This window comes from Streptomyces sp. NPDC058457, from assembly GCF_042720695.1.
Taxonomy (GTDB): domain Bacteria; phylum Actinomycetota; class Actinomycetes; order Streptomycetales; family Streptomycetaceae; genus Streptomyces.
The window spans coordinates 1-56,601 of record NZ_JBHXLU010000011.1 but is presented as its reverse complement, the minus strand read 5'-3'; the positions used below and the strand labels follow the sequence as shown (position 1 = coordinate 56,601).

General features: G+C 71.2%; 52 protein-coding genes and 1 pseudogene (1 of these 53 only partly in view). 22 read left to right on the top strand and 31 right to left on the bottom strand.

All coding sequences use genetic code 11. The features are described 5' to 3' along the window. On the top strand, positions 1-880 hold the 3' portion of the coding sequence (locus tag ACFWPS_RS12020; RefSeq protein WP_383703774.1) for a dihydrolipoyl dehydrogenase family protein. 548 nt of this gene lie to the left of the window's left edge; only the last 880 of its 1,428 coding nucleotides appear in the window; its start codon lies off the left edge, out of view; it ends in the stop codon at positions 878-880. A gap of 147 nt (positions 881-1,027) precedes the next feature. Here ACFWPS_RS12020 and ACFWPS_RS12015 read toward each other — a convergent pair whose 3' ends face one another. Further along, positions 1,028-1,672: a peptide deformylase gene (locus ACFWPS_RS12015; RefSeq protein WP_383703772.1), complete on the bottom strand. Its 645-nt coding sequence runs from the start codon at positions 1,670-1,672 to the stop codon at positions 1,028-1,030. A 124-nt stretch (positions 1,673-1,796) separates the two neighbouring features. Here ACFWPS_RS12015 and ACFWPS_RS12010 point away from each other — a divergent pair, with 124 nt between their 5' ends. Genes ACFWPS_RS12010 through ACFWPS_RS12000 form a run of 3 tightly spaced genes read left to right on the top strand, consistent with a single transcriptional unit; the run spans position 1,797 to position 4,646 of the window. Further along, positions 1,797-3,245 carry a PepSY-associated TM helix domain-containing protein gene (locus ACFWPS_RS12010; RefSeq protein ID WP_383703770.1) on the top strand — a complete coding sequence of 483 codons (1,449 nt, stop codon included), beginning with the start codon at positions 1,797-1,799 and terminating at the stop codon, positions 3,243-3,245. A 57-nt stretch (positions 3,246-3,302) separates the two neighbouring features. Further along, positions 3,303-3,719, top strand: a complete 417-nt coding sequence (locus ACFWPS_RS12005) for a BlaI/MecI/CopY family transcriptional regulator (protein ID WP_383703768.1) — start codon at positions 3,303-3,305, stop codon at positions 3,717-3,719. Between the two features lie 6 nt (positions 3,720-3,725). Then, positions 3,726-4,646, top strand: a complete 921-nt coding sequence (locus tag ACFWPS_RS12000) for a M56 family metallopeptidase (RefSeq protein WP_383703766.1) — start codon at positions 3,726-3,728, stop codon at positions 4,644-4,646. A 46-nt stretch (positions 4,647-4,692) separates the two neighbouring features. Here ACFWPS_RS12000 and ACFWPS_RS11995 read toward each other — a convergent pair whose 3' ends face one another. Beyond that, positions 4,693-5,064, bottom strand: a complete 372-nt coding sequence (locus tag ACFWPS_RS11995) for a tetratricopeptide repeat protein (protein ID WP_383703764.1) — start codon at positions 5,062-5,064, stop codon at positions 4,693-4,695. A gap of 169 nt (positions 5,065-5,233) precedes the next feature. On the opposite strand from ACFWPS_RS11995, the gene ACFWPS_RS11990 reads away from it, so the two are divergent. Further along, complete coding sequence (locus ACFWPS_RS11990) at positions 5,234-5,806, top strand: dihydrofolate reductase family protein (protein ID WP_383703762.1); 573 nt, start codon at positions 5,234-5,236, stop codon at positions 5,804-5,806. Between the two features lie 16 nt (positions 5,807-5,822). Here the strand turns inward: ACFWPS_RS11990 and ACFWPS_RS11985 are convergent, their stop codons facing one another. From ACFWPS_RS11985 to ACFWPS_RS11945, 9 genes are all read right to left on the bottom strand, one after another. After that, complete coding sequence (locus ACFWPS_RS11985; RefSeq protein WP_383703760.1) at positions 5,823-6,695, bottom strand: endo alpha-1,4 polygalactosaminidase; 873 nt, start codon at positions 6,693-6,695, stop codon at positions 5,823-5,825. Continuing rightward, a complete protein-coding gene (locus ACFWPS_RS11980; RefSeq protein ID WP_383703758.1) occupies positions 6,692-7,360 on the bottom strand; it encodes a spherulation-specific family 4 protein in 669 nt (222 codons plus the stop codon). The genes ACFWPS_RS11985 and ACFWPS_RS11980 overlap by 4 nt, the downstream gene beginning before the upstream one ends. Beyond that, positions 7,357-8,274, bottom strand: coding sequence for an NAD-dependent epimerase/dehydratase family protein (locus tag ACFWPS_RS11975; protein WP_383703756.1), 918 nt, complete (start codon positions 8,272-8,274; stop codon positions 7,357-7,359). Before ACFWPS_RS11975 ends, ACFWPS_RS11980 begins: the two co-directional genes overlap by 4 nt. Before the next feature lie 7 nt (positions 8,275-8,281). After that, the gene (locus tag ACFWPS_RS11970; protein ID WP_383703754.1) at positions 8,282-8,995 is read right to left on the bottom strand and encodes an NDP-sugar synthase; all 714 of its coding nucleotides are present in this window, start codon (positions 8,993-8,995) and stop codon (positions 8,282-8,284) included. Positions 8,996-9,042: 47 nt separating this feature from the next. Continuing rightward, positions 9,043-10,044 (bottom strand): GDP-mannose 4,6-dehydratase, encoded by a 1,002-nt coding sequence (locus ACFWPS_RS11965; protein ID WP_383703751.1) that lies wholly within the window; start codon positions 10,042-10,044, stop codon positions 9,043-9,045. Between the two features lie 40 nt (positions 10,045-10,084). Beyond that, positions 10,085-11,512, bottom strand: a complete 1,428-nt coding sequence (locus tag ACFWPS_RS11960) for a hypothetical protein (protein WP_383703748.1) — start codon at positions 11,510-11,512, stop codon at positions 10,085-10,087. Continuing rightward, entirely contained in the window at positions 11,509-13,023 is a 1,515-nt protein-coding gene (pelF, locus tag ACFWPS_RS11955) for a GT4 family glycosyltransferase PelF (RefSeq protein ID WP_383703745.1), read from the bottom strand. Before pelF ends, ACFWPS_RS11960 begins: the two co-directional genes overlap by 4 nt. A gap of 115 nt (positions 13,024-13,138) precedes the next feature. After that, positions 13,139-15,280, bottom strand: a complete 2,142-nt coding sequence (locus ACFWPS_RS11950) for a hypothetical protein (RefSeq protein WP_383703742.1) — start codon at positions 15,278-15,280, stop codon at positions 13,139-13,141. A 316-nt stretch (positions 15,281-15,596) separates the two neighbouring features. Then, entirely contained in the window at positions 15,597-16,124 is a 528-nt protein-coding gene (locus ACFWPS_RS11945; protein WP_383703739.1) for a hypothetical protein, read from the bottom strand. 413 nt (positions 16,125-16,537) lie between these two features. Here ACFWPS_RS11945 and ACFWPS_RS11940 point away from each other — a divergent pair, with 413 nt between their 5' ends. Beyond that, complete coding sequence (locus ACFWPS_RS11940) at positions 16,538-16,738, top strand: hypothetical protein (protein ID WP_383703736.1); 201 nt, start codon at positions 16,538-16,540, stop codon at positions 16,736-16,738. Positions 16,739-16,878: 140 nt separating this feature from the next. Then, positions 16,879-17,736 (top strand): chitosanase, encoded by an 858-nt coding sequence (locus ACFWPS_RS11935; protein WP_383703733.1) that lies wholly within the window; start codon positions 16,879-16,881, stop codon positions 17,734-17,736. A gap of 76 nt (positions 17,737-17,812) precedes the next feature. Here ACFWPS_RS11935 and ACFWPS_RS11930 read toward each other — a convergent pair whose 3' ends face one another. Genes ACFWPS_RS11930 through ACFWPS_RS11920 form a run of 3 tightly spaced genes read right to left on the bottom strand, consistent with a single transcriptional unit; the run spans position 17,813 to position 19,799 of the window. Beyond that, positions 17,813-18,619: an SAM-dependent methyltransferase gene (locus ACFWPS_RS11930; RefSeq protein ID WP_383703730.1), complete on the bottom strand. Its 807-nt coding sequence runs from the start codon at positions 18,617-18,619 to the stop codon at positions 17,813-17,815. 35 nt (positions 18,620-18,654) lie between these two features. After that, positions 18,655-18,927 carry a DUF397 domain-containing protein gene (locus ACFWPS_RS11925; protein WP_217545234.1) on the bottom strand — a complete coding sequence of 91 codons (273 nt, stop codon included), beginning with the start codon at positions 18,925-18,927 and terminating at the stop codon, positions 18,655-18,657. Continuing rightward, positions 18,924-19,799, bottom strand: a complete 876-nt coding sequence (locus tag ACFWPS_RS11920) for a helix-turn-helix domain-containing protein (RefSeq protein ID WP_383703727.1) — start codon at positions 19,797-19,799, stop codon at positions 18,924-18,926. Before ACFWPS_RS11920 ends, ACFWPS_RS11925 begins: the two co-directional genes overlap by 4 nt. A 267-nt stretch (positions 19,800-20,066) precedes the next feature. Here ACFWPS_RS11920 and ACFWPS_RS11915 point away from each other — a divergent pair, with 267 nt between their 5' ends. The 7 genes from ACFWPS_RS11915 (at position 20,067) to sbnA (ending at position 30,273) form a co-directional block, all read left to right on the top strand. Next, positions 20,067-20,495 carry an ATP-binding protein gene (locus tag ACFWPS_RS11915; RefSeq protein ID WP_383703725.1) on the top strand — a complete coding sequence of 143 codons (429 nt, stop codon included), beginning with the start codon at positions 20,067-20,069 and terminating at the stop codon, positions 20,493-20,495. Between the two features lie 90 nt (positions 20,496-20,585). Then, on the top strand, positions 20,586-20,864 hold the full coding sequence (locus tag ACFWPS_RS11910; protein ID WP_383703722.1) for a hypothetical protein: 279 nt from the start codon (positions 20,586-20,588) through the stop codon (positions 20,862-20,864). A gap of 304 nt (positions 20,865-21,168) precedes the next feature. Next, on the top strand, positions 21,169-23,742 hold the full coding sequence (locus ACFWPS_RS11905; RefSeq protein ID WP_383703719.1) for a Pls/PosA family non-ribosomal peptide synthetase: 2,574 nt from the start codon (positions 21,169-21,171) through the stop codon (positions 23,740-23,742). 13 nt (positions 23,743-23,755) lie between these two features. Continuing rightward, positions 23,756-27,034 carry an amino acid adenylation domain-containing protein gene (locus tag ACFWPS_RS11900; protein WP_383703717.1) on the top strand — a complete coding sequence of 1,093 codons (3,279 nt, stop codon included), beginning with the start codon at positions 23,756-23,758 and terminating at the stop codon, positions 27,032-27,034. A 39-nt stretch (positions 27,035-27,073) separates the two neighbouring features. After that, the gene (locus ACFWPS_RS11895) at positions 27,074-28,078 is read left to right on the top strand and encodes a TauD/TfdA family dioxygenase (protein WP_383703715.1); all 1,005 of its coding nucleotides are present in this window, start codon (positions 27,074-27,076) and stop codon (positions 28,076-28,078) included. Beyond that, the gene (gene sbnB / locus ACFWPS_RS11890) at positions 28,075-29,145 is read left to right on the top strand and encodes a 2,3-diaminopropionate biosynthesis protein SbnB (RefSeq protein ID WP_383703713.1); all 1,071 of its coding nucleotides are present in this window, start codon (positions 28,075-28,077) and stop codon (positions 29,143-29,145) included. The genes ACFWPS_RS11895 and sbnB overlap by 4 nt, the downstream gene beginning before the upstream one ends. A 36-nt stretch (positions 29,146-29,181) precedes the next feature. After that, positions 29,182-30,273, top strand: coding sequence for a 2,3-diaminopropionate biosynthesis protein SbnA (gene sbnA, locus ACFWPS_RS11885; RefSeq protein ID WP_383703711.1), 1,092 nt, complete (start codon positions 29,182-29,184; stop codon positions 30,271-30,273). An 87-nt stretch (positions 30,274-30,360) separates the two neighbouring features. Here the strand turns inward: sbnA and ACFWPS_RS11880 are convergent, their stop codons facing one another. From ACFWPS_RS11880 to ACFWPS_RS11860, 5 genes and pseudogenes are all read right to left on the bottom strand, one after another. Beyond that, a complete protein-coding gene (locus ACFWPS_RS11880; protein ID WP_383703709.1) occupies positions 30,361-31,566 on the bottom strand; it encodes a cytochrome P450 in 1,206 nt (401 codons plus the stop codon). Positions 31,567-31,606: 40 nt separating this feature from the next. Next, on the bottom strand, positions 31,607-32,374 hold the full coding sequence (locus ACFWPS_RS11875; RefSeq protein WP_383703707.1) for a hypothetical protein: 768 nt from the start codon (positions 32,372-32,374) through the stop codon (positions 31,607-31,609). 173 nt (positions 32,375-32,547) lie between these two features. Then, on the bottom strand, positions 32,548-33,441 hold the full coding sequence (locus tag ACFWPS_RS11870; RefSeq protein WP_383703705.1) for a hypothetical protein: 894 nt from the start codon (positions 33,439-33,441) through the stop codon (positions 32,548-32,550). 171 nt (positions 33,442-33,612) lie between these two features. Further along, positions 33,613-33,816 (bottom strand): annotated as a pseudogene (locus ACFWPS_RS11865) (aminoglycoside phosphotransferase family protein); the annotation flags it as partial. A gap of 76 nt (positions 33,817-33,892) precedes the next feature. Continuing rightward, complete coding sequence (locus tag ACFWPS_RS11860; RefSeq protein WP_383703703.1) at positions 33,893-34,255, bottom strand: winged helix-turn-helix transcriptional regulator; 363 nt, start codon at positions 34,253-34,255, stop codon at positions 33,893-33,895. Positions 34,256-34,482: 227 nt separating this feature from the next. Here ACFWPS_RS11860 and ACFWPS_RS11855 point away from each other — a divergent pair, with 227 nt between their 5' ends. The 3 genes from ACFWPS_RS11855 (at position 34,483) to ACFWPS_RS11845 (ending at position 36,855) form a co-directional block, all read left to right on the top strand. Next, complete coding sequence (locus ACFWPS_RS11855; RefSeq protein WP_383704019.1) at positions 34,483-35,493, top strand: zinc-binding alcohol dehydrogenase family protein; 1,011 nt, start codon at positions 34,483-34,485, stop codon at positions 35,491-35,493. Between the two features lie 155 nt (positions 35,494-35,648). Beyond that, complete coding sequence (locus ACFWPS_RS11850; protein WP_383703701.1) at positions 35,649-35,945, top strand: hypothetical protein; 297 nt, start codon at positions 35,649-35,651, stop codon at positions 35,943-35,945. Between the two features lie 334 nt (positions 35,946-36,279). Further along, entirely contained in the window at positions 36,280-36,855 is a 576-nt protein-coding gene (locus ACFWPS_RS11845) for a sigma-70 family RNA polymerase sigma factor (RefSeq protein WP_383703699.1), read from the top strand. A gap of 38 nt (positions 36,856-36,893) precedes the next feature. Here the strand turns inward: ACFWPS_RS11845 and ACFWPS_RS11840 are convergent, their stop codons facing one another. Beyond that, positions 36,894-40,016, bottom strand: a complete 3,123-nt coding sequence (locus tag ACFWPS_RS11840; RefSeq protein WP_383703697.1) for a BTAD domain-containing putative transcriptional regulator — start codon at positions 40,014-40,016, stop codon at positions 36,894-36,896. A 299-nt stretch (positions 40,017-40,315) separates the two neighbouring features. Between ACFWPS_RS11840 and ACFWPS_RS11835 the strand changes: the two genes are divergently transcribed. The 3 genes from ACFWPS_RS11835 to ACFWPS_RS11825 all read left to right on the top strand — a co-directional run bounded on the left by ACFWPS_RS11835 (position 40,316) and on the right by ACFWPS_RS11825 (position 42,721). Then, a complete protein-coding gene (locus ACFWPS_RS11835; protein ID WP_383703694.1) occupies positions 40,316-41,248 on the top strand; it encodes a catalase family peroxidase in 933 nt (310 codons plus the stop codon). 212 nt (positions 41,249-41,460) lie between these two features. Further along, complete coding sequence (locus tag ACFWPS_RS11830; RefSeq protein WP_383703692.1) at positions 41,461-42,375, top strand: SGNH/GDSL hydrolase family protein; 915 nt, start codon at positions 41,461-41,463, stop codon at positions 42,373-42,375. A gap of 82 nt (positions 42,376-42,457) precedes the next feature. Then, positions 42,458-42,721 (top strand): hypothetical protein, encoded by a 264-nt coding sequence (locus ACFWPS_RS11825; RefSeq protein ID WP_383703690.1) that lies wholly within the window; start codon positions 42,458-42,460, stop codon positions 42,719-42,721. 330 nt (positions 42,722-43,051) lie between these two features. On the opposite strand, the gene ACFWPS_RS11820 is transcribed toward ACFWPS_RS11825, so the two are convergent. From ACFWPS_RS11820 to ACFWPS_RS11805, 4 genes are all read right to left on the bottom strand, one after another. After that, positions 43,052-43,975, bottom strand: a complete 924-nt coding sequence (locus ACFWPS_RS11820; protein WP_383703688.1) for a hypothetical protein — start codon at positions 43,973-43,975, stop codon at positions 43,052-43,054. A gap of 311 nt (positions 43,976-44,286) precedes the next feature. Continuing rightward, the gene (locus tag ACFWPS_RS11815; protein WP_383703686.1) at positions 44,287-44,787 is read right to left on the bottom strand and encodes a peptidoglycan-binding protein; all 501 of its coding nucleotides are present in this window, start codon (positions 44,785-44,787) and stop codon (positions 44,287-44,289) included. Between the two features lie 391 nt (positions 44,788-45,178). After that, entirely contained in the window at positions 45,179-45,547 is a 369-nt protein-coding gene (locus ACFWPS_RS11810; protein ID WP_383703684.1) for a hypothetical protein, read from the bottom strand. A gap of 242 nt (positions 45,548-45,789) precedes the next feature. After that, positions 45,790-46,593, bottom strand: coding sequence for an MBL fold metallo-hydrolase (locus tag ACFWPS_RS11805; RefSeq protein ID WP_383703682.1), 804 nt, complete (start codon positions 46,591-46,593; stop codon positions 45,790-45,792). 77 nt (positions 46,594-46,670) lie between these two features. On the opposite strand from ACFWPS_RS11805, the gene ACFWPS_RS11800 reads away from it, so the two are divergent. Beyond that, on the top strand, positions 46,671-47,273 hold the full coding sequence (locus tag ACFWPS_RS11800; RefSeq protein WP_383703680.1) for a CGNR zinc finger domain-containing protein: 603 nt from the start codon (positions 46,671-46,673) through the stop codon (positions 47,271-47,273). Positions 47,274-47,679: 406 nt separating this feature from the next. Here the strand turns inward: ACFWPS_RS11800 and ACFWPS_RS11795 are convergent, their stop codons facing one another. The 7 genes from ACFWPS_RS11795 to ACFWPS_RS11765 all read right to left on the bottom strand — a co-directional run bounded on the left by ACFWPS_RS11795 (position 47,680) and on the right by ACFWPS_RS11765 (position 56,011). Next, on the bottom strand, positions 47,680-48,582 hold the full coding sequence (locus tag ACFWPS_RS11795) for a carbohydrate ABC transporter permease (RefSeq protein ID WP_383703678.1): 903 nt from the start codon (positions 48,580-48,582) through the stop codon (positions 47,680-47,682). Further along, positions 48,579-49,502, bottom strand: coding sequence for a carbohydrate ABC transporter permease (locus tag ACFWPS_RS11790; RefSeq protein ID WP_383703676.1), 924 nt, complete (start codon positions 49,500-49,502; stop codon positions 48,579-48,581). Before ACFWPS_RS11790 ends, ACFWPS_RS11795 begins: the two co-directional genes overlap by 4 nt. A 249-nt stretch (positions 49,503-49,751) precedes the next feature. Beyond that, positions 49,752-51,059, bottom strand: a complete 1,308-nt coding sequence (locus ACFWPS_RS11785) for an ABC transporter substrate-binding protein (protein WP_383703674.1) — start codon at positions 51,057-51,059, stop codon at positions 49,752-49,754. Between the two features lie 333 nt (positions 51,060-51,392). Continuing rightward, positions 51,393-52,373: a hydroxyacid dehydrogenase gene (locus ACFWPS_RS11780; RefSeq protein ID WP_383703672.1), complete on the bottom strand. Its 981-nt coding sequence runs from the start codon at positions 52,371-52,373 to the stop codon at positions 51,393-51,395. An 86-nt stretch (positions 52,374-52,459) separates the two neighbouring features. Further along, positions 52,460-53,149 carry a ThuA domain-containing protein gene (locus ACFWPS_RS11775; protein ID WP_383703671.1) on the bottom strand — a complete coding sequence of 230 codons (690 nt, stop codon included), beginning with the start codon at positions 53,147-53,149 and terminating at the stop codon, positions 52,460-52,462. Further along, positions 53,122-54,558, bottom strand: a complete 1,437-nt coding sequence (locus ACFWPS_RS11770) for an aldehyde dehydrogenase family protein (RefSeq protein WP_383703668.1) — start codon at positions 54,556-54,558, stop codon at positions 53,122-53,124. Before ACFWPS_RS11770 ends, ACFWPS_RS11775 begins: the two co-directional genes overlap by 28 nt. A 193-nt stretch (positions 54,559-54,751) precedes the next feature. Beyond that, positions 54,752-56,011, bottom strand: coding sequence for an ROK family protein (locus ACFWPS_RS11765; protein ID WP_383703666.1), 1,260 nt, complete (start codon positions 56,009-56,011; stop codon positions 54,752-54,754). Positions 56,012-56,136: 125 nt separating this feature from the next. Between ACFWPS_RS11765 and ACFWPS_RS11760 the strand changes: the two genes are divergently transcribed. Further along, entirely contained in the window at positions 56,137-56,409 is a 273-nt protein-coding gene (locus tag ACFWPS_RS11760; protein ID WP_383703664.1) for a hypothetical protein, read from the top strand. The last annotated feature ends 192 nt before the right edge of the window (positions 56,410-56,601 follow it).

The following is a 56,601-nucleotide window of genomic DNA, read 5'->3' as shown; positions in this document are numbered from 1 at the left end:
CGTCGGCGGCGGTGTCGTAGCCACCGAGATGGCGACCGCCTGGCAGGCCCTCGGCTCCCGGGTCACCCTCCTGGTCCGCGGCAAGGGCCTGCTCAACCGCATGGAGCCGTTCGCCGGCGAACTCGTCGCCGAGTCGCTGAAGGAGGCCGGCGTCGACGTCCGCATCGGCACCTCCGTCGAGTCGGTGACCCGCGAGAACGGCACGGTGGTGGCCGTGACCAACGCCGGTGACCGCATCGAAGCCGACGAGATCCTCTTCGCCACGGGGCGCGTCCCGCACACCGACGACATCGGCCTCGAAACGGTCGGCCTGGAACCGGGATCCTGGCTGTCGGCCGACGACACCCTCCTGGTCGAGGGCACCGACTGGCTCTACGCCGTCGGGGACGTCAACCACCGGGCGCTCCTCACCCACCAGGGTAAGTACCAGGCCCGGATCGCGGGCGCGGCGATCGCGGCTCGCGCCGCGGACACGCAGCTTCTGGACGCGCCGTGGGGTGCGCACGTGGCCACCGCCGACCACGGCGCGGTACCGCAGGTCGTCTTCACCGAGCCGGAGGCGGCGGCCGTCGGGCTCTCCCTCGCGGAGGCGGAGCAGGCCGGGTACCGGGTGCGGGCCGTCGACGTGGAGTTCTCCTCCGTCGCCGGCGCGGGTCTGTACGCCGACGGATACAAGGGGCGCGCCCGGATGGTCGTGGACCTGGACGCGGAGATCCTGCGCGGGGTCACTTTCGTGGGGCCTGGGGTGGGCGAGCTGATCCACTCGGCGACGGTCGCCGTGGCCGGGGAGGTGCCGATCAGCCGGTTGTGGCATGCGGTGCCGTCTTATCCGACGTTGAGTGAGGTGTGGTTGCGGCTGCTTGAGGCGTACCGGGGGTAAGGGCGGAGAGGGGCGGAGGAGGCTGTCGGCCGGCTGCGGCGTCGTCGTGGCTGGTCGCGCCCACGCGGCGGTAGCCGCACATTGATACAGCCCCGCGCCCCGTACGGAGCGCTCTCGAGTACCGCGCTCCGACGGGGCGCTGTTGGCTTACGGAAGAGCGAAGCCCAGCGCCTCGGCCGCCGTCGCCGGGGTCGGCTGGGTCCAACGTGCGGCCATCGCCTCGTTCGACGACAGTGAGCGCAGCTCCGCTCGGTCCAGGTACAGCATGCCGTCGAGGTGGTCGGTCTCGTGCTGGACGATGCGGGCCGGCCAGCCCGTGAACTCCTCGTCGAGCGGGCGGCCGTGTTCGTCCTGGCCGCGCAGCCGTACCGCGGCGTGCCGGGACACCACCGCCTGCCAGCCCGGCACGCTCAGGCAGCCCTCGAAGAACGCGGCGCGGGCGGTGCCGACGGGCTCGTAGGCCGGGTTGACCAGCACCCGGAACAGCTGCGGGACCCGGCCCCGGGCCGCCGCGACCTCCGCCGGCACCGGTGCCGGGTCCTCGATCACGGCGATCCGGAGCGGGACGCCGACCTGGGGTGCGGCCAGGCCCACGCCCGGGGCCGCGTGCATGGTGACGCGCAGCGCCTCGACGAACCGGGCCAGCAGGGCCGGGGCCAACTGGCCGTCGTACGGCTCGGTTCCACGCCGCAGGACCGGGTCGCCGGCCGCGACGATGGGCAACGGGCCACCCGGGCCGAGGAGTTCCTCGACCCGTTCGGCAAGGGGTGCGTGAGCACGGGGAGATGCCATCGCGCCAGCATGCCATGGAGCAGAGTGTGACGCGGGTCACTTCATCTGTCGGGAACTCGGCCCCCGCACCCTCCGACTACTGGACCGTCACCGCTCAGCCACGAGTCCCCGGAGAAGCCCGCCGATGTCCACCGCTTCCTCGACCTCCCCCAATCCCGGCTCCGCTCGATCGGGGGGACCCCCATCGGACGAGGCCCCGCAACCCGCCGTCCCGGCCGCGTCCCCGAGCCGCTGGGCCCCGCTGCGCCCCCTCGTCCTGCGCCTGCACTTCTACGCCGGCGTCCTGGTCGCCCCCTTCCTGCTCGTCGCCGCCACCACCGGCCTCCTGTACGCCTTCTCCTTCCAGGCCGAGAGACTCGTGTACGCCCATGAGCTGACCGTCCCGGTGGGCGAGACCCGGCTGCCGGTCTCCGAGCAGGTCGCCGCCGCCCGCAAAGCCCACCCCGAGGGCACGGTCTCCGCGATACGGCCGTCGCCCGAGGCGGACGCGACCACCAGGGTGCTGCTGTCAGGCGTCGCGGGCGTGAACCCGGACCACACCCTCGCGGTGTTCGTCGACCCGTACACCGGCAAGGTGCGCGGCGCGCTCGAACAGTACGGCTCGACGGGCGCGCTGCCACTGCGCACCTGGATCGACGAACTCCACCGCGACCTCCACCTCGGCGACACCGGGCGGCTCTACAGCGAGTTCGCGGCGAGCTGGCTGTGGGTGATCGCGGGCGGCGGCCTGGTGCTCTGGTTCTCCCGGCGGCGGGCGCTGCGCAAGGTGCGCGGCACCAGCGGGCGACGGCGCACACTGGGCCTGCACGGCACCGTCGGCGTGTGGGCCGCCGCCGGTTTCGTCTTCCTCTCGGCGACCGGCCTGACCTGGTCCACCTACGCCGGCGCCAACATCGACGAACTGCGCACCTCCCTGGGCCAGGCCACCCCGTCCGTCTCGGCGGCCGCGAGCGGCGGCGAGCACGCGGGACACGGCACGGCGGCCGGGACCGGTGGTGACGCCGAGCACGGCGTCGGCCTGGACAAGGTGCTCGCGGCCGCCCGCACCGAGGGGCTCGGCGACCCCGTCGAGATCGTCCCGCCCGCCGACGCGAACAGCGCCTACGTGGTCCGGCAGGTCCAGCGCGGCTGGCCCGAGAAGCAGGACTCCGTCGCCGTGGACCCGAGCACCGGCGAGGTGACCGACGTCCTCCGTTTCGCCGACTATCCGGTGCTCGCCAAACTCACCCGCTGGGGCATCGACCTGCACACCGGCATCCTCTTCGGCCTCGTCAACCAGCTCGCCCTGGCACTGCTCGCGCTCTCCCTGATCCTGCTGATCCTGTGGGGCTACCGCATGTGGTGGCAGCGCGGCCGCGGGTCCGCCTTCGGCCGGCCGATACCGCGCGGGGCCTGGGCCGAGGTCCCGCCGTCCCTCCTCGTCCCGGCGATGGCGGTCATCGCGGTCCTCGGCTACTTCGTGCCACTGCTCGGGATCCCGCTGGCCGCCTTCCTCGCCGTGGACATCGTCCTCGGCGAGATCGCGCACCGTCGCGGGCGGCGGACGTACGGGGGCAGGGCCGGCGTGAAGTAGCGTGGTCAGACACGTCGATACGCGTGTCACCACCTACGCCGGAGGGAGACGGGGACTATGGCGCGGGCCCGGCGGGGGCAGGGGGAGCTGGAGGGCCAGGTGCTGGGTGTGCTGCGCGAGGCCGACGGTCCCGTCACCGCCGCCTGGGTGCAGGAGCGGCTCGGCGGCGACCTCGCCTACACCACCGTCGTGACCATCCTGACCCGGCTGCTCGCCAAGGACGTCGTCGCCCGCGAGCGGCGGGGCCGTTCCTTCCTGTGGACGCCCACCGCCGACGTGGCCCGGCTCGCCGCCCTGCGGATGCGTCGGCTCCTCGACGGCGAACGGGACCGCGAGGCGGTGCTCGCCAGCTTCGTCACCGCCCTGCCGCCCGATGACGAGCAGGTGCTGCGGGCCCTGCTGGAGGCCGCCGGACCGGGCCGGGTGAACATTCGGCGCACCTCGCCCACGGACCACGGCGGTACGGAAGACTGACCGCCCATGGGGGTCTTCGTCTTCCTGCCGCTGGTCCTGCCGCTGACCGCGTGGCCCGTCGCCCGGCTGGCCGAGGGGCGGCTGCATCCGCGCACCGCCACCCGGCTGCTCACCGCGATGGCCGTGGTCATGGCCGGATGCAGCACGCTCTGCCTGGCTCTGCTGATGGTGGTCGGCACCGCCCAGCTCCCCGGCAACCCCCTCCCGGACGGCTGGTCCGAACCGGAGGTACGGGCCGCCGTACCGCACGACGAGATCGCCGGCCGCGCCGCCATCCCCGCCCTCGCCGCGGTCGCGGTCCTGTGCGGCAGCACCCTTCACCGGCACCGCCGGGTCACCCGGCTGGCCCGGCGAGCGCTCAGGGGACTGCCCGGCCGGGAGGTCTCGGTCCTGCCCGACAGCGTCCCCTACGCCTACGCGCTCCCCGACCGCATCGTCGTCACCACCGCGCTCCTCTCCGGTCTCGCCCCCGGTGAACGCCGGGCCCTGTTCGCGCACGAGCGCGCCCATCTCGCCGCCCGTCACCACCGGCACCTGCTCGCCGTCCATCTGGCGGCGCGCGCCAACCCGTTCCTGCGGCCCCTGCGCACCGCCGTCGTCTACACGGCCGAGCGGTGGGCGGACGAGGAGGCGGCCCGCTCGGTGGCGGACCGGCGCACGGTCGCGCGGGCCATCGGCAAGGCGGCGCTGCTGTCCACGGGCACCCCGGCGCCGACGCTGGCCGCACTGGCCGGCACCGGTCCGGTGCCGCGCCGGGTCGCCGCGCTGCTCGGCCCCGCCCCGGTGGCCCGCAGCCGGCCCGCCACGTTCACCGCGGCCGGCCTCGCCGTCTGGGGCGCCGCCGCGGGCACCCTCGTATCGGCGATGTCCTCGGCGAACTCGGCCGTGACCCTGTTCCTGGTCCTGCACGCGGCCACCCCGCTGTGACGGCCGGAGGGCCCCCGGAGATCCGGGGGCCCTCTTCGATCGCTGCTCACTCTTGCGGGAAGTCCCCGGCCAGCGCCGAGGCGATCCGCAGATGCGGCTCCGCCTCCTCGTGCCTGGCCTGCCGCTGGAGCGTACGGCCCAGCATCAGCCGGGCGTAGTGCTCCACCGGGTCGCGCTCGACGATCTCGCGCAACTCGGCCTCCGCGCGGCGCAGTTGGGCCGAGTGGTAGTAGGACCGCGCCAGCAGCAGCCGCGGGCCGGTCTGCTCCGGAGCCTCCTCGACCAGCCTGGCGAGCACCCGGGCCGCGCCCGCGTAGTCCTTGGCGTCGAAGAACAGCTGGGCCCGCGCCCAGCGTTCGGCGGCGGTTCCCCGGTCGTAGTACGTCGTGTCCTGAGTCGTGTCGTACGTCGTGTCCACTCGTGACCTCCTTCGGCCCTGACAACAGGGCGAGGTAGTTGAATATTCCACCAACTCGGCCAGGGGGTGCGGTGTCCGACAAGTTGAGTTTCCTTGACAAATTTAGTTGTCGGCTGGAGGCTTGTGGCGCGGAGGACCGCAGCAGACCCGAGACGGCGAGGAAGCCCCGATGCGTACCCTGATCAGCACTGCATTCATCTCTCTCGACGGGGTCGTCGAGGGCCCGGGCGGCGAGCCCGGCTACCGGAACTCCGGGTGGACCTTCAAGGACGTCGAGTTCGTCCCCGAGGCGTTCGAGATCAAGGAGCGCGAGCAGAAGGAGTCGGCCGCGGTCCTGCTGGGCCGGGTCAGCTACCAGGCGTTCAGCCCGGTGTGGCCGGACATGGCGGAGTTCGCGCACTACAGGACGCTGCCGAAGTACGTCCTCTCCACCACCCTCACCGCGGGCGACCTGGTGTCGAACTGGGGCGAGACCACCATCCTGCGCTCGCTCGACGAGGTCGCCGCCCTCAAGGAGACCGAGGGCGGCCCGGTCATCGTCCACGGCAGCGCCGCGCTGAACCACGCCCTGTCCGACGCGGGCCTGATCGACCGCTACCACCTGCTCGTCCACCCACTGCTGCTCGGTGCGGGAAAGCGTCTGTTCAGCGCCTCGGACAAGGACACCCAGAAGCTGAAGCTGGTCGAGCACGAGGTCTACGCCAACGGCGTGCAGAAGAACGTCTTCGACGTCGTCCGCTGACCTCCCCGCGCCGCCGTCAGCAGGGCTCGCGCCACACCCCCAGTTCGAGTTTCTTCCGCATGGACGACAGACCCAGCCGCCGGGACTCGGCGCAGAAGGCGCTGGTCGGTTCCTTGTACTCCACGTGGAAGACGGCCTTGCCCGCCTTGACGAACGGGGTCAGGCGCGCGCACTCGTCGTACTGGGCGCACTCCTCGTCGACCGCGAAGTCGAAGTCGGCGAGCAGCTGGGGGATCTGCGGCAGGTCGTTCTTGAGGCCCACGGACAGGCCGCGTTCATGGGCGATGTCCGCGATCATGCGGTTGTAGCGGAGCTGGTCGGCCGCGGTGAGCCGGAAACCGGTGTCGTTGCCGTAGCCCTCCACCAGGTCGGGCTCGACCGCGTCGAAGCCCTTGTCGCGGCACATGTCGAAGCGCCGCTCCATGATCGGCCGCAGGACGGAAAGCTTGCGGATGTCCAGCCAGCGTTCGCCCGCCCAGCCGTTGGTCTTCCCGAGCACCGAGCGGGGGAAGTCGTCCTTGTCGGGCCGGAAGTCCTCCCACGCGCCGACGTCGACGTAACAGATGACCTTGCGGCCGGCGCGGTGCAGCGCGGCCACGTCCGCCGCGGAGTTCTCGAAGCCGTCGATGTCGTAGACGGGCACGTCCACCGTCGGCTCGACCTCCCCGTCCAGCTGCCACTGCCAGGCCAGGCCCGGCCTGGGTTTCCAGACGGCGCCGGCGGGGCTTGCCCCGGGGGAGTCCGACGGAGCGGGGGAGTTCCGGTGCGCGGTGGGGGACTTCGCGGGTGTGGACGGGCCGTCCGGCTGTGCGGAGCAGCCCGCCAGGAGCGCCGCGGTCAGGGCGGCGGGCAGCAGGATCCGCCCCTGCGGCCGGGCGCGTGTCCTCATCGCTCCGCCTCCGCCCCGGTCAGGGCCGGTGTCAACTCGGCCCAGGGGTTGGGCGGTTCGCCCGTCACCGGGCCGCAGACCGCCGCGCCCCGCCGGTGCGCGGTGCGCACGGCGAGCGGGACCAGGGCCTCGGGCACGCCATAGACGAGATGGCACAGCCGTTCCGGCTGCTGCCGGGAGGCCCACGCCGGCCGGGTGAACGCCGAGACGTACGTCGACCAGTGGCCCTCGAAGGTGACGGTCAGGTCGGCGAGCCGGAGGTAGCCAGGCGCCGGGTGGACGCCCGGGTTGAGCACCACCCTCCCGGCGCCCGCCTTCCGTACGGCGCGCACCAGTCTGCGGCAGGCGGGCAGGCCCTGCGGGGTCGCCGTCACCCGGTCGAGGAAGCAGCCGTCGGCCGCGTACCACTCCTCGTGCCGGCGCATGTCCTCGGTGACCTCGGCCTGTCCGCGCATGCCGTAGTCGGTGTCGACGTACCCCAGCAGGAGCGCCCCGGCGGTGCGCAGCGCGTCGGCCGCCGCGGCGAACGCCGGGTCGGGGTGGTCGCCTGGGCCGTCGGCCGGGTTGAGGACCACGCCGTAGGTGCGGTGCGCGGCGGTGATCAGGCGGTGCCAGGCGCCCGGGTCCTCGGCCGGGTGCACATACAGCGGAACCAGCAGGTTCACCGGGTACCGTCGCTCTCCCACAGGGCGGTGAGCGCGTCGTCCAGGGTGTGGGCGGGGCGCCAGCCCAGGGCCCGCCCGGCGGCGGAGATGTCGGAGCACTGCCACGAGACCTTCGCCGAGCGGACCGAGCCGGTCGTGCTCTCCTCGACCCGGCCCCGGAAGCCGGCCCGGCCGGCCAGGGCGCGCACCAGCTCGCGCACCGGTACGGCCCGGCCGCCGCCGATGTTGAGGACGGGCGGCAGCGGCCGGGGTGCGGTGGCCGCCAGGACCACCGCACGTGTCACGTCCCGTACGTCCACGAAGTCGCGGAACGCCGACAGGTCCCCGAGCCGCAGCACCGCCGCCGGGTCCGGGCCCGCCTCGCGGAGCATGGCGGTGATCCGGCCGGGCAGCGAGGCGGCCGGTGCCCCGGGCCCCACCGGGTTGCCCACCCGCAGCACCACCGCGTCCAGGCCGGCCGCGGTCACCGCGGCCGTGCCCGCGAGCTTGGTCGCACCGTACGGGCCCACCGGGCTGGTGGGCGCCTCCTCGGTCACCAGGACGTCCGGGACTCCGGGGCCGTACTCGGCGGCCGAACCCAGGTGCACCAGACGGGCCGCCGGGGCCGCGTCGCGCAGCGCGGCGCACAGCACCGCCGGGCCACGGGCGTTGACCTCGGCGAGGGCGACCGCGTCGCCGCCGGTCGCGCCCGCGCAGTTGACCACGGCGTCGGGCGCGACCGGCGCCAGGGTCTTGGCCAGCTGTTCGGGGCGGACGGTGGCGAGGTCGACGCGGTGCTCCACGCGGTGCTCCACGCCGTGCTCGGCGCCGGTCGCGCGGCCGGCGCCGAGGACCTGCGCGTCGGGCACGGCCCGCAGCCCCGCGGCGACATGGGCGCCCAGATAACCGGTGCGGCCCAGGACGAGAATGCGCATGACGTGCTCAGGCTCCCTTGAGCAGAAGCGGCTTGCGGCTGGTGAACTCGGCGTTGGCCCGGTCGTAGTCGTCCGGGCGGCCTATGTCCAGCCAGTACCCGTCGAACTCGTAGGCGTGCGGCGGGGTTTCGGCCTCCAGCAGATCGATCACCAACTCGTCGAAGCCGAGCGGGAGTCCGGGCGTGTAGTCGTCGAGCGTGGCACGGGACAGCCCGTAGACGCCCATCGAGACGCGGTAGTCCACGCTCGGTTTCTCGGTGAACGCGACGACCTTGCCGTCGGCGGTGGTCAGCACCCCGAAGTCGATGTGGACCTGGCGGGCGTAGGTGGCGATGGTCAGCGGGGCGCCGGAGGCTCTGTGCCGGGCGAGGACGTCGGCGTAGTCGAGGTCGGTGAGGATGTCGCCGTTCATCACCAGGAACGTCTCGGGCAGCCGCCGGCGCAGGTTGAGCAGCGGGCCCATGGTGCCCAGCGGGCTCTCCTCGGTGGCGTAGTCGACGGCCAGGCCCCACTGGGAGCCGTCGCCGACATAGGCGCGGATGATCTCGCCGAGATGGCCGATGGCGAGGGTGACGCTGGTGAAGCCGGCCGTGGAGAGCTGGCGCAGCACGATCTCCAGGATCGCGTGCTGGTCGCCGATGGGGACGAGCGGCTTGGGCAGCGCGGTCGTGTAGGGGCGCAGCCGGACGCCCTTGCCTCCGGCCAGGATCACTGCGTGCATGGGGGGATCCTCCTTCTGGGGGGGGTACGCAGACGTGCCGGACGAGGTCAGATGTTGTAGATGCCGGTCTTGTAGCGGGCGAGGTTGGCCGGGTCGCGGAAGAACCCGGCGGTCTGCGCCAGTCCCTCCTCCAGGGAGTGCGCGGGCCGCCAGCCGGTGGCCGCGGTGAGCCTGCTCGCGTCGGCGACCAGCCGCATCACTTCCGAGCCCGCGGGCCGGATCCGGGCCTCGTCCTCGCGGACGTCGACGGCGGTGTCCATGACCTTGCCGATCAGCGCGACCAGGTCGCCGACCGAGATCTCCGTGCCGGTACCGGCGTTGAAGGCGCGGCCCACCACCTGTTCGGCGGGCGCGGTGCCGACCGTGAGGAACGCCTGGGCGGTGTCCTTGACGAACAGGAAGTCCCGGGTGGGGCGCAGGTCGCCGAGGGTGATCGTCCGTTCCCCGGCGGCGAGTTGACCGATGACGGTGGGGATCACCGCGCGCATCGACTGGCGCGGCCCGAACGTGTTGAACGGCCGCAGTGTCACCACCGGGGTGTCGAAACTGGCGTGGTAGCTGTCGGCGAGCCGGTCCCCGCCGGCCTTCGAAGCGGCGTATGGGGACTGGGCGTTGATCGGGTGGTCCTCGGTGATCGGCACGGTCCGCGCGGTGCCGTACGTCTCACTGGTCGAGGTGTGCACCAGCCGGGGCGTGCCAAGCGCGCGGACCGCCTCCAGGACGTTCAGGGTGCCGGTGACGTTGGTGTCCACGTAGCTGTGCGGGGCTCGGTAGGAGTACGGGATCGCGATCAGCGCGGCCAGGTGGTAGGCGGCGTCGGCGCCGTCGAGCAGGCCGTGGACCGAGCCGGGGTCGCGGACGTCGCCGAGGACGATCTCCACCTGGTCCAGGACGTCCGGGGCGAGGGTCTCCAGCCAGCCGTAGGAGGAGAAGGAGTTGTACTGGGCCATGGCCCGCACCCGGTGCCCGGAGGCGACCAGCGCCTCGGTGAGGTGCGAGCCGATGAAACCCTCGGCCCCGGTGACGGCGGCGAGTGGTTGGGAGGTCAACTGCGGTGTCCTTCCGATTGGTTGTGCGTGGGGGGAGTGACTATCCGTGCGGGGCGGGGCGGCCGAGCAGCGCAAGGGCGCAGGCCGCCAGAGACAGAGCGGCGGCGCCGCAACACAGCGGCAGGGCGAGGCCGGCCCCGGGGAGACCGAGCAGGGTGACCGCGCCGGCGACGGCGGCGGCCGTGACACAGAGCGCGGCCGACGGCCAGGCCGCGCCGAACGCCTGGAGCAGCAGCGCGGTCCACAGGGTGGCCGCGAGCAGCAGCAGGGCGGCCGGGTCGGCGCCCGTGACCAGGGCGGCCGGCAGCAGCGGCAGCAGGTACAGCAGCAGGCAGAGGGCGAGGATGCCGGCCGAGCGCAGCAGGAACGCGGCGGGGGTGGCGGTGGCGCGCAGCGCGGCGACGGACAGCCCCCGGTAGCGGTACAGCAGCCACTCGGCCGGGCCCATGCTCACCGTGAGCACGATCACCGCGTACGGCGCGCGGTGCTCCCGGAGTCCCTCCAGGAGCACCAGCACCCCGGCCGCCAGACCGAACAGGCCGTACGGCAGCGACCACAGCACCTTCGGACGGCCCGCCACGGCGGCGGCCGGCAGGGTGAGGGTGCGCCACAGGACCCAGCCCGTGACGCCGAGCGTGGCGGCCAGGGCCAGCGCCGGCAGCCCTGCCCGTAGCAGACGGCCCGGCTCCCACCGGGACAGCACGGCCGTCCCCGCGATCAGCGGGCTGAGCGCGGCCAGCAGCAGCCGCTCCCGGGCCAGTACGAGGAGCACGCCCGCCGCGGCCAGGTAGACCGACTGGGCCGCCGCGGCCAGGACGACCGGGCCGCCCCCGGCGACCACCGCGGCCGCCCCCGTGGCCAGCACCGCCCCGACCGGGGCACCGAGCAGGAGGGTACGGCCGGCCTCGTGGCGGCCGCTCGCCATCCGCAGGTGGGCGCGGTGGCCGAGGGCCTGCCCCCACGCCCAGGACACCAGCCCCGCCACGATCAGGGCCGCGGCCTGCCCGGCCGCGTTCCACAGCGGCGCGGTCAGCAGACAGGCCAGTCCGGGCAGCGCGAACAGCACGCCCCGCAGCAGACAGCGCACGGTGTCCGGGCGCCAGGGGTCGGCCGCGGGCGCGGGTTCCGGGAAGGTCCTGGGCACCCGCTCGTAGAGCGCGGAGGCGAGCGAGAACAGGTTCGGGTGGCCGTACCGCTCGTTGATCACGGCGGCGGACAGGCCCTCCGACTCCAGCAGGGCGGCCACCTCGTAGGGGTGGACGGCGGGGCCGACGCGGTCGGCGAGTTCGGCGGCGAGCTCGCTGACCGCGTCCTCGTCCGGGCCGCGCCGGGGCAGCCGGACGGTCAGCGTGGTGTCGTCCAGGGCCCAGCGCGGCCGGCGGCGGCGCGGCGGCCTGGGCTCGGCCAGGCGCAGGGCCAGGGTCTCCTGTTCGGAGCCGCCGGGTTCGAGGGACATCGGTCCGCTCACCGGGCCACGCTCCCGGTGACGCCCGCGGCGGACAGCGGGGCCGGGACCGGCCAGGCCGCCGACTCGCCTGCGCGGTCCGGTAGTTCGAGGTAGATGGCGCGGAAGGTGTCGATGGTCTGCCGGAGCGTGAACTGCTCGATCACCCGCAGCCGGGCCGCCTCGCCCATCGCCCCGCGGCGCACCGGATCGCCCAGCAGCTCCAGGGCGGCCGCGGCCATCGCCGCCGGATCCCTGGGCGCGACGACCAGCCCGGTGTCGCCGACCGCCTCCCGGACCCCGCCGACGTCGGTGGAGACGGTGGCCCGCCCGCAGGACATGGCCTCGATCAGGGTGAACGGGAAGCCCTCGCTGATGCTGGAGAGCATCACGACGTTGCCGGCCGCGTAGGCATCCTTGATGTCGTCCACGCGGCCCTCGAAGGTGACGGCGTCGCCGTGCCCGAGCTCGGCGGCCAGCGCCGCGCAGCGCTCCCGGTAGGCCTCGCCGCCCCGGGGCGTGCCGCCGAACAACCGCAGCCGGGCCTCCGGGAGTTGAGCGCGGACCAGGGCGAAGGCCCGGATCAGGGTCTCCAGGTCCTTGATGGGGTCCACCCGGCCCGCCCAGCTGAGCGTGGGCACCTCGGGCTCCGGTCCGGCTGCCGGGAACGCGGCCGGGTCGACGCCGTTGTACACGGTGCGGATGGACTCCGGATCCGCGCCGCCCTCCTCCTCCCAGAGCCGGTTGTAGCGGTTGCCCGGGGTGATCAGGGCGGCCCTGCGGTAGGACTCGCGGGCCAGCAGGCGGAAGAAGCCGAGCACGACCGCCTTGACCGGCCAGCGGTAGGGCGCGGTGCGATAGCCGAGGTAGCGTTCCCGCAGGTAGACCCCGTGCTCGGTGAGCAGCAGCGGGACCCCGTGCTGTTCCAGTGCGGCCAGCCCCGGCAGCGCGGCGACGCCCCCGCTCACCGCGTGTGCGACGCCGGTCTCGGGCAGCGGAGCGGCCAGCGGCCGCAGCGCGTGCTCCAGGAGCGCGGTCGCGGTGAGCGCGTCGTGCAGGGTGGGCCGGGCCTCGCGCACGGCGATGCCGGGCCGGTTCCACAGCGAGGTCAGGACGGTGATCGCCGGGTCGGTGCGCAGGAACGGGCTGAGCGTGCCGTCCGCCGCGGAGCGCGCCATCGCGTACAGGGCGGCCGGGAAGCCGTCCTCCTCCCGCGGGTCGAGCAGCGCGGCGAGGAACCGGCCGTAGGAGTCGGCGAGTTCACGGCGGGCCCGGCCCCGGGGCGCGCGGCCCGCGGGCGGCTCGCCCCACATCGGCACGGACCACACGTTCGAGACGTGTGGGGGCAGCTCCCAGACGACGGGCTCGCGTCCGGTGCCGGTGACGGCGACCACGTCGAAGTCCATGTCGGGCATGCCCTGCACCAGTTGGTCGCACCAGACGCTGACGCCGCCGTGACTGTGCGGGTAGGTGCCTTCGGTGAGCAGGGTGACGCGCGTAGTGCGGGTGTCGGGCGCGCCGTCGGGAACGGGCATCGGGGTGCTCCACGGCCGAGGTGTGGGGGGTGGTCGTGCCGGTCCCGGTCGCCGGGTGGGCGGCCGGGACCGCGGTGCGGTTCTCGCTTCGGTCGTCTGTGCTGCGGAGCGCTGTTCAGTTGCCGATGGTGGCGGGTACCGACTCGGCCACGCCCGCGGGGACCCGGGTGGCGGGCGCGGGATCGGTGGCCGGGGCGGCGGAGCGGTCCGCCGTGACCGCCGGGGCGGCGGTGGTGGCGGTGGTGGCGGGCAGGGTCAGGCCGATCGCGGCGCCGGTCGAGGGGGTCCAGCCGGAGACCGCGCCCGCGTACGCCGAGCCGAACGCGGCGCCGCCCGCCGTGGTCCCGGTCGGCAGGGTCGCGGTGACCTCAAGGCCGGCCGGTGCCTCGACGGTCACGGTGTCGCCGATGCGGTAGGCGGTGACCTGGCCGGCCTGGAGGGCGGCCTGCCAGTCGGCCCGGCGCTTCAGCTCGGTGCCGATGTCCTTCATCCGCAGGTTCACCACGGGGGTGTTGTCCGCGAACAGGGCCTGGTAGCCGTCGAGTACGCCGTTCAGCACCGGGTAGGCGATGCGGTCCTCGGTCAGGTTCGACTGGTGGATGTAGTGCGGCCGCGGGTCGTTGGACAGCACGTGCCCGAGGTCGATCCGGGTCTCCAGCGGCACGATCTCGTCGGTGTAACCGGTGCTGGTGTCCAGGGGCGCCGACAGACAGGTCGTGGTGGTCGGGTTGTCCTCGCAGATACCGCTGCCGCCCTGGGCGCGGCTGGTGTACAGCCAGTTGTACTCGTCGACCTCCTCGGAGGCCTTGCCCGCGTTGTAGAAGATGTTCATCGGGTAGCGGGGCACCGTCTCGGCCGCGCCGACCTGACGCTGCTGCGGGTCACGGGAGTTGTCGGAGCCGAGCCAGTCGACGCCGTTGGCCGCGAGGGCGGGCGCCAGGTTCGGGTTGTCGTCGGGCTGCTGCGGCAGGATCGCCGTCCCGGAGTGCTCGCCGGTGACCAACTCGTCGTTCTCCAGGGGGAGTCCGTTGGTCTCGGCCCAGACCCGGTTGTTCGCGATCTCGTCGGAGATGTCGTTCTGGCTGACCCACCGGGTGCTGCCGTCGGAGTTGGTCTCGCACACCCAGGGCACCACGGTGGTGTTCTGCACGCAGCCGAGGAAGGCGTGCGTGTAGGTGTGGTTGATCCAGCGGAAGTCGTTCTTGTCCGCGACCAGCTTGTCGGCGAGCTCGTCGACGCCGTTGTTGTCGTCGCGCTGGTCGACGCTTCCGGAGCCGTTGAAGGCGAGGTCGAAGGTGAAGTTCTCGCTCTGCTCCCAGGCCACCGCGTAGTCGACGTCGGCGGACGTCATCCGGATCGGGTCGGCCGTGGCGCCGGGGTCGGTGCAGTCGACGTCACCGGGCGTGCAGTTGAGCTCGCTGTTCCAGCGGTCGTCCTCGGCGAACACGTCGTCCACGTGTACGGCGAAGTAGTTGCGGGAGGCGCCCAGGTGCACCCCGCCGGTCATCCACTCGACGATGCCGCGGGCCAGCAGCCGGAACTGTTCCTGGTACTGGTTGTAGACGAAGGTCACGACGAGCTCACGCCGGCTGTCGTGCCGGTACTCGCCGACCAGGGAGCCCTTGGCGGACGATCCAGGGATCGTCGCCTCGACGTAGGGCGTGAAGTCGGCGCCGGCCGCCGGCTGCGCGAGGTAGGCGTAACTCTCGCCGACGGAGGGGCCGTTGTCCTCGAAGGGGACGGTGCCGTCGAGGTATCCGAAGGGGCCCGCCTTGCCGGCGGCGGTCACGTCGGCCCGGGTGCCGTCGATGCTGCCGGAGTAGCCCGCGCTGCCCACCGGGTACTGCAGACCGGCTTCCGGACGCGCATAGGTATAGGCATCGACCTGGGGGATCTGGTAAACCTGTTCGTACGCTGTGAGTGCCGCCATTTCGCTCGACCCGGAGGCGAACGGGTTGTCGTCGGGCAGCACCACGGCCTGGAACTTGGCGCGCGCCCGTCCGTCGACGGTGTCCGCCAGGAAGCCGGCGTCGATGACCTGCCGCCCGGACCGGGTCAGATCGATCTCGGTGAACGGCGTGCCGTCGTCGGTCAGTTCGGCGGCGATGGCGGCGGTCGACGGTCCGCCGTCGCTGACCAGCAGTACGCGTAAGTCGATTCTGGGTGCGTCGTCTGCATGGGCCGCACCGGCCGGCAGGCCGAGCGCGGCGATGAGCGCACCGACCGTGAGCACGGTCGTGCGTATGGTCCGCTTCATGCGGTGAAGTCCCCTCCCCGGACGGGGTGAGCGCGGCTCCGCAGAGCGGACGCACTCCCTTGCCCCGACGCCGGCTTCCCCTGAGAGGCCAGTCGCCGACGCATCCGTCGCGTCACATAGTGGTGGCTGTGTGTAGCTTTCGCGGTCGTGTTGCGAAACGTGACGGAAAAAAGCAGGCGACCAACAGGCCGTAGATGGAACCGAGTTGGGCTTTTTTCCGTCCGCGGTGCAGGCCGGGCCCTCAAGGGGGGCAGGAGTGCCCGGCCCTGGATCATCGGTTGATCGCAGAGCTTTTCAGGTCATCCCCGACAGGCCGTCAGGCGCACAGGACGCGCGTCTCGGGCGTGTAGACCGGGCCGCCGCTCGTGTTCGTGGAGTCGCTGAACTCGGCGTAGTAGTACGAGTAGAAGCCGATGTTGCCGTTGCAGCCGGAGTCGGCGGCCACGCTGAGCGTCAGGGTGACGGTGCGGCTCTGGCCGGGCGGGACGGTGGCGCCGTAGTCGGTGCCGAGGTTGGTGGGCCCGGTGCCGGAGCAGGCGGTGGCGGTGCCGTCGGACGCGGCCAGGCTGCAGCCGGTGAAGCTGTACTTCAGGTCGGGGCGCTGTGTGGTCAGATATGTCGGGTCGATCGTCTGGTACACGAACCAGATGTCGTAGGTGTTGTTGTTGGTGATCGTCATCGACAGGTGCACCGTGCCACCGGGCGCGGTGGTCGCGGCGTCGGTGGCGAAGGTGAGCCCGGCCGGTGCCGGGTCGGCGCTCGCGCTGGGGGCCAGCCCGAACAGGGCCAGGGCGAGGGCGAGGGCGGCGCCGAGGCCGAAGCGTCTCATCAGTGGTGATCGCATGGCGGGGAGGCTAGGCAGCCCCTGTGCGGGCGTCTTCTCCGGACGACCTAACCGACACGCCGAGTGACCGAAAGCGCGCGCACTGTGAAGATGCTGTAACCGGCACGTGAAGGCGTAATCGGCCGGCAAAACCCGCAAGTGCCCGGCGATCCGCCCGGACCGCCCCGCGGGCGCGGCGGCGGACGCCGTCCCACCACCCCGGGCGGCGGTTATTGGCGCGTATCGGATGCACCGAACCGCCCTCCCGTCACTCCGCCCCCGAAACTCTCGGCCAACCACCGATTTCAGGCCCCACCCGCGGGAGCGCCGCCTCCGAGGGCCTCGCCCCTGCTTGCCGGCATCCGCCGGGTGGCCCTGTCCGCGGCATGATCCGTGCCGTCAGGGGGCATGCGGTCACTATGGAAGGCGCGCCTGTGATCGTGCAGCCGCCGGGCCCCGACGGCGGCCGGCGGGTCACCATCCGCGGAGAGTACGTCGGCATCGCGTACCACCTGCTCGATGTCGTCGAGTTCCTGCGCCGCGCCGGCCTGCCCGAGTCCAGTACGACGGTCGACGACCCCGAGCTGATCGAGTGGCGCGGCATCGGGCCGAAGGCCTGGACCGCCACCGGCTGACCCGCGTCGGACGCCCCGGACCGCGCCGGCGGGCTTGTTCGACTCTACGAACTTTCTGTGTGACGGGTACACATCAGTGCCATCTACTGATAGGAAACCTTCCTAACGGAAACTCGCCTCAACCCCCCACTGGAGCCCCTGTGCGGAATCCGAACGACACCACCACGAACCCGGTCCTGACCTCCCGCCGTACCCTGCTCGCCCTGCTGGGCGCGTCCGCCGTCGGTGCCGGAGCCGTGCTGCTGCGCCCGGCGCACGCCTCCGCCGCCGCCCCGGCGGCCGCGAGCTGTGTCGGCCTCGACGACCCGGCGAAGAAGGAGATCGCCATGAAGCTGGTGTCGAGCGCGGAGAACTCCTCGCTCGACTGGAAGGCGCAGTACAAGTACATCGAGGACATCGGCGACGGCCGCGGCTACACCGCCGGGATCATCGGCTTCTGCTCCGGCACCGGCGACATGCTCGACCTCGTCCAGCTCTACACCGACCGCAAGCCCTCCAACGTGCTCGCCAAGTACCTGCCGGCGCTGCGCCGGGTCAACGGCACCGACTCGCACAGCGGCCTCGACCCGAACTTCCCCGCCGACTGGCGCAAGGCCGCCCAGGACACCGCCTTCCAGCAGGCCCAGAACGACGAACGCGACCGCGTGTACTTCAACCCGGCCGTGCAGCAGGGCAAGACGGACGGGCTGGGCACGCTGGGGCAGTTCACCTACTACGACGCCATCGTCATGCACGGCGACGGCGACGACGCCACCAGCTTCCGCAACATACGCAAGCGCGCCCTCGCCAAGGCCAAGCCGCCGGCCCAGGGCGGCAACGAGACGACGTACCTCAACGCCTTCCTCGACGCCCGGGTGTGGGCGATGAAGCAGGAGGAGGCGCACAGCGACACCACCCGGGTCGACACCGAGCAGCGGGTCTTCCTGAACAAGGGCAACCTGTGTCTGAACACCCCGCTGGACTGGAAGGTGTACGGCGACAGCTACCACATCGGCTGACACCCCCGGGCTGTCGTACCGCCGTGTCCCCGCGCGGTACGGCAGCCCGGAGGCGGATCCCCCCTCGGAATGGTCCCTACGGCTTGATGCCCACCCCGGTCCACAGGCTGACCTCCGCGTCGGTGGCGGTCGGCTCGGTGTCCGGGCGCCAGCGGTGGCCGACGGAGACACCGGGGTCGAGCAGTTCGAGGCCGTCGAAGAACCGCGCCACGTCCGCCCGCGAGCGGAACTGCACCGGCGTTCCGGCGTTGTTGTAGATGTCGGTGACCTTCTGCCAGGTGTCCGGGTCGAAGTCGGGCGTGCAGTGACTCAATGCGAGCGCGCTGCCCGAGGGAAGCACGTCGAGCAGCCGGCCGACGATGCCGTACGGGTCCTGCGCGTCCGTCACGAAGTGCATCAGGGCGTTGAGGGAGAGCGCCACCGGCCGGCCGAGGTCCAGGACCTCCGCCAGTTCGGGGGCGTCCAGCAGTGCCTGCGGATCGTTGACGTCCGCCTCGATGTAGGTGGTACGGCCCTCCGCCGTGCTGCGCATCAGACGCTCGGCGTACTTGAGTACCAGCGGGTCGTTGTCGGCGTACACCACCCGGGCGTCGGGGACCACGGACTGGGCCACCTGGTGCAGGTTCGGTTCGGTGGGGATGCCGGTGCCGATGTCGAGCCACTGCCGGATGCCGTGCTCGCGCGCGAGGACACGGGTCGCCCGGTGCATGAAGGCACGGTTCTCCCGCGCGCACACGAAGATGCCCGGGTAGGCGGCCGCCACGGTCTCCGCGGCCAGCTTGTCGACATCGAAGTGGTCCTTGCCGCCCAGGTAGTAGTCGTACATGCGGGCGGAGTGGGGCCTGCTGGTGTCGATGTCCCGGGCCACGGGCGAGTTGGTCATCCTGAACCTTTCAGAGGGGGAGCGTGGGGGAGGGGTCAGCCGGTGGTCAGGTGGTCGGCGAGGCCGCGTTTGACCCCCGCGACGAACGCGGTGATCTCCTCCGGGGTGTAGATCAGCGCGGGGCCGGCCGGATCCGTCGACTGCCGCAGCGCGATCCTGCCGTCGGCGAGCTGCTTGGTCTGCACGCACTGACCGCCGTTGGGGCCGCTCCAGGGCGACTCCCAGCCCTGTTCCCCCAGGTCCGATGCGGGCATGCCGTTGTACACGTCGTGGACGCTGCCGTCGAAGGAGGTGTCGAAGGTGGTCATGAGTACTCCTTGCGCATGCGGTTCAGGAGCGCCCTGCTGTGCGCGTCGGAGGTCAGCAGGGACATGCGGTTGTGCGCCTCCAGGTGGGCGACGACGTCGGAGCGCTGGTCCAGGTACATCGCGCCGGAGAGGACCTCCGTGTAGACGACGTCCGGCAGCTCGGGCTCCGCGAAACGGAAGTAGGTGAACGGGGCGCACACGCCCACATGGGCACCGGCGGTGAACGGCACGACGTCGACGCTCACGTGCTCCAGCTCCGAGGCCTCCAGCAGCCGTTCGATCTGCTCCCGCATCACCTCGGGCCCGCCGACGACCCGGTGCAGGACGGCCTCCTCCATCACCACCCACAGCGTCGGAGCGTCGGAGCGCTCCAGCAGGACCTGACGGCGCAGCCGCAGGTTCACCCGCCGCTCCAGGTCCTCGTCGCTGTCGTTCGGGAAACCGCCGCTGAGCACGTGACGCGCGTACTCCCGGGTCTGCAGCAGCCCCGTGGCGTAGTGCGGCTCGTACGTGCGCAGGGTCTTCGCACCGGTCTCCAGGCTCACATAGGCGCTGAACCAGGTGGGCAGCACGTCCCGGTACGTGTGCCACCAGCCGGGCTCGTTGGCCCGCTCCGCGAAGGCGACGAACTCCTCCCGCTCCTGCCGGTCGGCACCGTAGGTCTCAAGGAGCTTCTCCACGTAGAGGGGCTTGAGCGTCACCTCCGCCTTCTCCAGCCGGCGGATGGTCAGGGGTGTGACCCGAAGCGCCCGTGCCGCGTCCTCCAGTGACACGCCCGCGCCCTGCCGCCGCTCCTGGAGCCTGCGGCCCAGGATCATGCGGAGAACGGTGGGCGCACTGGTGCTGCCCGCGTTCGAACGGCCTTCGCTCACGCCCTACCTCCTGAGGGACTGTCACCGGGACGAGTGTGACAGGCACTTGATGAAGCGACCAGACCGATACCCGCATACTGAAATTATCAGGGAGTCGGTTGCAGCCTGAACTTGCCTGCGCGCATGATTACTTGAGTAAATCGCGGTCACGATCACGGCGCATGCCCCGTTCTCCGTGCGGTCGTTGCCGCGCTCTGCCCGTTCCGCCAGTTCCGCCCGCTCTCCGCCGCGCCCGCCTTACGGAAGGCAGCCACCGTGTCCCCCCACGTGACCTCCCCCCGCGACCTGTTGGACGTCGACGCGCCCGACCGGGCGCACTGGATCGAGCTGCCCTCGCACCGCTCCAGCGTCAGAGTCGCCCGCCGCTCCGTGAGAGCCCGGCTCGGCGAGTGGGGAATGTCCCGCGACCTGTGCGAGGACGCGGTGCTGCTCGTCTCCGAGCTGGCCACCAACGCCGTCATCCACACGCTGAGCGTGCGGATCCTGTGCGGCATGGGGCTGGTCGCCGACGGATGCCTGCGGCTGGAGGTCCACGACCACGACTACTCCGGCCGCGGCCTGCCCCGGCGCGAGCCCGGCCCTGACGACGAGGGCGGCCGGGGGCTGCTGCTCGTCGAGCAGCTCGCCGACTCCTGGGGCGTCGACCGGTCGAGGCTCACCAGCGGCCATGCGGTGTGGGCGACGCTGACGGCCTGACGCGGGAGCCTTCCCGGTTTTGAACAGGGCTTCGACGAGGGAGAGTTGCCGATTTCGTGCGGGTGCACAGGCCCGCATATGATCTTGGTCGTGACTGTGCAGAACTCTGACAAAGCGCCTTCTCGTAAACAGCGGCTCCAGGAGAAGCAGCGCCGCCAGCTGACGGTGGTCGACATGGTGGACAAGGCCGAGGTCAAGGTCCGCAAGGCGGAAGCCGAACTGGCGGTGGCCGTCGCCGAGGCGGTGCAGGTGTTCGGTGACGAGCGCGCCGCCTCCGAGGGGCTCGACATGCCCGTGGAGGCCGTACGCCGTTTCGTCGGCATCGCGGCACACGAGTCCGCCGCGGCGGCGGACGGTGCCGACGACTGACGGTGCCGACGACTGACGTGCCCTGAGGTTCCGGGCCCCCGCGCCGCCGGTGAGGACTCCCGCCGGCGCGGGACGGATCCGGGTACGGCCGCCGCGCCGGGATACGGGCTGCCGGCCGGGGGGCCGCCGTTCGGGTGATTCGCGCACTCCCTTTCCTGGCGCGAAACCAAGGAAATACGGGCCTGACGGCTCATGAAGGCTGCTCGGCCCGGTCAATGGGACAAGTGGCAGCCAGTGCCCTTATCCGGACAAACTGAATCCGCCGGTTCGTGATCAGGAACATCCACGTTCTCCAGGAGATCGCATGGTGGAGCAGTCCTCCGAGGTCGTGTCGGAGCCGGATGAACCTGCCGTCGCCCTGGCCGGCGCCGACCCCAGGGGGGCGGAGACGGAGCGGAGGCTCGCGCAGGCACTGGCCGACCTCCTCGATGCCGAGTCCGTCCCGGTCGACGGCCACTTCTTCGCCGACCTCGGCGCCAACTCCCTGGTCATGGCCCAGTTCTGCGCACGAATACGCAAGACCGCCGATCTGCCGTCGCCGTCCATGCGGGACGTCTACCGGCACCCCACGATCCAGAGCCTGGCGGCGGCTCTCGGCGAGACCGCTCCCGCTCCCGCCGATCCGGCACAGACCCCGCAGCCGCCCGTGCCGACGCCGGCACCCCGTGTGAACCGGCGGAACCATCTGCTCTGCGGAACCCTCCAGTTGCTGGTCTTCCTGGGCTACTCCCTGGTCTCCGGATTCGTCACCGCCGCGGGATACGAGTGGATCGCCTCCGGCAAGGGCCTGGCCGACGTCTACCTGCGGTCGCTGCTCTTCGGAAGCGCCGGGTTCGTGGCGCTGTGCGCGTTCCCCGTCGTAGCGAAATGGGTGCTCGTCGGACGCTGGCGCCCTCGTGAGTTCCCCGTCTGGAGCCTGACGTACCTGCGGTTCTGGCTCGTCAAGGTGCTGTTGCACGCCAACCCGATGGTCTTCCTCACCGGGACCCCGCTGTACGTGCTCTACCTGCGGGCCCTCGGTGCACGGATCGGCAAGGGCGTCACGATCCTCTCCCACTCCGTTCCCGTCTGCACCGACCTGTTGACGATCGGCGCGGGCACGGTGATCCGCAAGGACTCCTTCTTCCTCGGCTACCGGGCGTGCGCCGGACACATCCAGACCGGCCGGATCACCCTCGGCACGGACGCCTTCGTCGGCGAGAAGACGGTCCTGGACATCGACACGTCCCTGGGACACGGTGCCCAGCTCGGCCACTCCTCCGCCCTGCACAGCGGCCAGGCGGTCCCGGACGGCGAGCACTGGCACGGATCCCCGGCGGAGCCCACCGGGACCGACTACATCCGGGTCGCCCCGGCGAACTGCGGCACCCTGCGCCGCGCCTGGTTCGGCCTCGGCACGCTGCTGCAGCTGATCTTCCTGTACGTCCCGCTGGTCGTCGGCGGCGTCTACATGCTGTTCACCGAGGTACCGGCGATCGGCAAGCGTCTCGACCCGACGACGGCCGCGCTCGGCTGGTCGCAACTGCTCCCCGACGCGCTACTGCTCTCGCTCGTGCTGTTCTTCGGGTTCCTCGTCCTGGGGCTGGCGGCCCTGTGCACCCTGCCGCGGCTGGTGGGCCTCGTGGTCAAGCCCGACAAGGTGTACCCGCTCTACGGATTCCACTACGCGCTGCAGCGGACCACGGCCCGCATGACGAACGTCAAGTTCTTCGCCTGGCTCTTCGGCGACAGCTCCTACATCGTGGGCTACCTCCGCGGTATCGGATACGACCTGTCGAAGGTGGAGCAGACCGGGTCGAACTTCGGCACCGAAGTGCAGCACGAGACGCCGCTGCTGGTCAGCGTCGGCAGCGGGACGATGGTGGCCGACGGCCTCTCCGTCCTCAACGCCGACTTCTCCAGCACGTCCTTCCGGCTGTCCCGGGCCTCGATCGGGTCGCACAACTTCCTGGGCAACAACATCGCCTATCCGGCGGGCGCCAGGACCGGGGAGAACTGCCTGCTCGCGACGAAGGTGATGGTCCCGCTCGACGGCGAGATCCGCGAAGGCGTGGGGCTCCTCGGCTCACCGTGCTTCGAGATCCCCCGCTCGGTGGAGCGCGATGCCGGATTCGACCATCTCCGAACCGGAGAAACGTTTCGCCATCGGCTGGCCGCGAAGAACCGCTACAACCTCCGCTCCATGGCGCTCATGCTGTTCGTGCGCTGGCTGCACACCTTCGCGCTCACCCTGTTCGGTCTTGCCTCCGTGGACCTGTACGGCGTGCTCGGACAGGCGGTGATCGCCGGCTACCTGGCACTCACCCTCGCCTTCTCCACCGGGTACTTCATCCTGCTGGAGCGCTGCCTCGCGTCGTTCCGTGCGCTGCGCCCCCGGCTGTGCTCGATCTACGACCCGTACTTCTGGTGGCACGAACGGCTGTGGAAGGTGCCGGACCACTTCCTCAACGTCTTCAACGGAACCCCGTTCAAGAGCCTGGTCTGGCGGCTGCTGGGGGTACGCATCGGCCGCAGGGTGTTCGACGACGGCTGCTACCTGACCGAGCGGACCCTCGCCACCATCGGCGACGACTGCACCCTCAACGCCGGCAGCAAGATCCAGTGCCACTCGCAGGAGGACGGCACCTTCAAGTCCGACGTCACCACGCTCGGCGCCGGCTGCACGCTGGGCATCGCCGCCCATGTGCACTACGGCGTGACCATGGGCGACGGCTCCGTGCTGGCGCCCGACTCCTTCCTCATGAAGGGCGAGGAAGTCCCCCCGAACGCCCAGTGGGGCGGCAATCCCGCGGTGGACATGCCGGGCCGCGACTGCCGGTCCGCAGGCGTCGGCCGGACTGCGACATCAGTTGACGCCGCCACGGCGACCGTGAGTTGAGGAAGGCCATTCGATGGGAACGCGCGTGGAGACGGACCGGGAGTTCTGGACCCGGACACTGACCGCCGGCGGTGCCACCACCGTGCCCCGGTGGGTGCGGGAACCGGTGCCGGGAACGGCCGGGCACGCCGGACACGACACACCGGTGCCGGACGACGTGACGCGGGCGGTGCGCGAACTGGCCGGGCGACAGGGCCTGCCGGCCGATGCCTTGCTGCTGGCCGCCCACCTCAAGGTGCTGGCCGTGCTCTCCGGCGAGCCGGAGGTGGTCGCGGGCCTCGCCACCGGCGTGGGCGGCGAGCCGCTGCCGTGCCGGGTGCCCGTCCCCCCGGGGAGCTGGGCGGCCCTGCTCTCGGCCGCCGGGCACGCCGAGGCGGAGCTGCTGACGCACCGGGACCACCCGGTGGCGGAGCTGCGCCGCGAACTCGGCCTGACGGAGCCGCCGTACGAGGTCGTCTGGGGTCCCCTCGGAGCCGAGGAGACCCACGCCGACGGTGTCCTGCACGTGCGCTGGTCCGACCGGGCCGGCCGGCTGACCCTCAGGCTGCGGTACCGCACGGACGCCCTGGACGCCGGGGCCGCCGCCCGCATCGGCGACTACCACCTGACCGCGCTGCGGCTGATGACGGCGGACCCCGACGCCGACCACAGCCGGCAGAGCTTGTTGTCGGCCGCGGAACAGCGCGAGCAGCTGGAAGACCTGGCCGGGCCGCACCGCCCGCTGCCGGACTCCCGCGTGCACGAACTGTTCGAACAGCGGGTGCGGGCCCATCCGCAGGCCGTGGCGGCCGTACACGGCACGCGGGAGTGGACGTACGACGAACTCAACCGGCGCGCCAACAGGCTGGCACGCGCCCTGCTGGCCAGAGGCCTGGGCCGGGAGGACGTGGTCGCCGTCGTCTGCGAGCGCACCCTCGACTGGCTGGCGGCCGTGCTGGCGGTCTTCAAGGCGGGCGGCGTGTACCTGCCGATCGAGCCGCACTTCCCGGCCGGCCGGATCGAGGCGACCCTGTCCCGGGCCGGCTGCCGGCTGGCCCTGGCCGAGCCCGGCAGCACGGACACCCTGGACCGGGCGCTGGCCGCCCTGCCGGACGTCGAGAAGCTGCCGTTCGACACGGCGTACGCCGAACCGCACGCCGACGACGACCCCGGGATCCGCGTCGACCCCGGCCAACTCGCCTACATCTACTTCACCTCCGGCTCCACCGGCGAGCCGAAGGGCGCGATGTGCGAGCACGCGGGCATGCTCAACCACCTCCACGCCAAGATCGACGACCTGGCGATCGGCGCGGGGACCGTGGTGGCCCAGACCGCCCCCCAGTGCTTCGACATCTCCCTGTGGCAGCTGGTCGCCCCGCTGCTGGTGGGCGGGCGGACCCTGCTGGTCGAGCAGGACGTCATCACGGACGTGGCACGGTTCACCGACACCCTGGAGCACGCCCGGGTCGGCGTGGCCCAGCTCGTGCCGTCGTACCTGGAGGTCGTGGCCTCCTACCTGGAGCAGCACCCGCGCACCCTGCCGGACCTGCGCTGCGTGTCGGTGACCGGGGAGGCGCTGAAACGGGAGTTGGTCCAGCGCTGGTTCGCGGTCCAGCCGGGCATCGCGCTGCTCAACGCCTACGGACTGACCGAGACGTCGGACGACACCAACCACGAACTCCTCCGGGAGGTGCCCGACCGGATCCTGCTCGGCCGGGCCGTCAACAACGTCCGCGTCCACGTCGTCGACGAGCACCTGGCCCTGGTACCGCTGGGCGCCCCCGGACTGATCGCCTTCTCCGGCGTCTGCGTGGGCCGCGGCTACGTCAACGATCCCGAGCGCACCCGGGAGGCGTACCGTACCGACCCCTACCGGCCCGGCGAACGGCTCTACCTGGGCGGTGACTGGGGGCGCTGGCACCCCGGCGGCAAGCTGGAGTTCCTCGGCCGCCGGGACAGCCAGGTCAAGATCCGCGGGTTCCGGATCGAGATCGGCGAGATCGAGAACTGCCTGCTGCGGGTGGCCGGCGTACGGGACGGCGCGGTGGTCGTCGCCGAGCGGCCCGGCGGCGGCAAGCAGCTCATCGCCTTCTACTCCGGTGGCCGGCAGCGGCCGGAGGCCCTGCGCGAGGCGCTCGGCGCGGCGCTGCCCGCCTACATGGTCCCGTCCGCCTTCCACTGGCAGGACAGCCTGCCGCTGACCGCCAACGGGAAGATCGACAAGAAGGTCCTGACCAGGCTGGCCGAGACCGCGCCTGCGGGCGACCCGTACCGGGCGGCCGGCGCCGCAGACCGGGCGGCGGGGGACGAACTCGGCCCGACCGAGCGGAGGCTGGCCGCGGCCTGGGCCGAACTGCTGGGGGTGCCCGAGGAGCGGGTCGGCCGTACCGACGACTTCTTCGACTCCGGCGGCACCTCCCTGACCGCGGTCAGGCTCAGCCTCGCCCTCGACCGCGCGGTGTCCCTGAAGGACATCACCCGGCACCCGGTCCTCGCCGACCTGGCCGCCCTTCTCGACGGCCCGGCCCCGCAGCGCCCGGAGCTGCTGCTGACCCTGGCGGACGGGGGCGGCAGGCCCGAGTGCGCCCTGGTGTGCTTCCCGTACGCGGGCGGCAACGCGGTCAACTACCAGCCGCTGGCGAGCGCCCTGGCGGGCAGTGGCCTCGCGGTCCTCGCCGTGGACCTGCCCGGCCACAACCTGGCCGCGCCCCCCGAGCCGTTCGCGACCGTCGAGGAGGTGGCCGAACAGGCCGCCGCAGAGATCACGGCACGCGGACTGACCCGGGTCATGCTGTGGGGCCACTCCTCCGGAACCGCACCGGCCGTCGAGACGGCCAGGAGGCTCCAGCAGCGGGGCGTACGCGTCGAACGGCTCTTCCTCGGCGCGCACCTGCTCGGCACCGCGGCCGAACGGCACACCGCCGTCACCGAACTGACGCACCTGAGCGACGCCGACATCGCGGCGCGGCTGACCGCCGACGGCGGCCACACCGAACTCGCCGAGCTGAACCCGCGGCACGCCGCCCGCATCGCCGCCGCCTACCGGCACGACTGCGTCGCGGCACACCGCTACTTCGCCGCGGCCCTGGAAGCCCCGCCGCCCGGCAAGGTGGCCGCGCCGGTCTCCGTGGTCGTCGCCGCCGACGACCCGCACACCGCCGGCCACGCCCGCCACCACCGGGACTGGCTGCTCCTGGCCGACCGCGTCGAGCTGCACGAACTCCCCGACGGCGGCCACCACTTCCTGCGCACCCGCCCGGCCGAGGCGGCGCAGGCCGTCCTGACCACCGTCCTCCCCCTCGCCTCCTCCTGACCCGTCACACCCCAGGCGGTCGACCGAAAGGAACCCGAGATGCCGTTCTCATCCCTGGCATCACCGCTCGACGTGGAGCTGCGGCCGGACAAGCCGGCACTGCTGCACGTCGAACCCCCCGACGACCCACCGAAGTGGGCGGCCGAGCACCGCCAGGCGCTGCGCGCGCAGGTCACCGAACACGGCGCACTGGTCGTCCGCGGCCTCGGACTGCGCGACGCCGGCCAGGTCGGCGCCGTCTTCGGACAGCTCACCGGCGAACTCATGACGGAGCAGGAGGCCTTCGCGCCCCGCGAGAGCCACCGCCCCGGCGTGTACGCGTCCACGCCCTGGCCGGCCAACCAGCCCATGTGCATGCACCACGAGCTGAGTTACCGGCTCCAGGTACCCGGCCTGATGCTGTTCGCCTGCCTCACCGCGCCCGAACAGGGCGGGGCGACGGCGGTGGCCGACGCCGAAGAGGTGCTGCGGGCACTGCCCACCGGGCTCGTCGAACGGTTCGAGCGCGAGGGCTGGATCCTGACCCGCACCTACAACGACGAGATCGGCGCAAGCCTCACGGAGTCCTTCGGCACCGGAGACCACGCCGAGATCGAACGCTACTGCCGGGCCAACGCCATCGACTTCACCTGGCAGCCCGACGGTTCCCTGCGCACCGAACAGCGCCGCAACGCCCTCGTACGGCACCCGCGCACCGGCCGGCGCTGCTGGTTCAACCAGATCGCCTTCCTCAACGAGTGGACCCTCACATCCGAGGTGCGCGAGTACCTGGTGGACGTCTACGGCGCGGACGGACTGCCGTTCAACACCCGTCACGGCGACGGCAGCCCGATCGGCGAGGACGTCGTCCAGCTGATCAACAGCACCTACGAGGCGCACACCCGGCGTGAACCCTGGCAGCGCGGTGACCTGCTGCTGGTGGACAACATCCGCACCGCGCACAGCAGAGAGGCGTTCACCGGCGATCGGCAGGTGCTGGTCGGCATGGCCGAACCCGTCCGGCCGACCGAGGACTGCCCGGCCCTGGAGGCGAGCGAGCGATGACCGATGTACTGTCCTCGGCCGCCCGGGCGGCCGGGCCCGAGCGGGACTCCGTGCCGAGCTTCGCGGTGATCACCGGCGCGCAGGTGCAACGAGCTCTGAGCGGGCGCGAGAAACAGCTTGTGGAGCTGGTCGAGTCCGTCTACCGGCTGCACGACGCCGGGGACTCGGTCAACCCGCCGTCGTACTTCCTGCGCTTCACCGACCGGCCGACCTCGCGGATCATCGCGCTGCCGGCCTCCCTGGGCGGGACGGTCCAGGTGGACGGCCTGAAGTGGGTCTCCAGCTTCCCGGAGAACGTGAGCGCCGGAATCCCGCGGGCCTCCGCGGTGCTCGTGCTCAACGACCACGACACCGGCTACCCGTTCGCCTGCCTGGAGAGCTCCATCATCAGCGCCAGCAGGACCGCGGCCTCCGCGGCACTGGCCGCCGACTGGCTCAGCCGCAACCGCACCCGCCCCACCCGGGTCGGGTTCTTCGGCACCGGCCTGATCGCCCGCTACATCCACACCTTCCTGGCCGGCACCGGCTGGGACTTCGACGAGATCGGCGTGCACGACCTGTCCGCCGACAGCGCCGGCGGCTTCCGCGGCTACCTGGAGCAGACCGGCACCGGCGCGCGGATCACCGTCCACGACAGCGCCGAGGACCTGGTCCGCGACAGCGACCTCGTGGTCTTCGCCACCATCGCCGGCCGGCCCCATGTCACGGACCCGGCCTGGTTCACGCACAACCCGTTGGTCCTGCACGTGTCCCTGCGCGACCTCGCCCCCGAGGTCCTGCTGGGTGCGGCCAACTTCGTCGACGACGTCGACCACTGCCTCAAGGCCGACACGTCACCCCACCTGGCCGAACAGCTCACCGGCAGCCGCGACTTCCTGAACGGAACCCTCGGCGACGTCATGTCGGGCCGCGCCGCACCGCCGCCCGACCGCCCGGTGATCTTCTCGCCCTTCGGACTCGGCGTCCTCGACCTCGCCGTCGGCAAGTACGTCTACGACGAGGTGTCCCGGGCCGGGGACCTCTGTCTCATCGATGACTTCTTCCACGAACTGCGCCGGTACGGCTGAGGCCGTCGTCCTCGGCCCGGCACCAGGAGGCCCGCCGTGCCTGTCATCTCCGCTCCCTACGCCTTCAACGAGGGCGACCTCTACGTCGACCTGGAGTCGATCTGCGGACACCCGCTCTATCTGAAGTGCGAGGCCTTCAACTTCGCCGGATCCATCAAGCTGAAGGCCGCCAACGAGATGGTGGAGAACGCCGAGCGGGACGGAATCCTGACAGCGGACTCCGTCCTCGTCGAGTCCTCCTCCGGCAACCTCGGCGTAGCACTCAGCATGATCGCCGCGAGCAAGGGTTACCGGTTCCTGTGTGTGACGGACTCCCGTTGCAACCTGTCGACCAGACTCCTGATGGAGGCGCTCGGCAGCGAGGTGCACATCGTGGCCGACCAGGACTCCAACGGCGGCTTCCTGGGCACCCGTATCGAGTACGTCCGCTCGCTGTGCGAGTCGGACGACCGGTACGTCTGGCTCAGCCAGTACACCAACGCGGGCAACTGGACGGCGCACTACCGTACGACCGCCCCCGAGATCGCCCGCCGGTTCCCCGAACTGGACGTCCTGTTCGTCGGCGCGGGCACCACCGGAACCCTCATGGGCTGCGCCCGCTACTTCCGCGAGTGGCACCGCCCGGTGCGGATCGTCGCCGTGGACGCGGCGGGCTCGGTGGCGTTCGGCGGCGAACCGGGCCGCCGGATGATCCCGGGCCTCGGCATGAGCATGCGCCCGCCGCTGCTCGACGAGTCCTTCGTCGACGAGGTGATCCAAGTGGAGGAGCCGGACACCATCCGGATGTGCCACCGCATGGCCCGGCACGGCTTCCTGTTCGGCGGCTCCACCGGGACCGTGGTCAGCGGCGCGACGGACTGGCTGTCCCGGCACGACGCCGGTGACCTCACCGCGGTGGCCGTCGCACCGGACCTCGGCGAGCGCTACCTCGACACCATCTACCAGACCAACTGGCTGCAGGACCTGTACGGCGACCAGGTGCTGGCCACCGAGGAGGGCGACCGGGTGCCCGACACCGGGGACGAGGCCCAGGTGTCCGACACCATGGACACCGCACAGCCGAAGCCGCTGCCCCGGGAGCCCAAGTCCGCCTCCCGCGCACCGGCCCGCAGGCGCAGCAGCACCTGACGGCAGGCCACGCCGAAGCGCAGCCCCTCGGAGACGCCCGTGCGGCAGTACCCGGGGGGCCGCGGCGTGCCCGCCGTCCCGGCCGCCTCAGTAGCGCACGGGCAGCGCGAGCAGCCCGCGGGTGCGCATCGACGGACGCCACTCCAACCGGTCCGCCGGCACGTCGAGTTCGAGGCGGGGGAAGCGTTCGACGAGCGCGCCGAGGGCGATCTCGGTCTCCAGCCGGGCCAGCGGCGCACCGAGGCAGTAGTGGATGCCGTGGCCGAGGGCCAGGTGCCCGGTGGCATCGCGGCCGATGTCGAGCCGGTCGGGCTCGGCGAAGCGGCGCGGGTCGCGGTGGGCCGCCGCCAGGGACAGCAGTACCGTCTCGCCCGCCGGGACGGTGACCCCGCCGACGGTGACGTCCTCGGTCGGGAAACGACGGATGGCCAGCGGCGCGGGCCCGTCGAAACGGGCCAGTTCCTCCACGGCAGGCCCGAGCCGGTCCGGATCCGCGCGCAACGCGGCCAGCTGGGCCGGGTTCTGGAGCAGCGCCAGAGTGGCGTTGCCGATCAGATGGACGGTGTTCTCGTACCCGGCGAACAGGATGAGGAAGGCCAGCGACATCAACTCGTCCTCGCTGAGCCGGTCCTCCTCGTCGCGTACCGCGATCATGGCGGAGAGCAGGTCGTCGGCGGGCTCGGCGCGCTTGCGGGCGAGCAGCCGGGCGAAGAAGGCCAGCAGCGCCCCGACGGCCTCCTTCGTCCGCTCGGGCCGGGCAGGGTCCGGGACGACGAGGGCGTCGGTCCAGGACCGGAAGTCCGGCCGGTCCTCCTCGGCCACGCCCAGCAGCTCGCAGATCACGGCGATGGGCAGCGGCGCCGCGTAGGCGGCGATCAGATCGGCACGCCCGAGCGGCGCCATGGCGTCGAGCAGCGCGTCGGCGGTCCGCCGCACCGGTTCGCGCAGCAGGGCGATACGGCGGGGCGTGAACGCCCGGGACACCAGGCGCCGGACGCGGGTGTGGTCCGGCGGGTCCATGTTCAGCAGGTTGGCGTCGAGCGCGGGCGGCAGCGCGAGCCCGCGGTAACCGCCGGGCTTGGAGTTGGCCTTGTCGAGGGAGAACCTCGGGTCGGCCAGGGCCTGCCGCACGTCCTCGTACCGCGTCACCAGCCAGGCCGGCAGCCCGTCGGTCCCGGCGACCCGGTGCACGGGCCCGGCCTCCCGCAGCCGGGCATACCCGGCGTACGGGTCGGCGAGCAGCTCCGCGGGGTCAACGGCGGCCGGGGCAGGGGGTGTTGTACTGGCGTCCATGCCCCCAACCCTAGACAGTGCGGGCGGGGACGGCGGTCGGTCACCCGGAGGCCGGGGTGCCGTCCGGTGTGTCGGTGGTGTGCAGCAGTCGCAGGAACGCCTTGACGCCCGCGATGATCTCCTGGTTGTCGGTGAGGCGGTTCACCGTGGACTCGAACTGCCTGCCCAGCGCCGCGATCCTGCGGTCCGCCTCCTCGGCCCGCTCGTACGAGCTCATGGCCAACGCGTCCACGGTGCGCCGCAGTTCGGCGAGGGCCCGGTACTGTTCCTCCGCCTTCTCCTCCAGGACCCGGGTCCCGGCCTCGGCGTGGTTCAGCCGGGCGTGCAGCTCGACGACGTCGTCCCGCGGATACGTGACGTCCTTGAGGAGGGTGCCCAGGCGTCTGCGGAGCTGGCCGAAGTACGCGCCGGCCGGCCGGAAGAAGGTGCTCAGCAGGAAGAACGCGGCGAACCAGTACCCCGTGAACTCGCCGGTCGCCCAGGTGACCGCGACGACGACCGCCGCCGTCAGGACGTGCCCCGCGACTGCCGCCCGGAGCATCGCGCGGGCGATGCGCGAGGCCTCGGTGTCCCGGGCCGCCGGGACCTGGATGCCCTTTTCCCGGCTGACCGCGATCTCGGCGAGTACCGCATGCGCCCGGAAGTACAGGTTCCAGGGCAGGGTGAGCAGGAGCAGCAGCCACAGCATGCTCAGCACCCCCGCCCCCACGGCGAACACCACCGCGGGCGGTGCCCCCGCCGCATACGCGAAGACCAGCGCCGCGGCCGCCGCCACGACGGCCGCCACCGCTCCGAGAAATCTGCCCATGCCCCCGTCTCCTGTCCGCACGCCGCCGGCACGGCCCGTCGTCACGCCGCCGGCAGGGCCCATCGTCCCTGCTCCGGCGCGGGGCGGCATGAGTAGCCGTACTCAGTGCAGGGCGCGGTGTCCGTTCCCGGGGCCGGCACGGAGGCCGGCCCCGGGAACGGCACGTGCGGGGACTACCTGACGTCGACGAAGTCGCCGGCGGCGGAGACGGCAGGGGTGGTGGCCGTTCCGGCGAAGGAGTAGCGCCAGTAGCCGTCGGCGCTCGCCTTGTAGGTCGCCTTGAGCTTGCCGTGGCTGTCCGTGGTGACGGTCTTGAGGGTCGTGTAGGCGCTGGTCCCCTTCTTGCGGAACTGCAGCCTGACCTTCTGCCCGGTGTAGCCGGCGTACTTGTGGGTGTCCCAGTTGGCGCGGGTCAGAGCGCCCGTGACGGTGAGTGTCCGGCCCTTGCCGACCGGCTCGGGCGTGGCGTCGGCGGTGAGCTTGGACAGGCGGCGGACCGTGGGGGAGGACTGCCCGGTCAGCTCGGCGGTGCCGATCTTGCTGACGTCGGCCGGTTCCTGCTGGTTCTGGCCGTTGTAGGCGATCGCCCAGGCCACGCCGTGCCACTTGGCTCCGGCATCGGCGTTGTGCAGGTCCGAGCGGGGGTAGATGTCCACCTTCCCGGTGCACTTCATGCCGGTGACGACCTTGTCGGACGAGGACTCGGAGGAGGTCACGTCGCAGGTGGCCGGCTGGTCGCCGTAGAGGTCGTTCGCCGGTTTGGCGGCGGAACCCCGGTACAGGTCGAGGCCGACGTAGAAGTCCGGGGCGGAGACGTCCACGTCGGTCGCGGTGAGCGCGAAGCTGTAGGACAGGTGCACGATGGCGTCCGTGCCCACGGACACGGCGGACTTGCCGCCGGCGACCTTCACCTTGGAGAAGGTGACGGCCAGCGCGTAGGGCTGCTTGGCCTTCGCCGTCACCGCCGTGAGGGCGCTCTGCCCGCTGCTGCCGGCCGGAACGGCGGCACAGGTGAGGGCGGCGGCGCCGCAGGCGACGGCGACGGCCGCGGTGGTGCGTATACGCATGCGTTCTCCGTGGGAGACGCGCCGGGAGCGACGACAAGACGTGGTCCCGGCGCAAGAGTTCCATGGGCCGACCGAACCCGGTCGGCGTTGACGGTTGACAGTTGGCTCAGACACGTCAACGCGGCGAAAGGTTGCGCTCGGTTTCCCGAACACCCCTGACCGGCCTGCCTGTCAGAGCGCTGCTCGGATCTGGCTGAGCCACTCTGCGGCCGGCCGGCGCCCGTCGGGGAGCTGGTCGCCCCGATCCCAGCGCCATGTGGTGATCATCGCCAGTACGAGGATCCGGCACTCACGCAGCCGGTCCCGATCGACACCCGGACAGTGTGCGCCGACCTCTTCGGGAGCATGGGCGAGGTCGAACTCGACGGGGCCACGGGCGGGTGGCGGGGGTGGTGCACCGCGGCCGACGCTTGTGGGCACGGTGCGGTGTGACGGCCGTGGAGCCGCTGTGTCAGCGGGACGCCGGGAACCGTTCGATGTTCTCCTCCACCCATGTGCGCAGGTGGGCCAGGGGCCGGCAGGCGTCCTCGCCGAGCGGGGTCAGGCTGTACTCGACGCGGGGCGGGACCTCCGGGTAGATCTCGCGGTCGACCAGGCCGTGGTCCTCCAGGCGGCGCAGCGTCTGGGTGAGCACCTTGGGGCTCACCCCCTGCAGACGTGCACGCAGTGCCCCGAAGCGCTGGGGCCCGTCCTCCAGAGCGCCGAGGGCGAGGGCGCTCCACTTGTTGGCGAGCAGGTCCAGCATGTCACGGCAGGGGCAGGCGGCCAGGTAGACGCTCTTCGGGTCGTCGCACAGGTGTGCTGTCGTCGTCATGCAGCGATAGTACCCAATGGGAACTATAGGCCCTTGCGGGTAACCACTATCCATTTCGTACTGTCGCTGACGTGGTCGAAGTCGCGGATCCCCCGTGCGTGTCCTGTCGGCGCGACCACGTCTTCTCGATGTATCCGAAGCGGAGCGGTACCGTCCGCGGCTCTCGGATCACGCACACGTGGAAAGGCCGGACCACCATGAACGAGACGTACGACATCCCCGCGACGATGCCCGCGGTCGCGTACCGCAAGTCGCTGCCCGTCGATGATGCCGAGAGCCTGGTCGACGTCACGCTGCCCACCCCGAAGCCGGGACCCCGTGACGTGCTGGTGCGGGTGGAGGCGATCGCCGTCAACCCGGTGGACCACAAGATCCGGCAGAACGTCGACCCGGGCGGGGAGGCGAAGGTGCTCGGCTGGGACGCCGCCGGGACCGTCGTCGCCGTCGGCGGCGAGGTGGAACTCCTCTCGGTGGGCGACGAGGTGTACTACGCCGGTGCGCTGGACCGCCCCGGCGCCAACTCCCGCTACCACGTGGTCGACGAGCGCATCGTCGCCCGCAAGCCGGCCACCCTCTCCTTCGCCGAGGCCGCCGCGCTGCCGCTGACCTCGCTCACGGCGTGGGAGGGGCTCTTCGAGCGGCTGGGGCTGCGCACGGGTGCCCTGGAGCAGACCGGTGCCCTGCTGATCACCGCGGCCGCCGGCGGCGTGGGCTCGATCACCGCGCAGCTGGCCCGCGCCCTGACCAGCCTCACCGTCATCGGTACGGCGTCGCGGCCCGAGAGCATCGACTTCGCGCGCCGGATGGGTGTCCACCACGTCGTCGACCACCGCAGGCCTCTTGCGGCGCAGCTGGCCGAAGTGGCCCCGGGGGGCATCGACTTCGTGTTCAGCACCACGGCGACCGACCACAACCTGGCCGCGTACGCCGAGGCGCTCACCCCCTTCGGCCGGATCGTCGCCATCGACGACTTCGACTCGCTGCCGCTCGGAGTGCTCAAGGCGAAGAGCATCTCCTTCCACTGGGAGTTCATGTACACGCGGTCGATGTTCCGTACGGCCGACCAGAGCATGCAGCACCACATCCTCACCCAGGTCGCCCGCCTCGTCGACGCGGGCATCCTCACCACCACGGCCACCCGCGACCTGGGCCCGGTCAACGCCGCCAACCTCCGTGAGGCGCACCGCGTCCAGGAGACCGGCGCCGCCGTCGGCAAGACCACTCTCACCGGATTCTGACCGGCCGGGGTACGGGGCTGTGTGCCGCCGCCGGCCGCGAGCCGTCTCCGGGAGGCCCCCTGGAGCGACTGGCGGTCGTCCAGCGGGACACGCTCATCGACGACCCGTGGGCGGAGCGTGAGGCGAAGGGTCCGGTCAACGCCCTGGAGGTCCAGGTGACCAGAGTCCACTTCGCCGCGCGAGCCGTGATGATCGACCCGTCGTTCCTCGCGGACGAGGCAGGGGTGCGGGACGTCCGTTCGCTGTGCCGTCGGCTGGACGGCCTGCCGTTGGCGGTCGAACTGACTGCCGCCCACGTGCGGTTGCTGTCCGTGCGGGAGATCGAGGCCCGTCTGGACAACCGTTTCGCGTTGCTGACGAAGGGGGAACGAACGGCACCGGCCCGTCACCGTACGTTGCGGACGGTGCTGGACCGGAACTACGCGCTGAACGGCCCCGGCCGGCACCGCTGACCCGGGCACACCGACCCGGGCGGACCCGGCGTACGGACCCCGCCCGCGGCGCAGCCGGCTGTGAACCCCCTCATGGTGCGCCCCGTAACAGCAGCGGACAGCTTGCGATCCCGACGGTCCGCCGCGCCGGGCGGGAGGACGCGCGTCGGCTGCTCCCCGGACCCTGGCCGCGCCCAGAATTGTGATTCCCCTTTCGCACGGCTGTCCTCGCAGCCGGGTGCCGGTTAAGCGGACGGCAAGCGGTTGGCAAGCAGTCCCCTCAAGGGTTGGCCCGTTCAGCTTTCAACGAGTTTGCGCGGCCTCCGTTCGGTGCCGGCGCGCGGGGAACGCGGGCATGAGACACAGCACAGGAAACGGATGCACGGACCAGGAGCGACCGACCGGCCGTACCCGGGACAGGGCGGGCGACGAGGCGTTCGTGCGTGCCCTCTACGACAAGCACGGGATGTTCATGGCGAGGGTGGCGACGGGGCTGCTGTGCGGTGACACCCATCAGGCCCAGGACATGGTGCAGGAGACCGTCCTGCGGGCCTGGCGGCACGCCGGTGTCCTCGACCCCGAGGCGGAGGGGGTGCGGCCCTGGCTCGTCACCGTCCTGCGCAACCTCGTCATCGACGGCCACCGCGCCCGCCGGGCCCGCCCCCCGGAGACCGACGACACCACCCTCGCCGACCTGCCCGGCCCCGAACGCCTGGAACACGCCCTCAGCAGGAAGATCGTCCGCGAGGCCCTGGCGGACCTCTCCCTCCAGCACCGCGAGATCCTCGTCCACGCCCACTTCCTCGACCACTCGGTGGAACGGACCTCCCAGCTCCTCGGCATACCCCGCGGCACCGTCAAGTCCCGCACCCACCTGGCCCTCAGAGCCCTGCGGACCGCATTGGCCGAGCGCGGCTACACCCACTTCTGAGCGGAAACCTCGTTCCGGTGCGGCCGCTGCCCACGCACTCACCAGAAGGCGGCCAACACGGACGGCGAGCCCGCCAGACGCTCGTGGAGGGGATGTCCCCCGGCCGGCACCGCGTGCCGCCCCTCCGTGATGTCGGCGAGAAAACAGCCGACCGCCTTCCGGGTGAGAGGCTCGGTGAGCAGATCGGTCAGGCGCCCGACCTCGAGAAGGATCTCGTGCGGGTCCGCGCCCCCGGCATGCTCCGGGCGCGACGGCGGCACACAGGCGGCGAGCCCAAGTCCCGCCACCGCCCTGCGGTTACGCGGGAAGGCCGGTGACGACCAGACCTCCCGGAAGACGGCCTCAGCCTCGTCGAAGCGCGACTGGCCGGCCAGGACCACCCCGCGCAGATTGGCGACGGCCGCCTTCAGGTCGTACGAGACGAGCTCGGCGGCGACCTTCTCCACTTCGGACAGCCTCCGGTCCGCCGAGTCGATGAGCCCTTCTCCCACATCGAGGAAGGCGAGCCGCAACGCTCGGTAGGCCCACCGCGAACGCGCGCCTATGGACCGGAGGACACCGCAGGCCTCGCTCCACGACTCCCGGGCCGCCTGCCTCCTGCCGACGCTCTCCTCGGCGTCGCCGCAGGCCGTGAGGCAGACCGACAGGGTGACGGGGTCGTCGATGGCCTGGGACACCTCGATGCCGGTCAGCGCGTGCTCCCGAGCCGCGTCCGCGTCTCCCGCATGCAGGCAGTAGGTCGACCAGGCGTAGTGCAGGGCGACCCGGTCCCAGCCGAACCCGGTGCCGGCGATCCCCGCGTCGGCCGCCGCGAACCGGGCCTCCCAGCCCTCCTCGGCGGCAAGCCGCGCGTGCAGGGCCTCCCAGACAGGACCCACGACGGCCAGATCCGGATTCCTCGCACTGCGCCAGGTGTCGCTGTAACGCTCCTCGTACTTCAGTGCGCTGTCATGCCGTCCGGAGACATGGTTCAGCCAGGCCAGCCAGACGAAGACATAACAGAGGGCCCACTCCTCCTCGGGCGCCGGCCGCCGGTGACCGGGGGCGGTTCGCATGGCCGTGTCGTAGGCGTCCAGGGTGCGGGTCAGCCTGTCGATTCCCTCTTCCTCACGGCCGAGGATGTACCAGAAGTATCCGAGAGCCGATTCGAGACGAAGCGCGTCGGTGACCTGCGCCGTGCGCGTCATGAGTTCCGAGGCGACTCTGAGATTCGCGGACTCCTCGGTGACACGGCGGGACCAGTAGGCCTGCTCTCCTGACGGCATGCCCTTGTGGCCCTGTCTGACGAACCCCAGCGACCAGGCGACGAAGCGGTCCTGGGCCGGCGCCAGATGTCCTTCTTCAGCAAGCTTCGCCAGCGCGTACTCACGTACCGTCTCCAGCATCTGGAAACGGGTCCCGCCGGCGGTGCGCACAGTGAAGATCAGTGACTTGTCCACCAGTTGACCCAGGACGTGAAGAACGCCGGCGGTGTCCCCCGAGGCGGGATCCGAAGGCGGCAGTCCGCTCTTCTCCGCGTCCTCGACCGAGCAGCCGGCCACGCGCAGGGCGAGTTCGCCCAGTACCAGTCGCTCGGAGCCGCCGAGCAGGGCGTAGCTCCAGTCGAGAACCGCGCGGAGGGTCCGGTGCCGGCGGGGTGCGGTGCGTGCCCCCCTGACCAGCAGGGCGAAGCGGTCGTCCAGCCGTTCGGCGATTTCCGCGACGGACAGCAATCTCACGTGCGCGGCGGCGAGTTCGACGGCGAGCGGAAGTCCGTCCAACCGACGGCACAGTTCGACGACCCCGTGGTCCCTCGCCGTGTCCTGGTCGAACGACGGGTCGATCATCGAGGCCCGGAGGGCGAAGAGCTGGGCGGCTTCCTCCGCGGCCATCGGTTCCACCGGGAAGAGCGCTTCGCCGGAGGTGCTCAGCGGTTCTCTGCTGGTGGCCACGATCGTGACCGACGGACAGGTGCCGAGCAGCTTCTTCACGAGAAGCGCGGTTTCGTCCAGGACGTGTTCGCAGTTGTCGAACGCCAGGATCGCCGTGTGTTCCTTCAGATAGGAGACGATCCGCTCAAGAGGGCCGAGTGGATACTGGTCCGCCGTGACCGAGCTCTCCGACAGACCTAGGGCGGAGGCAAGGGCAGACAGCACACCGTCCTTTCCGGCGGCCACGAGGTCGATCCACCAGACGGCTGCGCCGTCGTCGCCCCGTCGCGACAGGGCCTCCAGCATGAGCCGGGTCTTGCCCACACCTCCCGGGCCGACGGCCGTGACGAGGCGTTGACGGCCGATCTCCGCCCGCAGACTCCGCAGCATGCCGACGCGTCCCACGAACGCGCCAGGGGGAACCATCAGGTTCCCTTCCGCCGTCGCGTGATGCGGACGATCCCGAGCCTCCGGGGTGCCTGATGCACCGCCGGGTCCCCGGAGCGCAGGATCGTGCGAAAGGATGGCCCTGTGCAGCGCCTCCAGCTCGGGAGACGGGGCGAGTCCGAGCTCGGAGTCCAGGAGGCGCCGTCCGTCGCGGAAGGCCGCGAGTGCCTCGGCGTGCCGTCCGCTGCGATAGAGCGCCAGCATCAACTGAGCACGCGGCTTTTCCCGCAGGGGATGCGCGGCCACCAGACGCGCCAGTTCCACGACGAGTTCGCGGGCCTTTCCCAGTGCCATGCCGGCGGTGACGGCATCCTCGTTGGCGGTGAGCCGGAACTCCTCCAGCCGGGCGCGCTCCGCTTCGAAGAAGAAGCCGGTCAGGTCCTTGAGGGCGGGAGCCCGCCACAGTGCCAGCGCGTCCCGCAGCAGTGCTTCCGCCTCCGCGTAGTTCCCTTCGCGGAGATTTTCCCGGCCGCGAAGGATTCGATCCTCGAATTCGGTGACATCGACACGGTCGTGCTCCGAAAGGATCAACCGGTAGCCACCGGACTGCGTGACGATCCGCCCCTCTTCGCCTCGGGCGGCAAAGGAAGTACGCAGTTTTGTCATCTGCACCTGCAGAGCGTTGACGGGATTCCTCGCCGCCCGCTCGCCCCACAGCTCGTCGACGAGGGTCTCGCTCTGCACCGGACGCCCGTCGGCCAGGATCAGCCTCGCGATGACGGCACGCGCCAGAGAGCCCGGGAAATCGATCAGGGACCCGTCGGAGGCGACCGCTTCAAGGTGTCCGAGCAATCGAAAACGCATGTGCTTTTCTAGCACGCGTGAGTGGCCGGCCCGTGTGCCGCCATGTGCCGTCGGACGCGGGGCCACGAACCGATCCGATTCCCGAGGTGGGTGAACCGGGTCCCCATGCGGCCCGTACCCGGCAATGAGACGAGTCCGGCGAACGGCTCGTACGGGGGCGGTCCGCCCCCGCCCGCCCTGGGTCCGTCCGTCCGCCCGTCGGCGGCGCGCCGGCGCGGCCGGTGCCGCGGAGAGCGCCCGCAGCACGTGGGTCCCCCCGGGCCAAGGCTCCTTACCTGTTTCGTTTTCGGAGGATTGACATGTCGAGTACTTCCACTGATCACACCCTGGCCGTCGAGGTGGTCGACAGCATGGAACGCATGAGCGGGAGGCACCCGGGACAGCGCCGGTCCAGTGCCCGGGGAGTCGCCTTCCGGGCCACCTTCGCACCCACCGGGGCCGCGGCGGCCCTGACCACCGCCGCACATCTGCAGACGCGGCCGGTTCCGGCCACCGTACGGTTCTCGAACTCCGAGGGAGATCCCCGCACTCCCGACACCGCCCCGGTCACCCGCGGCATGGCCACCCGCTTCCATCTGCACGACGGCAGTGACACCGACCTCATCGCCCTCACCGTCCCCAGGTTCGTTGCCGCCACGCCCCGGGAGTTCCTCGAGCTGACCGAGGCCCTGCGCCCCGACCCCGTCACCCACCAGCCCGATCCGGCCCGGGTGCACGTGTTCGTCGGGGCCCACCCTCATCTGGCCGAAGCCGTCGCGCAGCAGCCACCCGTCCCCGTCAGCTATGCCTCCGCCGCCTACTGGGCCATCCACGCCTTCGTATGGGTCGACGCGGCCGGTACCAGGCAGCCCGTGCGGTACCGCTGGGAACCGGAGGCCGGCCGCCTCGGCCTGACCGCGGACGAGGCGGCCACCCGTACCGCCCACTACCTGACCGACGAACTCCATCAGCGCCTGAAGCAGGCGCCGGTGGCGTTCGTCCTGCGGGTTCAGCTCGCCGACCCCGACGACCCGACCCACGACCCCAGCACCGTCTGGCCCGACCACCGCAGGGAGATCATCGCCGGGCGCCTGGAGATCACCGCACCCGCCGACGACCAGGACCACTGGGACAGGCAGGCCTTCGACCCCACCCGGGTCACCACCGGCATCCAGCTCTCCGACGACCCCGTCCTCGCCTTCCGCGCACACGCCTACGCCGAGTCCCACCTCCGGCGCAGTCACCACCGGTAGAGCCTCACCCCATGCCGCCCGAACCGCTCGCGCGGGCCGACGCGCGTATCACCTTCCGCGCCCCGCCGCATCCGCGGGTGAACCATTTCGGCGGCCCGGCAAGTGAACCTCCTTGGTACGGGCGTCGTTTGATGTCACGTCAGCACACCGCCCCACGGCTGACGACTGTTGTCGGAGCGGCGCGACGAGCGCTCCCGGGGCCTGACGAATGGATGGACTTGAACAACCAGACCAAGAGATCCCCCGGGCGGCGGGGCGTGCTGCGAGGCGCCATGGTGGCGTGCTGCGCGATGGCCCTGTCCACCACGGGCGCGATATCGGCGAGCGCCGCGCCACCCACCGCGCGCACCGTGGACCACGTAGCGCTCGGCGACTCGTACGCCTCCGGCCCCGGCATCCCGACCCAGGTCGACACCGCGTGCGCGCGGTCCGACCAGAACTATCCGTCCCTGCTCGCGGCAGCGACGCACTCGCAGCTGACCGACGTCAGTTGCGCGGGCGCCACGACGACCGCCCTGGCCGGACCGCAGGGTGCGCAGCAGCCTCAGCTGGACGCGCTGGGCGCGGACACGGACGTGGTCACCCTGACCGTCGGCGGCAACGACATCGGTTTCTCCAGCGACCTGGCCACCTGCGCCGGGCTCGCGGCCAAGGACCCGACGGGCAACCCGTGCCAGACCTTCTTCACGAGCGACGGCACCGACCGGCTGGAACAGCGCGTCGACGACACCGCGTCCAAGATCGCCGCGGCGCTGGACGCCGTACGGCAGCGGGCGCCCCGTGCCAAGGTCCTGGTGGTCGGCTATCCCGACCTGTTCCCGGACGACGGGGTCGGCTGCACCAGCTCCGTGATGCCGCTGGCCGCCGGTGACTTCGGCTATCTGCGGGACACCGAGAAGAAGCTCAACGCGATGCTCGCCGGCCAGGCGTCCGCGCACGGCGCGCGCTATGTCGACACCTACACCCCGACCGTGGGACACGACATGTGCCGGCCGGCCGGAGAGCGCTGGATCGAACCCCTGGTCGCGGTGGCTCCGGCCGCGCCCGCCCACCCCAACGCCGAGGGCCAGCAGGCCATGGCGACAGCGGTGGAGCAGGTCCTCCGCTGCGGCGCGCACCGCCGCTGACCCCGGGGAAAGACGGGGCGCCGGCTGTCCTGACGGAGAGCCGGCGCCCCGGCCCGTGAGCCAAGGCGGACGGATGGCGATCATGTCGATCTCGAAGTTCACGTCGGACCAGAAGATCCACCATCTGGTCTCCTGGGCCGTGGAATGGAAGGGAGAACGGAAGGGGCGGAGCATGTGGGCCTATTCGCTGAGCCTGGGCGGATCTCATGCCCTCATGAACGACTGGTTCAAGAACGAGAAGTTGCTCCGGCTGCTCACCCAGGAGGAGAAGGACCTGATCCGGGCGGCACGTGAGCGGGCGGCACGCGCCCGATCGGCCGGAACCAGCTTGTGCCCTTCGCGGTGACGGACGGCCTCCCGACGAAGCGGTGGCGTGCGGTGGGCGGAAGCGCGACCGCAGAGTGGTTTATGGTTCAACCAAGTTGACCGGTCGCCGAACCCGAAGCGGTGTGGCGCACATGCCGCGCCATGCCCTCACGGTGCCTCAACTCCCTTTTCCCGAGGAGGACCCATGGCGTCCGAGCCCACCGAGAGCCCGGGGCCTGGTCAGTCAGCTGAGAGGGCGTCTTCTCCCGGGCTCACGCGAAAGGGTGCCCGGCCGGGAGAAACCCCGCCGGCCACCCTTCCGTGATCACTGTTCCGGTGTTCCGGACCTCCGGGCGAGGTGTCTACCGCCTCATCGCGACGTCAGCCCGGCGATCCGCCACAGACCGTCGTCCCCGCTACCGGTGGTGTACGCGTCCCCGGACGTCGCCAGTGAGAAGCTGAAGGAGTTGATCCCGACGATGTCGGTGACGTGGGACTGCACCCCGGTGGCGGCGTTCACGCGCTTCACCTCGTCGCCGACCTGGAAGTAGACCAGGCCGTCGCCGCCGACCGAGATCGACGTGGGTTCGTAGGCCTCGCCGGCCAGCACGCGCGTCGTACCGGTGGCCACGTTCGTCTGGAGAATGCGGCCGATGCCCATGTCCGCGGTGTAGGCGAGCCCCGCCTTGTCGAACGCGAGGCCGTAGGAGAAGCCGAGCCCCGTGGTCACCACGCGCGCTGTCCCGCCGTCCGGGACGGCGATGATCTCTCCGCTGGTGTCGGTGGCATAGGTGGTGGTGCCGAAGCGGGCCACGCCGAACAGTGCGGGCAGGCCGGCGGCCAGGGTACGGCGACTGCCGGTGGCGAGGGTGACCTGCTGAAGCGTGCCGTCGAAGCTGGTGATGTACGCGTTGCCGTCCGCGACGGCCACTCCGCGGAGGTTGCCCAGACCGGTGGTGACCGTGTCGAGCGCTCCGGTGGCCAGGTCGAGCCTGAGCAGATCGCCTCCCGAGTACGCCAGGTACACCGCGCCGGCGTTGTCGGGGGCGACGGCGACCGGGGAGCCGGCCGCCGGGGCGATCCGCACGCAGTCCGTGGACGGGCACTTGACGTCACCCGTCGCGGCAACCGCCGGAGCGGCGAGGGTCATTGTCGCGCCCGACGCCAGTAACGCGCCGAGAGCCAGCGCCACGCCGAGCGCGCGCCCGCGTCTGGCGAGTAAGCGGGCGGGACGGTTGAGTACGCGGGCGGGACGGTCGAGCGGGAGTCGCGTCGCGGTCCTGGATCTCGTCATTGAGTCCATCCGTTCCTGTCCGTCGTCGATCGGTGGGCCCACGGGATCGCCGCGGGCACTGCACTGGCTACGTACGGGGGTACGGAGAGGTTCACCATGGGCATTTGCCGGGCCGAGTCACAGCCGCGCGGTCGAGGCGGGGGATGGCCGTCCGTGCAGCCGTGCGCTTGATCGCCCACCTCGCGTTGGTCAGCGGTGCGACGCCCGGTCTCCCGTCGCCGACGAAGTCGCCGGAACCACTGTGGTGTTCCGGGCTGGTCGAGCAGCCGACTCTCCGCTTGACCAGCCCGGGGCGGTATGCAGGGGTTGGCTCAGCAGCCCGTGGCGTTGTAATTCCAGAACGCGGCCCTGGTCTGCGGTCCGGCGATTCCGTCGGGGGTGCCGGCGTTCTCGCCGACGGCGTTCAAAAACTTCTGCAGCGCCGTGATCGTGTTGGTCCCGACGATCCCGTCGACGGTACCGGCGTTGTAGCCCCAGGCGTTGAGCAACCTCTGTGCCGCCATCCAGCTGTTGGTGCCCAGCTGGCCGTCCTCGGTACCGGCGTTGAAGCCCCAAGCGTTCAGGCAACTCTGCCAGTTCTTGGCCCGGGTTGTGTCCAGGCCGAGGTTGTTCACTGCGAGGGGGGAGACCTGACGGCTGCTGACCGCAGGATTGGCGGCCTGCTGAGGGGCCGCCACGCTCGCACTCGCACCCGCAATACCTCCGGCGACAATGCCGATGAGGGCGCCCGTGGTAACAAGTGCCCTGGCCAGAGAAGATCGCATTGCTTCCTCATTCCGGTCGACTGTGAAGGCTTTGACGCGACGGCTCACACAGGCCGTCCACGCCGACCCAAGCGTGCCAGGAGCGTCCGCCCGAATCTTGCGAAAATGCGAGCCAATTTCTCGTATGACCCGTTTCAGGCCATATTCTTGACGTGCTCCGCAGTGGATTCCGAAAGGGGATCCCATGAATTCCGGCCGAAACTCGGGCAGCGTCCGTCCCAAGAAGAGGACATGGCGAATTTCCCCTGGCCGGAGCTCGTGACGCGGTCAGGATCGAATTACTTGAGGAGTCTCCAGCGGATACAGGGAGCACGCAGGCTGTGATGAGGGCCATCGGCTCTTGTGATCGGTCAGCCGATTCGCCCCCCGTGTTCATGCAATTCCCCGGGTGGTGCCCGTAGCAGTGGTCAGGCTCCGCTGGTGAGGCGGGGCCGGCAGGTCAGTCCTGCCAGTCCAACTGTGGCTCGGGGATGCCGATGGAGCGCGCGTAGTCCTGCGCCTGCCGTCGGCCTTCTGCCTGCTTGCGCGGATAGCGGAAGATCTTCTCGGAGAAGATCACGAATGTTTCCGTGGCGGTGTTGTAGTTGACGTACCAACCCCCGGTCGGGGCTATGCAGGCAGCCAGCTGCTCGGCCAGACGCTCGGCGTCGGCCTCTTCGGCAGCGAAGTCCAGGAGAGTCCATCGCTGCGGCTGCTCGGCGGCGGTGCCGTTCACCTCCACTCTGGCAATCTTGGTGATGTGCAGCGGGACTCCGCCCAACTCCGTTCCGAGCCGCAGACTTTCCGCGATCAGCACGCCTTCAAGCACCCGGTCCTCCTTGATCTCGACGCGGCGAGAGTAGCGAGGACCTGTGACAGTGGTGGACGGCCACGGCTCGAACAACTGCGCCGATCTGCCGGAAACCCTGGGGGCGAGGTGGATGAAAAGGGCCGCCCCTCGACGAGCTGCTCGCCGTGTACCGACAGCTCCGCGGGGCCGGGCGGGCGGCCGCCCGGCTGTGAGCGGCGTGGAGGCCTCGCCGTTACCGCCGGCGCTTCGGACGCCGTCGGTCAGTCTCGCCGGCCCCAGTCCAGTCGGTCCGCCAGGCCGGCGGCGGTGAAGGCGGACACCAGCTCGTCGCGGCCTTCGGTGAAGTGGGCCCAGCTGTCGTAGTGGACGGGGACCACGCGGCGGGCGCCGAGGAGCTGTGCGGCTGCGGCGGCCTGGGGGCTGTCCAGGACGATCAGCTGATTGTCGAAAAGTGCGGGGAAGCGGGGCGCGCCGGCGAAGAGGAGGGCGGTGTCGATGGGGGCGAAGCGCTCGGCGATCTCCTTGACCGCGTCGAGGGAGGCGTTGTCACCGCTGACGTAGACCGTCGGCAGACCCTCTCCGGTCAGGATGAAGCCGACGACCTGGCCGGTGACCGGTTCGACCTCTTCGCGCCGGCCGGGGCCGTGGACGGCAGGGGTGCCGGTCACGGTGATGGTGCCACCGTCGGGGCGGTTCAGTTCGAGGGACTTCCAGTCGGCCAGGCCCTTTGCCTTCTCCCCCAGACTTCCGCCCAGGCGTTCGGCGCCGCCGGGCGTGGTCAGGGTGAGGGGGACGTCGGCGAGCAGGGCCCGGCCGGAGGCGTCGAGGTTGTCGGGGTGCTCGTCGTGCGAGAGCAGGACCACGTCGATGCGGCCGAGGTCGGCGGGGGTGCCGCCGGAGGGAGCGGTCTTGGTCAGGAACCGGCCGCCGGCACGGGCGTAGTCACCCGGGGCGTCGAAGGTCGGGTCGGTCAGGAAGCGCAGGCCGCCGTACTCGAACAGGGCGGTCGGGCCGCCGAAGACGCGGACAGGGAACGGGTTGGTCGTTGCGGGGAGAGCGGACACAGAACACCTCACGGATGGATGCCATCAAACCGTGAGACGACCGTAGTCGCTTCTCACGGATGCGTGCAAGCCGTACCATGAGAAGCGTGAAGGAGTCCGTGATCGAACAACTCAGCCTGCCGCCCGCACAGGGCGAGGAGGAGCACCTCTCTCTCGCCCTTGCCAACAGCGCGATCGCGCTGGCCGGAGGGCACACGGTCGATCTTCTGGGCACTCCCGCGCAGGCGAACCACTGGCTGGCGGAACGCGGTCTCGCGCCGGTCGACGCCGGCATGCGGGAGATGTGCGCGACCCAGCTGCGCTCGCTGCGCGAACAGATCAGGTCGCTGTTCGCCGCCCGCGCCGAGGGTCTGCCCGCCCTCCCCGCTGCGGTCGCGGCCATCAACGACGCGATGACCCGTGTCCCCACCGCCCCGCTGCTGCAGTGGGACGACAAGACCGGCCCCTACCGCGCCACCCCCCACCCCACCACCGCGATCGTGGACCACGCCCTGGCCACCGTTGCCGCTGACGCCTCCGACCTGCTCACGGGCCCCGATGCGGACCGCCTCACCGCCTGCGGCTCTGCCCCCTGCAACCGCTACCTGCTCCGCCACGGCCGCCGCCACTGGTGCTCCACTCGCTGCGGCGACCGCGCCCGCGCCGCCCGCGCCTACGCCCGCCGCACCACCTCCCCATGACGCTGCGCCAGCCGGCGATCACCAGCCCCTGTTCGAACAACGCCCAGACCGGCTGCTGTCCAAGGTGCGGAATATCTGCTGCGTGCGCTGGGCTCCGGGAGCCGCACGACGGTAGGTGCTGCTGGACGGCGTTCAGCTGCTCCGCCACGGCTCGGGTCGTCAGCCTGGCCTTCCGCAGGCAACGCCCGCACCACACCATCGGCCTGGTCCCTCGCCCGTGACCGGCAACATCTGCTTCGCGTTCACCGGCACCGCAGCCGGGTTGTTCGCCGGGCAGATTTTCATGGATGGGGTGTGGGGGTCTTCGCCGCGCTCGGCGTCATCGCGGCCCAGCGCCTCCTTCCAACGGCTGTCGCCCCCGCTTCGGGAGTCCTCTCCGGGCGAGGCTGTGACCTGCGTGGCCGGACTATTTCAGACCCCCGGTCACCAGGTCGATACGCCAGTACCGCTGCAGGGACAGGAAGAGCGCGATGACGGGGATGACGGAGAGCAGGGTGCCGGTGATCACCAGTGAGTACAGGGACGCCTGGTTGGCGCCGTGGCGCAGGAGGCTGTACAGCCCGACCGTCAGCGGGAACTTGTCGTCGCTCGTCACCATGACGAAGGGCAGCAGGAAGTTGTTCCAGATGACGATGAACTGGAGCAGGAAGACGGTGATCAGACCGGGTGCCATCAGCCGCAGCCCGATCGCGGAGAACATCCGCCACTCGCTCGCCCCGTCCATCCGCCCGGCGTCGAGCAGCGAGTCTGGCACGGAGGCGGCCGCGTAGATCCGGCACAGGTAGATGCCGTACGGGTTGAACAGCTGGGGCAGGATCACCGCCGGGTAGCTGTCGGTGATGCCGACGCGGGCCAGCAGCAGGTACTGCGGCACGGCCAGCACGACCTGCGGCAGCAGGACGCCCGCCAGGATGGTGTTGAAGAGCAGGGTGCGGCCGCGGAACCGGTACTTGGCGATGGCGTAGCCGGTCGCGGCCGAGACGGCGGTGGCGGCGAGCCCGCCGACCCCCGCGTACAGGAAGCTGTTGAGCATCCAGTGCCAGAACACGCCGGAGTCGTACGAGGAGAGGTCGGCGACGTTGTCCACCAGCCCCGAGCCGAACGACGGCAGATAGGTCGCGGTGGAGAACAGCTCGCTGCGCGACTTGGTGGACGCGATCAGGATCCACAGCGTCGGCACCAGGCAGTAGACGGCGCCGAGCAGCAGCACCGCGGTGGGCAGGGCGGCGAAGCGCCGGCGGCGGGGCCGCTCGGTCCGGGCGGCGGTCACCGCGGACACGACGGGACGGGCGGGCGAGTCGATCGTCATCGTTCCTCCTTGCCTACGGCTCCGGCGCCGCCCCACCGGGCCTGCGCGAGGCGTCCGACGAGCAGGGAGACGGCGAGGATTCCGGCCGCGAAGACGATGGAGGTGGCGGCCGCGAGATGGATGTCGGAGTCGACGAAGGCGTCGGTATAGATCTTCATGAGGGGGACCCAGGTGAGGGAGATGGCGTTCGACAGCGGCTGCAGTGTGTTGGGCTCGTTGAACAGCTGCAGGGCGGCGAGCACGGTGAACAGGGTGCACATGGCGATGGCGGGACGGACCAGCGGGACCTTCACCCGCAGCGCGATCTGCAGCTCCGAGGCTCCGTCGATCCTGGCCGCCTCGTAGATCTCCGGCGGCAGCCCGCGCAGGGACGTGTACATCACCACCATGTTGAATCCCACCGCGCCCCACACCGCGATGTTGGCGACCGAGACATAGACCATCGAACTGCCGAAGAAGTCGACGTGCCGGCCGCCGATGGGGCTGGTCGCGGGCAGGTAGAGGAAGCCCCAAAGGAGGGTGGCGATGACACCGGGCACCGCGTACGGCAGGAAGATGGCCAGCCGCGCGAACCGGGTGAGCCGGGCTCGCGCCGTGTCCAGGAGGAGCGCGAACAGCAGGGCGAGGAGCACGGTCGCCGGTACGGTGATCGCGCCGACCAGGAGCATCCGGAGCAGGCTGTGCCAGAGCTCGGCGTCGTGGATCACGGCGGAGTAGTTGGCCAGACCCGCGAAGACCGTCCGGCTGCCCGTTCCCAGCAGGCCCCCGCTGACCTTGCGCTGCTGGAAGCTGAGGAGCAGTGCGTAGCACCCGGGGGCGGCCACGAACAGCAGGAGGAGCAGGGTCGCGGGCAGAACCAGCAGATAGGGCAGCCGGCTGTGGCCGGCCCGTCGGCCCCGCCGCGAGATGCTTGTCGCCATCGACGTGTGTCCCCATCGGGTGAGTGGCTGGTGCCAGTGACTGGATTCGGTGGTCGGTGCCGTGACCGGCTGCCGGTGGGTTGCGCGGGTGACCGGCCATCGATGGGTTGTGCTGGTGATCGGTGATCGGTGATCGGTGATCGGTGACCAGTGGTCGGTGATCGGCGGTCGGTGGTCGAGGCCGGCGGAGCCGGGACGGTCGCCCGGCCGGGGGTCAGGAGCCGCGGCCGGGCGACCGGGTCGCCGGGGTCAGTCGAGGGTGAACCCGAGCTTCTTCATGCCGGCCGTGGTGTTGTTCTGCATGGTGTCGAGCGCCTCGCTGAACGAGCTCCCGGACTGCAGTGCCGCGCCGAAGCTGTCCCGGTACGCGGAGAAGGTCACTGTGACATTCGGGCCCCACATCGAGAAGCTGCGGGCGCCGGGTGCGACCTTCCTCACCTCGGTGTAGAAGCCCGGCTGGTTCGGGAAGAAGGCCGGCGGCTGGTCGAGGATCGGCAGCGCGCGCCCCGAGGTCGAGGCCGGGTAGATGTTGATGTTCTTGACCTGGGCCGTCACCGCCTGGGAGTCGGTGTTGAGCCAGCTCGCGAACTCCGCGGCCTCGGCGGGGTGCTTGGAGTCCGTGGTGACCGTGATGGCCGAGCCGCCCCAGATGCCGGTGGTGGAGTCGCCCGCCGTCCAGGCCGGCAGCGGCGCGGCGGTCCACTTCCCCTTGGTCGACGGGGCGATGCCGCCGATCTGGGCGGGGGCCCAGGCCCCGGAGATCCAGGTGAGGAGGGTGCCGTTGTTCATCTCCTTGTTCCACTGCGGGGAGAAGGAGGGATTCTTCTTGACCAGCCCCTTGTCGACCAGGCCCTGCCAGTACCCGGCGACCTTGTCGCTGGCCGTGCCGTTGATGTCGACGTGCCAGGAGTCGCCCTGGGTGGTCCACCAGTCCGCCCCCGCCTGCTGGGTGAGGCCGGTGAACCAGCCGGGGTCGGCGGCGTCGAAGTTGGTCAGGTAGGCGTCGGGAGCCTTCTTGCGCAGCTTCGCGGCCTCCTGCCGGAACTCCTGCCAGGTGGTCGGCACCTTCAGGCCGTACTTCTTGAACAGGTCCGACCGGTAGAACATCATCAGCGGGGCGAAGTCCTGCGGGATGCCGTAGACCTTGCCCTGGAAGCGGGTCTGGGCCAGTGTCGCCGCGTCGAAGTCCGTGACCGCCTTCTTCGTCTCGGCGGTGATGTCGCGGACCACGCCGTTCGTCACCAGGCCGGGCAGCGACTGGTACTCGACCTTCGCGATGTCGGGGGCGGTCTTCGCCTGATGCGCGGTGATCATCTTGCTGACGAGCTGGTCACCGCCCGCCGGGTTGCTGAGGGCGACCTGGATGTCCGGGTGCGTCGAGTTCCACAGGGCGACGACCTTGTCCATGCCCGGGTCCCAGTCCCACATGGTGAGGCGGACCTTGCCGCCCTTCGGCTCCGATCCGCTGCCGGAGCCCCCGTCCCCGCCGCCACAGGCGGCGAGAACGAGTGTTGCGGCCAGTGTGGCGCCTGCGACTGCGGCGAATCTGGTCTTCATTGGCCAGTGCTCACTTTCGTGTCAGAAGAAGGCCTGCTGCGGTGGTTCCGTCAGTGAGGCCGTCGCCCGGTGGTCCCCCGGGGACCCGAACCCTTGGCCGACCACGAGCCGACCTGTTCCGACTTTGACTGCGACTTAAGCTAAGTCGCGGCAGAGGTGAGGTCAATATGTCCGACGTACTGATTCACCAGGTGTCGGTTTCTTCGGTCGATTTCTTTGCGGGAGGAAGCCCGGAACGGGCGGCGGACGCAGGGGCCGGCTCATGAAGCAGGGCGCCTGACCTCCGCACCGTACGCGCCGTGGCGCGTCGACGGGAGTCCCCGCAGCTGCTGATCAGGCCGATACGGACAGCGCGTCGTACTCCACCGGGTGGGCGAGGGGCAGTCCCGCGGCCACCCGCAGTACCTCGTCCACGGCGGCGGCCCCGAGCCGCGCGAGTTCTCCTCCGAGCGAGCCGGCGATGTGCGGGGTCAGCACCACGTTGGGCAGGTCCCACAACGGTGAGGCGGCGTCCGTGATCTCGGGTTCGGTGACATCGAGCACGGCCCGGATACGGCCGGTGCGCAGTTCAGCGGTCAGGGCGTCCTGGTCCACGAGCGCGCCGCGTGCCGTGTTGAGCAGCGTGGCGCCGTCGGGCATCGAGGCCAGCAGCCGGGCGTCCACCATCCCGCGGGTCGCCTCGACCGACGGGGCGTGCAGCGAAACCAGGTCGCAGGCCGCGAACAGCTCCGGGAGACCGGCCGGCCGGGCACCGAGCGCCGTCGCCTCGTCGGCGGTGACGAACGGATCGCTGAGCAGCACCTCCAGGTCGAAGGGCTGCAGCAGCTCCAGCACCCGGCGGCCGATCCGCGACGCACCGACCAGGCCGACCGTACGGCGGTAGTTGCCGATCGCCGGGTACCGGCGGGTCAGGTCCGGATCGGCGCGGCGCCGCCGGTACTCGCGGGCCGCTGCCGGCACGCCCTTGTTGGCCAGCAGGATCATCGCCAGCGTGTACTCCGCGACCGGGATCGCGTTGGCCCAGGCCGCCGAGCCGACCATGATGCCCCGCTCGAAGACGGCCCGGTCCAGGTGCTCCTTGACCGTGCCCGCCGTGTGCACCACGGCGCGCAGCCGCGGTGCACGGGCCAGTACATCGGTGTCCACGCGTGGACAGCCCCAGCCGGTCAGCAGGATGTCGGCCCTGGCGAGCGCGGCACGCGCGCGTGCCGAGCGGAACTCCCGCAGCGGCGGCCCCGGCTCGACCGCACAGCGTGCCTCCAGGCGGGCGCGGACGTCGCGGGGAAAGAGCCGGCCGGGCAGGTGCTCGGCCATGGCCTGCACCACGACCGGCCGCCCGTCTCCCGGCCGCCCGTCTCCCGGCGGCTCGTCCCCGAGTCGCCCGTTCCCCGCCGGCTCGTTCACCGGGCTGCCCAGAGCAGTCCGCGCGTGGTGAGCGCCCGTACGGTGGGCTCGCGCAGGTCGTCCGGCCGATGGCCCACTGCGGAGAAGAAGACGCGCCCCCGCCCCCACTGCCTGGTCCATACGACGGGCATGGCGACAGGCCGCTCGCCCTGCCCCGCGGCGCCCGGAGCGACGGTGGTGGACGCGAGTACCGTGCTCAACGCGTCGGTCAGCATCCAGTACTGCTCGGTGACCACCGTCACGTCGGGCAGCCCGGCGACGATCGGATGCTCCCGGTGCTCCGGCTCCATACGGACCCGGTACTCCAGGTGCTCCTCGGGATGGTGCAGGAACAGGCCGCCGACCATGCGCAGGTACGCGGGACTGTCGTAGAACGTCGCCACCAGGCCGCCGTGCCAGCCGGCGAAGCCGGTGCCTGCCTCGACGGCCGACACGAGCCCCGCGCACTGCGCCTCGGTCAGCCGGCCCTCGCTCCAGCACTGCACGACGAGATCGGTGCGCGCCATCAGGTCCGCGTCCGCGTAGACCTCCAGGTCCTCCCGGACCGTCACCGAGAACCCGGCGTCGGCCAGCGCGGGCAGGAACAGGTCGGTGCACTCCCGTGGGGCGTGGCCCTCCCAGCCGCCGCGGACCACCAGCGCCGAACGTGGCGCGGTCATCAGCGGGTCGCGGGGTCGGCGGTCCACGCCGGGAGTGTGAGCGGTGTGCGCTGGACACCGATCCACTGCCGTTTCGTGAAGCCGGCCATCTGGTCGTCCGCACCGTGTCGCGCATGGGCGTCGTTCACGTGCACCTCGCCGGCGTCCAGCTGCTCGGCCACCGACAGGCCCCGTACGAGGTCGGCGGAGAACACCGAGTTCATCAGCATGGGAAGCCCGTTGGCCACGGCCACCGCCTCCTCCTGGTCGTCCACGACGGTGACCGGGAGTACCGGGCCGAAGATCTCCTCCGTGAAGGCGGGCATCTCGGGCGTCACCTTGGCCAGCACGGTGGGCCGGTAGAACAGCCCGTCGAACCCTTCGAACGTGCCGCCGGTGAGCACCTCCGCCCCCATCTCGACCGACGCCGCCACGAGGGCGTGCACCCGGTCCCGCTGGCGGGTGCTGATCAGGGGGCCCAGATCCGCCGTCCCGCTCATCGGATCGCCGACCCGCAGGGCGGCGGCACGGCGGGTGAGGGCGTCGACATAGCGGTCCGCCACCGCCCGGGTGACGATGTGGCGGCTGGCGCTGATGCAGGTCTGGCCCTGGAACTCCAGCGAGGCGATCATCGCGCAGGAGGCCGCGAGGTCGATGTCGGCGTCGTCCAGGACCACAAAGGCGTTGCTGCCCCCGAGTTCGAGCCGGATCGGCCGCAGGGTGGCGGCGGCGGAGGCCGCGATGGCGAGGCCGACCTCGCGGGAGCCGGTGAAGTCCAGCAGGTTCAGGCCGGTGTGCTCGGCGAGCGCGTGCCCCGCGTCGAGGCCGTCGCCGGTCACCATGTTGAAGACGCCCGGCGGCAGCCCGGCGGCCCGGGCCGCCTCGGCGAGGACCTGGCCGCCGATGACCGGGGTGAGCTCGGCGGGCTTGAGCACCACGGTGTTGCCGAAGGCCAGCGCCGGGGCCACCGCGCGCATGGCCAGGTTGACCGGGTAGTTCCAGGGGGTGATCACGCCGATCACCCCGAGGGGGACCGCCCGGGACATCGAGAGCTTGCCCGCCTTGTACGGCGGCAGCAGGTCGCCGGCGTTCTCGCTCGCCTGGATCATGGAGATCCGCAGCTGGCGGATGCCGGTGGACACCTCGTCCTCGGCCTTGGCCCGCACCCCGCCGGTCTCGCGCATGCTCTGCTCGACCAGCTCCGCGTGGTGCGCCTGGAGGAAGTCGGCCATCCGGCCGAGGCAGGCCGCGCGCTCGGGAGCGCTGAGCGCCGCCCAGCCGGGCTGGGCGGCGCGCGCCGCGGTCACCGCCCGCCCGACGTCCACGGCCCCGCCGAGGGCGTATGTACCGATCACGGCACCCGTCGCCTTCTCCACGACGTCGGCGGTACGCCCTGAGGAGGCCGGGCGGAAAGCTCCGTCGATGTAGAGCTGTGCCACGGGGAACTGAGACGTCATGAAGACTCCACGGAGGTCAGGAGACTTTGGCTTCGACTTAAACTAAGAGGCGATAGTCTTGGCGTCAACCGGTCCACCGCACAGCAGCGCTTCCCGGCCGTCCGGACCCGGCCGCACCTCCGGCATCCCGTCCGGGTCGGCAGGAGCTCCCGTGCCGGGTCCGGCCAGGGTCAACAGCGGGTTTGCGGCGGGACTACGCCCAGGCCTCCGCACCGGAGGTGCCGGACGCACCGGACATGACCGCCGGCCGCCGGCCGCCCGTCTCCAGCAAGTGCGCCACCGGCAGGGTGGCGGCCCCCATCGCCACCGCCTCCTGGCCCAGCCGCCCGACCTCGATCCGGGTACGCCCGCGCAGATACGACAGGGCGTGCCGCTCGGCCGTCTCGCGCACGGTGGGCAGAACCACCCCGCCCATCACCGAGCCCGCCCATCCGGAGAGCACCACGAGATCGGGGTGGAGGAGGTTGATCAGGTTGCCGATCCCGATGCCGATGTACTCCCCGACCCTCTCCAGGGCCTCGGTCGCCACCGGATCGGTGGCCGCCCGTGCCGTCAGCTCCGCGAGCCGGCTCTCGGTCCCGGAAGCACGGAACGGCTGGCTGCCCAGCGTGGCCTGGTAACGGTGGAGGATGGCCTCGGCACCGACGTATGCCTCCAGGCAGCCCCGCGAGCCGCAGCGGCAGGGGAGCCCGCCGGCGTAGATCACCGTATGACCCCACTCGATGGTGGCGGGGGTCAGGCCCGCGACACCTCCCTCGGTGCCCGGCGCGAGGGCCGCGCCCACCCCGACCCCGATCAGCGCGGTGACGACGCGGTCGGCGCCCCGCCCCACGCCGCGCCACATCTCCGCCTGGCCCAGGGTCCGGGCGCAGTTGTCCAGCATGAGCGGTGCGGGGATCCTGGGGGCGAGCATCTCCCCGAGCGGAACACCGGACCAGCCGAGCGTCGGCGAGTGCACCAGCATGCGCCCGGGAATCCGCAGGTCGGGCTGGACCGCGCCGGGCACGCCGACGCCGACGCCGAGCAGGTCCGCGGGGTCGACGCCCGTGGCGCGGGTCACTTCGGAGATGCCCTGGAGCACCAGTGCGGCCACCGATTCGGCGTCGAGCCGGGTGTCGGCGATCGGGTAGACCTCGGAGTTGATCACCGACAGGGTCCAGTCGAACAGCCCGATCCTGACGTGCGTCTCGCCGATGTCCACGCCGATCACGGTGCCGTAGTCCGGGCGGATCTCGAGCACCGAGCGGGGCCTGCCCCCGTCGGAATCCTCCGAACCGCCCTCCGCGATCAGGCCCTCGGCGATGAGCTGGGAGACGACGTTGCTCACCGTCGCGGAGCTGAGGCCGGAGGTACGGGTCAGGTTGTTACGGCTGGTGGGTCCCTGGACATACAGAGCGGACAGGAGGAGGGACCGGTTGTGCCGCCGCAAGTCGCTCGTCGTTCGCTTCACCACGGGTTTCACACGACAAAGTCTGCCAGCCCGCGGCTCCGGCACGAGCCTGCTGCTCCCCGTCCGCTCACGCACCACCGGTCGGCGAGTGGTGGCCGGCCTCGTACGACCCAGTGGTGGCCCGAGTTGTGCCGACCCATCTCTGCGCCTCAGTGCTCTTCGCCGACGCGAGATTCTCGATCGGCCTCGGAGAGGAAGTGAATGCGGCCGACGCTCCCGTTGTGGCATTCAATGACGCCGACGATGTCGCATGGAGCAGGTCCGCGTTCGGAAGACTCCGGAAAATAGGCGGCAGGCTGCTGGCGAAATATGTCGATGACGACCCGACCTTCTGCATCCCGCCCAAAGCGCGCCACAGCGTGGCCATTACGGAGACCTCAAGCTGCGATGAGGGGTCCTGAGCCGCGGGATCATCGGATTGCCGGCAGCAGCAGAAGCGGCCCTCGCCGCGCCCCGTCATCAACTCAAGCGGGTCGAGGAACAGCTTGAGGTCTAGGGGGCGATCCGGAGTCCGGGGTTTCGTGTGCCCACGATGTGAAAACTTCTTCAAGTGACCACATCAGCATGATCCCAAGTCATGCCTGCACAGGGCC

Coding starts and splice junctions, on each gene's coding strand:
- ACFWPS_RS12015 (WP_383703772.1), bottom strand. CDS start 1,672: ATGGCATCTCCCCGTGCTCACGCACCCCTTGCCGAACGGGTCGAGGAA.
- ACFWPS_RS12010 (WP_383703770.1), top strand. CDS start 1,797: ATGTCCACCGCTTCCTCGACCTCCCCCAATCCCGGCTCCGCTCGATCG.
- ACFWPS_RS12005 (WP_383703768.1), top strand. CDS start 3,303: ATGGCGCGGGCCCGGCGGGGGCAGGGGGAGCTGGAGGGCCAGGTGCTG.
- ACFWPS_RS12000 (WP_383703766.1), top strand. CDS start 3,726: ATGGGGGTCTTCGTCTTCCTGCCGCTGGTCCTGCCGCTGACCGCGTGG.
- ACFWPS_RS11990 (WP_383703762.1), top strand. CDS start 5,234: ATGCGTACCCTGATCAGCACTGCATTCATCTCTCTCGACGGGGTCGTC.
- ACFWPS_RS11985 (WP_383703760.1), bottom strand. CDS start 6,695: ATGAGGACACGCGCCCGGCCGCAGGGGCGGATCCTGCTGCCCGCCGCC.
- ACFWPS_RS11975 (WP_383703756.1), bottom strand. CDS start 8,274: ATGCGCATTCTCGTCCTGGGCCGCACCGGTTATCTGGGCGCCCATGTC.
- ACFWPS_RS11970 (WP_383703754.1), bottom strand. CDS start 8,995: ATGCACGCAGTGATCCTGGCCGGAGGCAAGGGCGTCCGGCTGCGCCCC.
- pelF (WP_383703745.1), bottom strand. CDS start 13,023: ATGCCCGTTCCCGACGGCGCGCCCGACACCCGCACTACGCGCGTCACC.
- ACFWPS_RS11950 (WP_383703742.1), bottom strand. CDS start 15,280: ATGAAGCGGACCATACGCACGACCGTGCTCACGGTCGGTGCGCTCATC.
- ACFWPS_RS11945 (WP_383703739.1), bottom strand. CDS start 16,124: ATGCGATCACCACTGATGAGACGCTTCGGCCTCGGCGCCGCCCTCGCC.
- ACFWPS_RS11930 (WP_383703730.1), bottom strand. CDS start 18,619: ATGACCAACTCGCCCGTGGCCCGGGACATCGACACCAGCAGGCCCCAC.
- ACFWPS_RS11925 (WP_217545234.1), bottom strand. CDS start 18,927: ATGACCACCTTCGACACCTCCTTCGACGGCAGCGTCCACGACGTGTAC.
- ACFWPS_RS11905 (WP_383703719.1), top strand. CDS start 21,169: ATGGTGGAGCAGTCCTCCGAGGTCGTGTCGGAGCCGGATGAACCTGCC.
- ACFWPS_RS11900 (WP_383703717.1), top strand. CDS start 23,756: ATGGGAACGCGCGTGGAGACGGACCGGGAGTTCTGGACCCGGACACTG.
- ACFWPS_RS11895 (WP_383703715.1), top strand. CDS start 27,074: ATGCCGTTCTCATCCCTGGCATCACCGCTCGACGTGGAGCTGCGGCCG.
- sbnB (WP_383703713.1), top strand. CDS start 28,075: ATGACCGATGTACTGTCCTCGGCCGCCCGGGCGGCCGGGCCCGAGCGG.
- ACFWPS_RS11880 (WP_383703709.1), bottom strand. CDS start 31,566: ATGGACGCCAGTACAACACCCCCTGCCCCGGCCGCCGTTGACCCCGCG.
- ACFWPS_RS11875 (WP_383703707.1), bottom strand. CDS start 32,374: ATGGGCAGATTTCTCGGAGCGGTGGCGGCCGTCGTGGCGGCGGCCGCG.
- ACFWPS_RS11870 (WP_383703705.1), bottom strand. CDS start 33,441: ATGCGTATACGCACCACCGCGGCCGTCGCCGTCGCCTGCGGCGCCGCC.
- ACFWPS_RS11860 (WP_383703703.1), bottom strand. CDS start 34,255: ATGACGACGACAGCACACCTGTGCGACGACCCGAAGAGCGTCTACCTG.
- ACFWPS_RS11855 (WP_383704019.1), top strand. CDS start 34,483: ATGCCCGCGGTCGCGTACCGCAAGTCGCTGCCCGTCGATGATGCCGAG.
- ACFWPS_RS11845 (WP_383703699.1), top strand. CDS start 36,280: ATGAGACACAGCACAGGAAACGGATGCACGGACCAGGAGCGACCGACC.
- ACFWPS_RS11840 (WP_383703697.1), bottom strand. CDS start 40,016: ATGCGTTTTCGATTGCTCGGACACCTTGAAGCGGTCGCCTCCGACGGG.
- ACFWPS_RS11835 (WP_383703694.1), top strand. CDS start 40,316: ATGTCGAGTACTTCCACTGATCACACCCTGGCCGTCGAGGTGGTCGAC.
- ACFWPS_RS11830 (WP_383703692.1), top strand. CDS start 41,461: ATGGACTTGAACAACCAGACCAAGAGATCCCCCGGGCGGCGGGGCGTG.
- ACFWPS_RS11825 (WP_383703690.1), top strand. CDS start 42,458: ATGTCGATCTCGAAGTTCACGTCGGACCAGAAGATCCACCATCTGGTC.
- ACFWPS_RS11820 (WP_383703688.1), bottom strand. CDS start 43,975: ATGACGAGATCCAGGACCGCGACGCGACTCCCGCTCGACCGTCCCGCC.
- ACFWPS_RS11800 (WP_383703680.1), top strand. CDS start 46,671: ATGAGAAGCGTGAAGGAGTCCGTGATCGAACAACTCAGCCTGCCGCCC.
- ACFWPS_RS11795 (WP_383703678.1), bottom strand. CDS start 48,582: ATGACGATCGACTCGCCCGCCCGTCCCGTCGTGTCCGCGGTGACCGCC.
- ACFWPS_RS11790 (WP_383703676.1), bottom strand. CDS start 49,502: ATGGCGACAAGCATCTCGCGGCGGGGCCGACGGGCCGGCCACAGCCGG.
- ACFWPS_RS11785 (WP_383703674.1), bottom strand. CDS start 51,059: ATGAAGACCAGATTCGCCGCAGTCGCAGGCGCCACACTGGCCGCAACA.
- ACFWPS_RS11780 (WP_383703672.1), bottom strand. CDS start 52,373: ATGGCCGAGCACCTGCCCGGCCGGCTCTTTCCCCGCGACGTCCGCGCC.
- ACFWPS_RS11770 (WP_383703668.1), bottom strand. CDS start 54,558: ATGACGTCTCAGTTCCCCGTGGCACAGCTCTACATCGACGGAGCTTTC.